Annotated in this window: 47 protein-coding genes and 1 riboswitch (1 of these 48 cut by a window edge); of the genes, 21 read left to right on the plus strand and 26 right to left on the minus strand. The window is 45.0% G+C overall.

All coding sequences use genetic code 11. The annotated features are described in order from the left end of the window. Window positions 1-8: 8 nt before the first annotated feature. The 5 genes from JV36_RS0106360 to phoB all read right to left on the minus strand — a co-directional run bounded on the left by JV36_RS0106360 (window position 9) and on the right by phoB (window position 9136). Window positions 9-2657, minus strand: coding sequence for a TonB-dependent receptor domain-containing protein (locus JV36_RS0106360; RefSeq protein WP_032095736.1), 2649 nt, complete (start codon window positions 2655-2657; stop codon window positions 9-11). 118 nt (window positions 2658-2775) lie between these two features. After that, window positions 2776-5571, minus strand: a complete 2796-nt coding sequence (locus tag JV36_RS0106365; protein ID WP_032095735.1) for a hypothetical protein — start codon at window positions 5569-5571, stop codon at window positions 2776-2778. Window positions 5572-5887: 316 nt separating this feature from the next. Continuing rightward, window positions 5888-6979 carry a PstS family phosphate ABC transporter substrate-binding protein gene (locus JV36_RS0106370; RefSeq protein WP_235207790.1) on the minus strand — a complete coding sequence of 364 codons (1092 nt, stop codon included), beginning with the start codon at window positions 6977-6979 and terminating at the stop codon, window positions 5888-5890. A 96-nt stretch (window positions 6980-7075) separates the two neighbouring features. Then, window positions 7076-8377, minus strand: coding sequence for a phosphate regulon sensor histidine kinase PhoR (phoR, locus tag JV36_RS0106375; protein ID WP_032095734.1), 1302 nt, complete (start codon window positions 8375-8377; stop codon window positions 7076-7078). Window positions 8378-8446: 69 nt separating this feature from the next. Then, window positions 8447-9136 (minus strand): phosphate regulon transcriptional regulator PhoB, encoded by a 690-nt coding sequence (gene phoB, locus JV36_RS0106380; protein ID WP_032095733.1) that lies wholly within the window; start codon window positions 9134-9136, stop codon window positions 8447-8449. A 219-nt stretch (window positions 9137-9355) separates the two neighbouring features. Here phoB and JV36_RS0106385 point away from each other — a divergent pair, with 219 nt between their 5' ends. Then, on the plus strand, window positions 9356-11086 hold the full coding sequence (locus tag JV36_RS0106385; protein ID WP_032095732.1) for a sensor histidine kinase: 1731 nt from the start codon (window positions 9356-9358) through the stop codon (window positions 11084-11086). A gap of 206 nt (window positions 11087-11292) precedes the next feature. Further along, entirely contained in the window at window positions 11293-12204 is a 912-nt protein-coding gene (rdgC, locus tag JV36_RS0106390) for a recombination-associated protein RdgC (protein ID WP_032095731.1), read from the plus strand. 50 nt (window positions 12205-12254) lie between these two features. Here the strand turns inward: rdgC and JV36_RS0106395 are convergent, their stop codons facing one another. Continuing rightward, a complete protein-coding gene (locus JV36_RS0106395) occupies window positions 12255-12866 on the minus strand; it encodes a helix-turn-helix domain-containing protein (RefSeq protein ID WP_052010132.1) in 612 nt (203 codons plus the stop codon). Window positions 12867-13058: 192 nt separating this feature from the next. Here JV36_RS0106395 and JV36_RS0106400 point away from each other — a divergent pair, with 192 nt between their 5' ends. After that, window positions 13059-14231 (plus strand): benzoate/H(+) symporter BenE family transporter, encoded by a 1173-nt coding sequence (locus tag JV36_RS0106400; RefSeq protein WP_032095730.1) that lies wholly within the window; start codon window positions 13059-13061, stop codon window positions 14229-14231. 145 nt (window positions 14232-14376) lie between these two features. On the opposite strand, the gene JV36_RS0106405 is transcribed toward JV36_RS0106400, so the two are convergent. Continuing rightward, window positions 14377-15213, minus strand: a complete 837-nt coding sequence (locus tag JV36_RS0106405) for an HDOD domain-containing protein (RefSeq protein WP_032095729.1) — start codon at window positions 15211-15213, stop codon at window positions 14377-14379. Window positions 15214-15593: 380 nt separating this feature from the next. Here JV36_RS0106405 and JV36_RS0106410 point away from each other — a divergent pair, with 380 nt between their 5' ends. Further along, a complete protein-coding gene (locus JV36_RS0106410) occupies window positions 15594-17294 on the plus strand; it encodes a dipeptidyl-peptidase 3 family protein (RefSeq protein ID WP_032095728.1) in 1701 nt (566 codons plus the stop codon). A 99-nt stretch (window positions 17295-17393) separates the two neighbouring features. On the opposite strand, the gene JV36_RS0106415 is transcribed toward JV36_RS0106410, so the two are convergent. From JV36_RS0106415 to folB, 4 genes are all read right to left on the minus strand, one after another. Then, window positions 17394-17765 (minus strand): histidine triad nucleotide-binding protein, encoded by a 372-nt coding sequence (locus tag JV36_RS0106415; protein WP_032095727.1) that lies wholly within the window; start codon window positions 17763-17765, stop codon window positions 17394-17396. A gap of 200 nt (window positions 17766-17965) precedes the next feature. Then, entirely contained in the window at window positions 17966-18766 is an 801-nt protein-coding gene (locus JV36_RS0106420; protein WP_032095726.1) for an undecaprenyl-diphosphate phosphatase, read from the minus strand. A gap of 8 nt (window positions 18767-18774) precedes the next feature. Continuing rightward, entirely contained in the window at window positions 18775-19269 is a 495-nt protein-coding gene (folK, locus tag JV36_RS0106425; protein WP_032095725.1) for a 2-amino-4-hydroxy-6-hydroxymethyldihydropteridine diphosphokinase, read from the minus strand. Continuing rightward, entirely contained in the window at window positions 19269-19622 is a 354-nt protein-coding gene (gene folB, locus JV36_RS0106430; protein ID WP_032095724.1) for a dihydroneopterin aldolase, read from the minus strand. Before folB ends, folK begins: the two co-directional genes overlap by 1 nt. 325 nt (window positions 19623-19947) lie before the next feature. On the opposite strand from folB, the gene plsY reads away from it, so the two are divergent. Further along, window positions 19948-20550: a glycerol-3-phosphate 1-O-acyltransferase PlsY gene (gene plsY, locus JV36_RS0106435; RefSeq protein WP_032095723.1), complete on the plus strand. Its 603-nt coding sequence runs from the start codon at window positions 19948-19950 to the stop codon at window positions 20548-20550. Window positions 20551-20613: 63 nt separating this feature from the next. On the opposite strand, the gene JV36_RS0106440 is transcribed toward plsY, so the two are convergent. After that, the gene (locus tag JV36_RS0106440) at window positions 20614-21873 is read right to left on the minus strand and encodes an alkaline phosphatase family protein (protein ID WP_032095722.1); all 1260 of its coding nucleotides are present in this window, start codon (window positions 21871-21873) and stop codon (window positions 20614-20616) included. 162 nt (window positions 21874-22035) lie between these two features. Beyond that, the gene (gene tsaD / locus JV36_RS0106445; RefSeq protein WP_032095721.1) at window positions 22036-23049 is read right to left on the minus strand and encodes a tRNA (adenosine(37)-N6)-threonylcarbamoyltransferase complex transferase subunit TsaD; all 1014 of its coding nucleotides are present in this window, start codon (window positions 23047-23049) and stop codon (window positions 22036-22038) included. Window positions 23050-23417: 368 nt separating this feature from the next. Here tsaD and rpsU point away from each other — a divergent pair, with 368 nt between their 5' ends. The 5 genes from rpsU (at window position 23418) to rpoD (ending at window position 28743) form a co-directional block, all read left to right on the plus strand. After that, window positions 23418-23633 (plus strand): 30S ribosomal protein S21, encoded by a 216-nt coding sequence (gene rpsU, locus JV36_RS0106450; RefSeq protein ID WP_012517258.1) that lies wholly within the window; start codon window positions 23418-23420, stop codon window positions 23631-23633. Window positions 23634-24127: 494 nt separating this feature from the next. Continuing rightward, window positions 24128-24574: a GatB/YqeY domain-containing protein gene (locus JV36_RS0106455; RefSeq protein ID WP_032095720.1), complete on the plus strand. Its 447-nt coding sequence runs from the start codon at window positions 24128-24130 to the stop codon at window positions 24572-24574. A 155-nt stretch (window positions 24575-24729) separates the two neighbouring features. Continuing rightward, window positions 24730-26508, plus strand: a complete 1779-nt coding sequence (gene dnaG, locus JV36_RS0106460; RefSeq protein ID WP_032095719.1) for a DNA primase — start codon at window positions 24730-24732, stop codon at window positions 26506-26508. 207 nt (window positions 26509-26715) lie between these two features. Then, window positions 26716-26886: a hypothetical protein gene (locus JV36_RS19690; RefSeq protein WP_160173352.1), complete on the plus strand. Its 171-nt coding sequence runs from the start codon at window positions 26716-26718 to the stop codon at window positions 26884-26886. A gap of 24 nt (window positions 26887-26910) precedes the next feature. After that, window positions 26911-28743 carry an RNA polymerase sigma factor RpoD gene (gene rpoD, locus JV36_RS0106465; RefSeq protein WP_032095718.1) on the plus strand — a complete coding sequence of 611 codons (1833 nt, stop codon included), beginning with the start codon at window positions 26911-26913 and terminating at the stop codon, window positions 28741-28743. Between the two features lie 272 nt (window positions 28744-29015). Here rpoD and JV36_RS0106470 read toward each other — a convergent pair whose 3' ends face one another. The 5 genes from JV36_RS0106470 to JV36_RS0106490 form a co-directional block, all read right to left on the minus strand. Next, window positions 29016-30635 (minus strand): methyl-accepting chemotaxis protein, encoded by a 1620-nt coding sequence (locus tag JV36_RS0106470; protein ID WP_032095717.1) that lies wholly within the window; start codon window positions 30633-30635, stop codon window positions 29016-29018. A gap of 164 nt (window positions 30636-30799) precedes the next feature. Beyond that, window positions 30800-31981 carry a hypothetical protein gene (locus JV36_RS0106475; protein WP_032095716.1) on the minus strand — a complete coding sequence of 394 codons (1182 nt, stop codon included), beginning with the start codon at window positions 31979-31981 and terminating at the stop codon, window positions 30800-30802. 34 nt (window positions 31982-32015) lie between these two features. Further along, a complete protein-coding gene (locus tag JV36_RS0106480; RefSeq protein WP_032095715.1) occupies window positions 32016-32420 on the minus strand; it encodes a phosphate ABC transporter substrate-binding protein in 405 nt (134 codons plus the stop codon). A gap of 503 nt (window positions 32421-32923) precedes the next feature. Next, entirely contained in the window at window positions 32924-36031 is a 3108-nt protein-coding gene (locus tag JV36_RS0106485) for an efflux RND transporter permease subunit (RefSeq protein ID WP_032095714.1), read from the minus strand. 14 nt (window positions 36032-36045) lie between these two features. Then, window positions 36046-37095: an efflux RND transporter periplasmic adaptor subunit gene (locus JV36_RS0106490; protein ID WP_032095713.1), complete on the minus strand. Its 1050-nt coding sequence runs from the start codon at window positions 37093-37095 to the stop codon at window positions 36046-36048. A 174-nt stretch (window positions 37096-37269) separates the two neighbouring features. Here JV36_RS0106490 and JV36_RS0106495 point away from each other — a divergent pair, with 174 nt between their 5' ends. The 3 genes from JV36_RS0106495 (at window position 37270) to JV36_RS0106505 (ending at window position 40004) form a co-directional block, all read left to right on the plus strand. Beyond that, the gene (locus tag JV36_RS0106495) at window positions 37270-37806 is read left to right on the plus strand and encodes an NUDIX hydrolase (RefSeq protein ID WP_032095712.1); all 537 of its coding nucleotides are present in this window, start codon (window positions 37270-37272) and stop codon (window positions 37804-37806) included. Window positions 37807-37961: 155 nt separating this feature from the next. Further along, window positions 37962-38729 (plus strand): class II aldolase/adducin family protein, encoded by a 768-nt coding sequence (locus tag JV36_RS0106500; protein ID WP_032095711.1) that lies wholly within the window; start codon window positions 37962-37964, stop codon window positions 38727-38729. A gap of 90 nt (window positions 38730-38819) precedes the next feature. Next, window positions 38820-40004, plus strand: coding sequence for a mandelate racemase/muconate lactonizing enzyme family protein (locus JV36_RS0106505; protein ID WP_032095710.1), 1185 nt, complete (start codon window positions 38820-38822; stop codon window positions 40002-40004). A 109-nt stretch (window positions 40005-40113) separates the two neighbouring features. On the opposite strand, the gene JV36_RS19080 is transcribed toward JV36_RS0106505, so the two are convergent. Both JV36_RS19080 and JV36_RS0106520 read right to left on the minus strand, forming a co-directional pair. Next, window positions 40114-41166: an amidohydrolase family protein gene (locus JV36_RS19080; protein ID WP_034331477.1), complete on the minus strand. Its 1053-nt coding sequence runs from the start codon at window positions 41164-41166 to the stop codon at window positions 40114-40116. 18 nt (window positions 41167-41184) lie between these two features. Next, window positions 41185-41994: an SDR family NAD(P)-dependent oxidoreductase gene (locus tag JV36_RS0106520; RefSeq protein WP_081926550.1), complete on the minus strand. Its 810-nt coding sequence runs from the start codon at window positions 41992-41994 to the stop codon at window positions 41185-41187. A 262-nt stretch (window positions 41995-42256) separates the two neighbouring features. On the opposite strand from JV36_RS0106520, the gene JV36_RS0106525 reads away from it, so the two are divergent. Beyond that, the gene (locus JV36_RS0106525; protein WP_032095709.1) at window positions 42257-44017 is read left to right on the plus strand and encodes an acyl-CoA dehydrogenase family protein; all 1761 of its coding nucleotides are present in this window, start codon (window positions 42257-42259) and stop codon (window positions 44015-44017) included. A gap of 262 nt (window positions 44018-44279) precedes the next feature. Here JV36_RS0106525 and JV36_RS0106530 read toward each other — a convergent pair whose 3' ends face one another. After that, entirely contained in the window at window positions 44280-44828 is a 549-nt protein-coding gene (locus JV36_RS0106530; protein WP_032095708.1) for a DUF3016 domain-containing protein, read from the minus strand. A 53-nt stretch (window positions 44829-44881) separates the two neighbouring features. Continuing rightward, window positions 44882-45247 carry a hypothetical protein gene (locus JV36_RS0106535; RefSeq protein ID WP_032095707.1) on the minus strand — a complete coding sequence of 122 codons (366 nt, stop codon included), beginning with the start codon at window positions 45245-45247 and terminating at the stop codon, window positions 44882-44884. A 431-nt stretch (window positions 45248-45678) separates the two neighbouring features. Here JV36_RS0106535 and ccoG point away from each other — a divergent pair, with 431 nt between their 5' ends. The 5 genes from ccoG to JV36_RS0106560 all read left to right on the plus strand — a co-directional run bounded on the left by ccoG (window position 45679) and on the right by JV36_RS0106560 (window position 52557). Continuing rightward, on the plus strand, window positions 45679-47109 hold the full coding sequence (gene ccoG, locus JV36_RS0106540) for a cytochrome c oxidase accessory protein CcoG (protein ID WP_032095706.1): 1431 nt from the start codon (window positions 45679-45681) through the stop codon (window positions 47107-47109). Next, window positions 47106-48092 carry a serine/threonine protein kinase gene (locus JV36_RS0106545; protein WP_032095705.1) on the plus strand — a complete coding sequence of 329 codons (987 nt, stop codon included), beginning with the start codon at window positions 47106-47108 and terminating at the stop codon, window positions 48090-48092. Before ccoG ends, JV36_RS0106545 begins: the two co-directional genes overlap by 4 nt. A gap of 161 nt (window positions 48093-48253) precedes the next feature. Further along, a riboswitch (cobalamin riboswitch) is annotated at window positions 48254-48542 on the plus strand. Window positions 48543-48617: 75 nt separating this feature from the next. Further along, entirely contained in the window at window positions 48618-50567 is a 1950-nt protein-coding gene (locus tag JV36_RS0106550) for a TonB-dependent receptor plug domain-containing protein (protein ID WP_032095704.1), read from the plus strand. A 596-nt stretch (window positions 50568-51163) separates the two neighbouring features. After that, a complete protein-coding gene (locus JV36_RS0106555) occupies window positions 51164-51796 on the plus strand; it encodes a thiol:disulfide interchange protein DsbA/DsbL (protein WP_032095703.1) in 633 nt (210 codons plus the stop codon). A gap of 170 nt (window positions 51797-51966) precedes the next feature. Continuing rightward, a complete protein-coding gene (locus JV36_RS0106560) occupies window positions 51967-52557 on the plus strand; it encodes an HD domain-containing protein (RefSeq protein WP_032095702.1) in 591 nt (196 codons plus the stop codon). A 6-nt stretch (window positions 52558-52563) separates the two neighbouring features. On the opposite strand, the gene JV36_RS0106565 is transcribed toward JV36_RS0106560, so the two are convergent. Then, on the minus strand, window positions 52564-53556 hold the full coding sequence (locus JV36_RS0106565; RefSeq protein WP_032095701.1) for a glycosyl transferase family protein: 993 nt from the start codon (window positions 53554-53556) through the stop codon (window positions 52564-52566). Between the two features lie 357 nt (window positions 53557-53913). Here JV36_RS0106565 and JV36_RS0106570 point away from each other — a divergent pair, with 357 nt between their 5' ends. Next, window positions 53914-54336, plus strand: coding sequence for a VOC family protein (locus tag JV36_RS0106570; protein ID WP_032095700.1), 423 nt, complete (start codon window positions 53914-53916; stop codon window positions 54334-54336). A gap of 91 nt (window positions 54337-54427) precedes the next feature. Here the strand turns inward: JV36_RS0106570 and JV36_RS0106575 are convergent, their stop codons facing one another. Both JV36_RS0106575 and JV36_RS0106580 read right to left on the minus strand, forming a co-directional pair. Continuing rightward, entirely contained in the window at window positions 54428-54799 is a 372-nt protein-coding gene (locus tag JV36_RS0106575) for a VOC family protein (RefSeq protein WP_032095699.1), read from the minus strand. 242 nt (window positions 54800-55041) lie between these two features. After that, complete coding sequence (locus JV36_RS0106580) at window positions 55042-56607, minus strand: SulP family inorganic anion transporter (RefSeq protein WP_032095698.1); 1566 nt, start codon at window positions 56605-56607, stop codon at window positions 55042-55044. 454 nt (window positions 56608-57061) lie between these two features. Here JV36_RS0106580 and JV36_RS0106585 point away from each other — a divergent pair, with 454 nt between their 5' ends. Next, entirely contained in the window at window positions 57062-57349 is a 288-nt protein-coding gene (locus tag JV36_RS0106585; protein WP_032095697.1) for a hypothetical protein, read from the plus strand. Between the two features lie 22 nt (window positions 57350-57371). Here JV36_RS0106585 and JV36_RS0106590 read toward each other — a convergent pair whose 3' ends face one another. After that, on the minus strand, window positions 57372-57671 hold the final stretch of the coding sequence (locus JV36_RS0106590) for a nucleotidyltransferase family protein (protein ID WP_032095696.1). Its footprint extends 345 nt past the window's final position; 300 of the gene's 645 nt are visible here — the last part of the coding sequence; its start codon lies off the right edge, out of view; its stop codon occupies window positions 57372-57374.

Genomic DNA, 57671 nt, shown 5'->3' on the forward strand with positions numbered 1-57671 from the left:
ATTAGATTTTAAAAGTCGTATTTAAATGACAACCTAATTCCTGTACCGCGTGTCTCTGACCTAAGCAATGCATCGTTAAACTCTATTTCACGATCCTCACCTAAGATATTCTGAACCCGCAATGTGACAGTGCTATTAAAATCTGGATAGTACTTGTACACCATATCTAGCGAGTGGAACGGCTGCTCGTAGTTGTCGTCGAAGCCATCGATACCCGCTATAAGAATACGCTCACCAAATACGTTGTATACCAGTGACGCAGTGTGCTCACCGTTGTCTGAGTCGTAACCTAACTGCATGTTCAACACATACTGAGAGTGACCCGTCATACGTCGTTCCACATTCGTAATTGCTGCAGATACGCCGGTTTGATCCACAATACTCTGGCGATCTAAAACAATCTCAGAGTCGCTCACAGTAATGTTACCGGTAGTAAATAGATTGTCCCATATACCGTCGCCAATGAAGGCCAAGTCTTGTAGGAACTCAAACTCAACCCCGTAAACCTCACCAGATTCAGCATTTGCAATACGAATGAGCGGTGGACCATCCTGAGCCGGCGACTGAACTGACTCGATTGGCGCTTCCATATCTTTATAGAAAAGGCCTACCGATAAGTTGTTGCCTGCTTCGCGATACCACTCCCAACGTAAATCGTAGTTAATAATATCCGTAGTGCTAACACCTGGCGTACCCGCAATTGGGAAGTTCGTTAACGGGTCTAAGTAAGTTGCCGATGACACTTCACGAAGATCTGGGCGAACTACCGTTTGGCCTATGCTTGCACGTAGCTGCATATCGTCTTCAAGGAAGTAGGTTACAGCAAGCGCTGGATAAAACCCGTCTTCTTGGAACGCTAATTGTGCACGATCAGCTTCGTCACTTAAGTCAAACTGATTAGTACGCGGATCCAATGGCGCTACGACCTGACGGAAATCTTCATAACGTGCACCACCGGTGAAACGCCATTTGTTGTCGTAGAAGAAATCGGCTTCAAAATAGTAAGCATCAACTTTTTGACCTGCTACGTAATCATCGCCCGCGATTGTAGTATCACGAATAATTGGTCGACTCGATAACTCTAGAGAATCGAGAACGCTATCGCTGAAAATCTCGCCAAAGTCGTTTCCGTCTAAAATAGAACGGTTTTCAACACCTAGCGTGTTTATGTCAAAGCGACGGTTTTCAGCAGAACGTGTTTTAGTGACAAAACTCGCTCCAACCTTTAACTCAGTTTCCCAATCACCAAAGGACATCGGGTAAGTCACGTTATAACCAAAGTTCTCTAAACGATCGTGAAGGTCTTGGAACGTGTAACGGGCCGCTGTTTGAGCATCTGACAAGAAAATTTCATTTTCATCGTCAAAAATACCGTCTTGATTCACGTCTTCCATAACGAAACGCGCGTTAAAGTTACCTGGAGCATGACGTACAGAACGACCCAACGAGTATGTCCAGTCAACGCCCATAAAATTTAATTCAGGGAATGTATGCTGACCTTTTACCTGGTTGGTATAAAGTGAACGCTCTTCATACTGTATGTCGATATCGCGAATACGCAAGCCTTCTGCCTGGTTCAAGTTTTCAGTGTTACCAAACATTTCACGAATTTCATCGCGGGTATCGTTCAACACGATGAGGCTGTAATCGATGCGATGCTTTCTATCGTAGTCTACGCCCAGCGTTAAAAGCGAAGACCAGGTTACTGTTTGCTCTGTACCTTGAATATCATCAAAGAAGCGTACATTGATGATTTCATCGCCGACCAAGTCTGGGTCTTGCAACTCATATTCTTCTGATGATCGGGTCTGCGTAGAGTAACGTGACGTGGCTAAGAAACCAAAACGCCAATCATCATCGTAATCGTAGCTATCACCATAAGTGACGTTGAAGCGCATGTCAGGATCCGCTGACGTCGTTTCAAGACCGTATGCTCGGTTTGTTCCCTTAAATAGCTCTAACGCTTCTTCAGGCTCTAAATCATCTAAGAAGTTCTTTGAATCCCAACGCTCTTGAATAGCCGCTGAAGCTGCGCGTGTACCATCATCTTCACCTGTCCAATCACGACCGCCACCGGCGTAATCTAGAACATCGCCAGAGTTTTCTGTGTCGATACCAAAAGCGGCAGATACATTGAATACTCGCTGTGTAGGAATAGACTTCAAGCGAATATTAACGTTACCACCACCAAATGCCGCTGGCATTGAGGGAGAATACGATTTTTGAACCGCTAGACTCTCGATTATGCTCGATGGGAACAGATCCAGAGGTATTACGTTACGCGTCGGATCTGGACTTGGAACGATGGCACCGTTTAGCTGTGTTGATGAGTAACGTTCACCAAGACCACGCACATAGATGAATCGTCCATCTACCAATGTTAAGCCAGTTACACGACGAAGGGCCCCCGCTGCATCACTATCACCAGTGCGAGCTATTTGCTCAGCACCCATGATGTCAGCTACGAAAGCTTGATTTTTACGTTCTTCCATTACTGCCGTTGCGGTGCCCTTTAGGCGCGTTCCGGTAGCCACTACTTCTTCAATCACTTCATCTTCATCTGATTGAGCGTAGGCCATAGTCGTTGGAAACAAGATACTTGCTGCAACAGCTAAGCTGATGGGTTTTAGAAGAAACCTGTTAGCAGGTCTGTTCATGATGAACCTCTTTAAAAAGGAATACTTTTACGAATAAAAAATTCGTGTCTTACAAACTTAAAAGCAAGTGCGTCACTTTTGCAACGCACTTGCTTGTTTTTAGCTAGTGAACTAGGTCTTATTCAAGACCTACAGTCCAACCTGCAGTCCAATCGTTGTCAGCGTCTTTAACTGCACCGATAAAGTCCACAGAAGAGAAGAAGCTATCCAGTGTTGAAACGTCTGTCGCCGCTGTCGCATCTACTGTGTAGATTCCGTCAAGTACAGTTGCAGTTTCGTCTAGTAAGCTGTTACCAGTTTGAGCCGTGAACCACGCAGTTTGGTCGAAGTCACCCGAGTCACGAACGTTTTCCGCACATGCTAGTACTGATGTCTCGAAAGTTAGTTGAGGGTCGTTAGTACCGTCCATGTTAGCTAGTAGTGTAGTGTCGCCATCGCTTAGGTCAGCTTCGAAACACTCACCCATGCCTGCTGGACCTGTTACAACAAAGTTGTAAAGCTGCGCGTTAGTTTGGTCTCGAAGTAAAACACCTTCTGAGTCAGCATTAGCCGTGTCGAACTCGTTACCGATAATTGTCATATTAGCAACCATTGGGTTAGAGAACGCTAGGCCGTCACCGCCATCGCCGTCACCTTCAATGGCACGGTTAGCGTCAGAGTTATCATCTGCATGCTTAACAAGTACAAACTGTAGCTTACCTTCGTAGCCATTATCCCAATCTACAGAGTCATCTTGAATGCCTGTAAGGGTAAGGTACTTAACGTTTACTGCACCACCGAAGAACTCAACACCGTCATCTGCGTTTTTGTGTACTTGTACGTACTCAACAGTAGTACCAGAACCAACGCCGCCGAAAGTGATACCGTTTAATTCGTTATCTGGAGCTATTTCGAAACCACCGTGCATTACGCGAACATAGCGAAGTGTACCAGAGCTGTCTTCGTTGTCTGTTCCACCGAATACCGCACCTTCCTGCGCACCTTCAACTTGAAGTGCACACTCAGTACCGTCTTGAGGACACTTAGTCGATTCGCCGTTACCTAGCACGATCATACCGCCCCATTGACCTGCTTCACCCGCTTCAAGGCCACCAACAACGTGGTCACGTGAAGTAAAAGTAATTGGGCTTTCAGCAGTTCCGTTTGCATCAATTTCTGAGTCACGGCTAACTACTAGGTAATCGTTACCAGATGCACCGTAAACTGTTACACCAGGCTCAACAGTAAGTGTTGCGCTGTTTTCTTTGTCGCCACCGATGAACACTGCACCAGAAAGCGCATATAAATTGCCCTCTGTAAGTGTTAGGTCTGACGTTACCGTACCTGAGATTTCACACGTAGTCGTTTCGCCGTCTACTGGCGTGATAGTGGTTGTACCTGCAGGGCAACCAGACGCTGATTGAACCAGGTCGATGTTACCGCCACCGAATCCAAATGCCCAACCTTGACGCCAGTCAGTTTCACCAACGGCACCAACAAATGTATTTGCTTCAAAGAACGTATCTAAAAGAACAGATGCGTCGCCGCCAGCTGTAAGAAGTGCGCTTTCTGAAGTTAGCGTGCCGTCTGGGTTAAGACCAAGGTTTGCACGATCTTCAAACGCGATTAGCTGGTTACCTTCTTGTCCAGTAAACCAAGTTTCTAGGTCAACTGCACCTTCAGGTGAATTAAACGGCTCAGAACATGCTATTGCAGAGTGAGTCATTGTAAGGTCACCGTCAGAAAGGTTGGCTTGAACCGTTTCATCAGTGTCCATTTCTAAACACTCGCCCATCGCTTCGGGACCAGTGATAAGGAAGTTCATTAAGTTCGCGCCAGTTTGGTCGCGAAGTAAAAGACCTTCTGAATCAGCATCGGCTGTATCGAACGTGTTACCAATAACTGTCATGTTAGCAACCATTGGCTTAGAGAAATCTAAGCCGTCACCACCATCACCGTCACCTTCAATGGCACGGTTAGCATCAGAATTGTCAGCCGCATGCTGAACGTAAACGTACTGAATTTTACCTTTGTAGCCATTATCCCAGTCTACTGAGTCATCTTGGTTACCAGTAAGTACTAAATGCTTAGCATTTACCGCACCACCGAAAAACTCTACACCGTCGTCGGCATTGCTGTGTACCTGTACATAATCAACCTCTGTACCAGAACCTACACCACCGAACGTAATACCATTAAGCTCGTTGTCAGGTGCAATTTCGAAACCCGCATACTTAACAACAACGTATTTAAGAATACCTGAGCTGTCGGTGTCATCATTACCACCGAATACTGCACCTTCTTCTGCACCTTCTACTTGAAGCGCGCAATCAGAGCCGTCTTGAGGACACTTGGTAGAGTTACCGTTACCTAGAATAACCACACCGCCCCATTGGCCAGCACCAACTTCGTCACCAACCACGTCGTTGAACGATGTCATGATTACTGGAGCAGATGCAGTACCCTCTGCTTCGATTTTTGAATCACGACTTATTACTAGATAGTCCGCACCAGTGCGACCGAAGATAACGGTACCTTCTTCAACAGCAAGCGTTACGCTGTCGGCTTTGTCGTTACCTACAAATACAGGCCCTTCAAGCGCCCATACCGTGTCGTTTGTTAGAGTAATAACACCTTGGTCGTCTGCATCATCAGCGGTTAAACGACCAGAAAGAACGCGAACTTCAACTGTTTGACCAAATGCGTCAGAAACTTCGCCGCTAAGGAAAGAACTTGCTTCGCCAGGCGCATTGCTTACTGGGTCGGTTGTACCGCCGTCGCTGCCGCTACCATCACCAGCGTCATTATTGTTATTTGTTGTAGTTGTAACGCTGTTGTCAATATCGCCTTCGCTGATATTGATATCGCCACCACAGCCTGCTAGCACTAATGCTGTAGCAATTGCTGAAGCTTTAAAAAGTTGCTTAAGTTCCATGTGTTTCTCCAAGTGCGGTATTTTTATGGATTTTGAAAACGACGAAACTGTACCTAAGCTAAATGACACATTTGTTACATAAAAAAACTGTCATAAAAGTTTCACATAAAAAGCCTGAATTTTAGACTAATGGCTAAAAAAAGAAGAAAAACAGGAAAAATAGGGGTTTAGGGGCTTTCAGCGCTGATTTTTGTGCATGTAGAGGAACAAGTAACAACGGCTACAGATAAAAAATAAGGAGAAATATTACAGTGTCACAATTATCGAACCACGTTGCATGACACTTTAGTTACAGTCTTTATGACAAAATTTGCGCTTATTTACCCAACAGACGGCGCTGTCGCAATAACACATCTTCGCGAATGGGAAAGTATCCATCTCGGACAACTTGGTTTTGTCCTTGCTGGGATAAAATATAGCGGATAAATTCTCTTTCAAGAGTAGGCAATGGCTCACCCGGCTTTTTATTAACCACTAAATAAAGAAAACGTGCAAAGGGATAAGTCTCATCTCGCACCGTATCGATAGACAAAGGAATCAAGCTATCTAAGGTTTCACCTAAAGCAAGTGCCCTTACTCCCGCGGTCTTATAACCATAGGCTGCATAGCCAATAGCGCCGGTTCCACTTGCCACTGACAGTACTACTGATGCCGACCCCGGCTGTTCATTCACTGTATTTTTAAAATCGCCATCGCATAACGCCGTTACTTTAAACAACCCATACGTACCCGATACCGAGTTACGCCCATAAAGTCGAATTGGTGAACGATACCCACTTTCATCCACGCCTAATTGCGACCAGCGGCTAATTTGCTTTTCTGCACCACAATATAAGGTTTGAGAAAAAATGGCGTCAACGTTTTCTAACGTCATCCCTTGAAGCGGGTTTCGTCTATCCACGAAGATAGCAATAGCATCCATGGCGACTTTTAATACTGTCGGTGGATAGCCATGTACATTAATAAAGTCTCGAATTTCACTGGGCTTTAGCGCCCTACTCATTGGACCGATAGTCGCCGTGCCCTCAATAAGCGCGGGCGGTGCGGTTGATGAGCCCGATGCTTGAATTTGAAACCCCACCTGTGGATATAAGGATTTAAATTCTTGCGACCAAAACGTCATTAGGTTGGCAAGCGTATCTGACCCCACCGAGGATAGCTTTCCGGCAACTCCAGGCACTCGTTCGTAGTTGGGTATCGTCGGCTTAGTCGAAACAGCCGGCGTATTACTGCCGTTGCTTGCTGCATTGGTCAATGAATTTTGAACACTGCTGGTTTGAGTACTGCTGGTTTGAATATTGCTGACTTGAATACTGCTGGCCTGCACGGAGCTCGCAACAATTAACGCAGCTAATACGGCTATCATACTTAATGCAGAAACCCTGTTGACCAAACTCACTCTTTTCATTCAAACGCCTTCATTCACTTACCTGCATTCACACGCTTTTTTCTACACGCTTTTTTCTACACGATCTTATGAAAAACCCGTTTTCATTACCTGCGTTCACGATTGATCGGCAATAAGTTCATTGTCTAACACAAATGAAAAATGACTGCCTTGACCAATCTCACTGCTTATATCAAGAGACGAATTATGATGGCTAAGCACGTGTTTCACAATAGATAGCCCTAATCCCGAGCCACCGGTTTTTCTAGAGCGTGCTTTATCAACTCGATAGAAACGCTCGGTAAGTCGATTTAAATGAGTTGGCTCAATGCCGTCACCATTATCAATTACAGAAAATTGGGCACCGGCAGACTGGCGGCTCCAATAAACGTTAATCTCACCGCCTGGCGGCGTGTAGTGCACGGCATTAAATACCAAATTAGAACAAGCGCTACGTAATTCTGTTTCCACACCATATACAAACAAGTCATCTTCTATGTGAAATTTGATTGTATGTTGCTTTTCTTTATTAAGTGCCTGGGCTTCACGCTCTATCAGCGCAAGCATAGAGCCTATATTAACAACGTTTTCGTATACCCTTTCTGAACTGGCTTCTATTCGAGAAAGCACTAGCAGGTCTTCAATCAGGTTTTGCATTCGATGAGTTTGGGTTTCCATTTCATGCATGGCTTTTTTCATGAAGGGATTAGCATCGTCACTTTCCGGCATTATTTCTAAGTACCCGTTAATTACCGTTAACGGCGTGCGGAGTTCGTGAGACACGTTAGCCACAAAATCTTTACGCATAGCCTCTAATTGGGATACGCGGGTAATATCTCGGGCAATGAGCAGCAGATGCTCCTCACCATAAGGCATGATTCGATATTCGAAGGTTTTATTCGCGTTTGTCGGCGACGGTACTTCAATGGGGTACTTATAATTTCCCGCATGAAAGTATTGAATGAACTCTGGGTGTCTAATTAAATTATCGAGCCGACGCCCTGCGTCTTTTGGCCACTTCAACCCAAGTTCAAGTCTTGCTAATCGGTTACACCATAAAATACAGGCTTTAGAATCAACTACCACGGCAGCATCAGGCAATGCCTCCGACCCTTCCCTAAAGCGCTTTACTAGCTCACCAAGCTCTTTTCGCTTATTGCGGTTTCTGCGCTGTAAATAGTAAATCCCTTCATATATATGTTCCCACACGCCACGTACTGTGGGGGGAGACATTTTTCGGCTATGCCACAACCAGCGATTTAATTTGTACAAATGCCAGTAATTAAATAGCAGTAAAATGACAGCGCCAAAGGCCACAGCAAATACCATATCGTTAATTAACCATCCTCCAATGGCAAACGCCACCAAGAATAATAATAAACGAACCGTACTTCTGAACCATGAGAAGGGGTAATACATAGTGGAACTCGTGTTACAGAAATTTACGGACACATGGCCGATAGCTCAATGTGTCCCTAGTGTGGGGCGTTAAGACTTACCTGAAAAGCGGTATCCGGCCCCACGAACGGTTTGAATCATAGCATCATGACCATGACTCGAGATAGCTTTGCGCAATCGTCGAATATGTACATCTACGGTTCTATCTTCAACATACACATTCGTGCCCCACACATTGTCGAGCAGTAACTCTCGACTGTACACGCGCTCTGGGTGCGTCATGAAAAAATGCAGTAGCTTAAACTCTGTCGGGCCCATATCTAATGGCTCGTCGTTTGCCGTAACCCGGTGAGAAACCGGCTCAAGCTTAAGGCCATTGAACTCGATAGGCTCTTCGTTTGACGTTGGCGTTACGCGACGCATGACAGCTTTGATTCGGGCTACTAATTCTTTAGGGGAAAATGGCTTGGTAATATAGTCGTCCGCACCTGCATCTAAACCGCGAATTTTATCTTCTTCTTCGCCTCTTGCGGTAAGCATAATTACTGGGATATCTCTTGTGAACTCATGCTGCTTTAGGCTTTTGGCCAGCTGTACACCACTTCCACCAGGTAACATCCAGTCGAGCAGAATAAGATCAGGATATGGCTCACACACTTTCTCTTTGGCAATATCAAAATCTTCTGCTTCAATTACAGTGAAACTAGATTGTTCTAAAACGAATTTTAGCATTTCACGAATAGGGGCTTCATCTTCAACCACCAATATTGTGCGAGACATGTTTGTTTTCCTGGTCATTTTTAATTTTTCGCTATTATTAATGTGGTCTGTGACAGTTTTATTAAAGTCATTACAATTATGTGTCAAGTTTTGCATATATTCTACTCAGTACATAGTTTGAACACATAATCTTGTTAATTAATAGAAATTTGCATATTCTTACGAGGCAAAAGCGCATAGAGCTACACTACTCGATTTTAGACAGGGGCAAGTTTATCGATGGCTGCGGTTAAAACAGGGTTATCAAGGAAGCTCTTAACAAGAGTACTTTCAGTATATTTTGCGCTTACACTTATTGTGACGGTGGGGCAAATATTCACCGAATATCTCAGCACAAAGAACCACGTTGAAGAAGAGCTTCAAACCCTCAAAAATACGTTTTCTTCTAGCTTAACCCGTGCCATGTGGGAAATTAATGATGACCAGGTTAGAGCGATAGCTGAAGGTTTAATGTCGATCCCCATTGTAGAGGGTTTACAGGTACGTGGTGAAAACGGCAACTTTATTACCGAGCAAGGTATCCGTAAAAGTCGCTCACCTAACCCAGTAGAGCGTGAGGTGATTGAAGACCATTCCGGTGGCGTATTTAGTTACAGCTTTCCTCTGGTGTTTAAATTCGCAGGCCGAGAGTCTACCGTTGGCGATGTCACTCTATATTCTAGTTTCGACACTATATTCAGTCGAATTGAGGTAGGGGTATTTTTCCTTATTGGCAACGCCATTGTTAAAACCACCTTCCTTGTCTTTCTGTTTATGACGGCTTTTCGCACTATGCTGTCGGAACCTCTGCAAAATATTACCGAACAAATGGGAAGATTCGACCCCGAACGCCCAGAAGAGAGTAAACTTAACCTTGAAGTAAAAGACGACAACGAACTACTGCAATTAAGAGACTCATACAATGGGGTCATCGATGACTTAATTGCTTCAAATCACAAGCTAAAAAGCGCTCAAAAAGAGCTTACCGCCGCTAATACAAAGCTAGACGACCAAAACTTGGTACTCGAACAAGAGGTAGCGAAAAAGACTGCGTCGCTGTCGCAAATCATGCTAGACCTTGAGCAACAAAAAGATGAGCTTATTGCCCACCAGCGAGAGTTACGTCAAGAAAACAAGAATCGGCAGTATATTGAAAGCGAATTGCGCAAGAAGAACGATGAGCTGGCCGGCTCTATGCAAACCTTAAATCAAGCGCAGCAACAATTGGTTGAGTCAGAAAGAATGGCGTCGCTAGGCGGGCTTGTTGCCGGTATTACCCACGACATCAATACTCCTCTTGGGGTCAGTGTTACTGCAGCTAGCTTTCTACAAGAGCGACTTATTAATCTTAAGCAAGACTTTGAAGACACCAGCTTAACCAGTAAAAGTATGGCAAGTTTTATCGATGAGGCCGACCAGACTGCTAAATTGCTGCTGAACAACCTAGGCAGAGCGTCAGATTTGATTGCCAGTTTTAAACAAGTTGCCGTTGACCAAACCAGCGAGAATGAGCGCGACTTTGACCTAGGCGAATATATTGCGGAAGTACTTCAATCCCTCCAGTCGGGCTACAAGCAAACTAAACACAATATTACGGTTAATTGCCCGCCAGAATTAATAGTCACCTGCGCGCCGGGGGCCATCGCGCAAATTGTAAGCAACCTTGCTGTAAACTCCCTTAACCATGCATTTGAAGATAAAGCAGTTGGAAACATCAGTTTAAATGTTGAAGCAGTTGATGACCAAGTAGTCATGCATTTTGAAGACGATGGTAAAGGCCTCACGAAAGACGAACTTTCTCAGCTATTTGATGCCTTTTTTACCACTAAACGAGGCTCAGGAGGCAGTGGCCTAGGTACGCATATTGTGTATAACCTAGTCACTCAATCTTTAAATGGTAAGATTGATGCCCAAAGTGAGCCGGGTAAAGGCCTTCGCTACACCATAACGTTTCCAATAAGCCAACATTAGGGCGTGTTGAACTTTGCTCTACGAATGTTGGGCTAACAACACGCGCTAAGATGCACAAACCTTTTCTAACGCTTTTCATTGCAAGCCTTACTCAATTTAAAGAGAGCACTGCTAGCCGAGTATTCCTAACGGTGCATTTCCAATTGCGCGGTGACGCGTTGGTTGATACGCTTGCGCCCTAATTTTTGAATGAGATTTTCCCTTCTATGTGGTTTAAAAATATAAAAGCATTTCAATTAACACAGCCACTGTCGCTCGATGATGACGATTTAGAACGTATGCTTAACGAGCATGCTTTTAGACCTTGCGGCAGCCAAGATATGGCGACTATGGGATTTGCTTCACCCTTTTCTCAAGCTGGCAAATCGGGCACCATGTTTCACTGTGTTCAGCAGCGCTATTGGATAACGCTGAAAAAGCAGGAAAAGATTTTACCTGCAGCGGTTGTTAATGCTGAACTTGAAGAAATGGTTGCCAAGATAGAAATGGAAACTGGAGCCGCGGTTGGTAAAAAAGCCAAAACAGATTTAAAGCAAGAAATTCAAACGCGCCTGCTACCACAAGCATTCACAAAGAATAGTTATACCCATGGGTTTATTTCGCTACCGGACAACTTAGTGGTAGTGGATGCCTCATCAGATGGCAAAGCCGAGGCGTTTCTCGCTATGGTAAGAAAGGCGATTGGCTCACTGCCTGTTGTGCCATTTACCCGTCATAGCCTGCAAAGCGAGTTAACGCATTGGGTAACAGACGCGACGCCAGATAACATCGATTTGCTTGAAGAGGCAGAATTAAAATCTGCTGACGACACTGGCAGTGTCATTCGCTGTAAAAATCAGCCTCTTGATAGCGACGAAATTAGCCTGCATTTATCTGCTGGTAAACTTGTTCAAAAAGTGGCGTTTGAATATGCTGAAAGCCTATCGGCAATCATGTGTGAAGATGGTGCGGTAAAACGTATTAAATTTACCGACCGCTTTAAAGAAGAAACTGAAGACGTCCCTAAAGATCAGGTTGAAGCTCGTTTAGATGCAGAGTTCGCACTGATGTCAGCGGAAATAACCACGCTGTTAAACTTCCTTCGAGATACATTGAAGCTGAATGACAACGACCTGTAGTTTTTATTAAGCCCTGATTACCCCCAACGACGCTTATTGGGGGTAATGTATTATTGAGGGTAGTGTATTATTGCCATAAATCGAGTCTCACCTGCATCATCTCTGTAAGCATGCGCCTGATCTGCCGCTAATACGCATTGCTCCCCTGCTTTTAGCGTTTCCCACTGACCGTTTTGCATCACACTTAACACGCCAGAGATAACATGAATACGCTCAGTTACACCTGCTTGGTGAGCTGTGGAGTGTTGCTCATGGTGTTGAGATAATACCAGTTCAAACACCTCAAATGACGTCAGTGGATCAAAGGGGAATAAAGTGACAACCTGCATATTAGGGTCGGCAATCAACTCAACCTGCGGTTGCAGTACACTGGTTTCATTACTGGTTTCATTACTGGTTTCCTGGCTGCTTTCTTGGCTGTTTGCGCGTGTTGCTGCAGTGCTGCCCAAGAACGAAGAAAAAGAGCACTGTAGTCCAGTGGCTATTTTCCACAGCGTAGCAATGGTTGGACTCGACTCCCCTCTTTCTATCTGCCCTAACATGGCCTTTGATACGCCGGTTAACTGAGACGCACTATCGAGTGATAGCTTTCTTTCGCCCCTTACCCGCCGTAAATTTTGCGCCACATTATGGGTAATTTTACTTCCGCTGCCTTCCAACATACCTACCTTATTGCCAAGAAATCATTAAAACCTTTTGGCTCAGTATACGTTATTTTTGCACTTGTGCGCTATAGCGCACAAGTGCTACTCTTGCCCCACAAACTTTGTGCGCTATAACGCACAACATTTTAGTAACGGTAATCATTTTTCAAAGTGAAAACAGTAAATACTGTTCAAACAAAGGCATGGACAATGAGTGGATTTTCTTTACGGCATATTAGCGCGGGGGTTACCGCTGTCATTGTTGGCTATAGCAGTGCCGTTGTCATCGTTATTGACGTCGCGAAGCGTGCCGGCGCGTCAGACGCTATGGTGGTAAGTTGGCTACTAGCCTTAGGGCTTGGCATGGGAGTAACGTGTATTGCTTTTTCATGGTTCACTAAAGTTCCCGTGGTGACGGCATGGTCGACACCAGGTGCCGCATTTTTACTTACCACAGTAGAACAATACTCCTACAGCGACGCTATCGGCGCTTTTATCGTTTGCGCTTGTTTATCACTCATAACCGCGCAAAGCAGACTTCTGCTTAAACAAATTAGCCGCATCCCACCCGCCATCTCAAGTGCGCTCCTTGCAGGTATTTTACTGCCCCTGTGCCTCGCTATTTTTAGTGATGTGAATGAGTATCCCTACATCGTTGCGTCATTTTTAGCGGTCTATATAGCCGGAAGTCGACTTTTTCCCCAGTATTTAATGTTGGTGCTATTAATATTATCTCTCATAGTGACCGTTTTCATGCAGAGCCAGGCCAGTGATTCAGGCTTCACGTTTGTGTTAGGCGCCCCAACCCCTGTGTGGGTTACCCCCACATTGTCATGGTCTGCTGCCATCGGTTTAGGCTTACCACTATTTATCATTACAACGCTATCGCAAAACTTACCAGGCATTGCCATTCACCATATCCACGGCTACTTTCCAGACCATAAACCCATACTTTCTGGCATTGCTGTTGTACAGGGAATACTTGCCCCTTTTGGCGGTTTCACGTTTAATCTTGCCGCGATTACTGCCGCAATTTGTATGGGAAATGAGGTAGATAATGATAAGCAGCAACGTTACAAAGCTGCAATAGCTGCAGGTATTGCGTATTTGATAGTGGGCCTTTGTGCATCGGCCATTGTGTCATTATTTGTCAGCATGCCTAAGGTCATCATTCATCTATTGGCAGGGCTGGCTTTGCTAGCAACACTTCAGGGAGCATTTTCCAAAAGTATGGAAACGCAGTCTCATCGCGCACCAGCACTGTTAACACTGCTGTGTACGGCATCTGGATTCAGTTTGCTTTCGTTACCCTCTGCGGTGTGGGGGCTTGGACTTGGGCTCGGATTACTTTTTGTGCAAAAAAGGGAGGGGAAGCCTTCTTAAATTGTTCTTTTTCAGTGAACTTCAATATAAATAAAAAGCCAGCACGTAGTTGGGAATAGACAATTTCTACCACAAAAATGTGTGCTGGCTTTCTTTCAATTCAATACCTTGTAAATAAGGTGCTAAGGCCTTAAAAACATACGCTTTACATGAATATTTGTTTCGCTGAATTTGACAGCTCTGTAAACTCGTCGCTGTGCAATACGCTAATATCGTCAACCACGTTCCGCTGCATGGCTAAATTGAGTACGGCATCTTTTTGATTATCCATCGCGCCAGATAGGGCTGCGCCCACGCGAACAAAGTCAATATAGTCTACGTTTTCAGGAATAAAGCTTAGGTCTTTCCAGTGCTGTGAAACGTTAACAAAGGTCTCGCCAAATCCCCATTCTTTCATAATGCTCGCGCCCACTCGACCGGATAGTTTGTCTATCGCTACATCGAGGAACGAGGGATTGGCAAAGACTTCTGGGTGGCGCTCGGCTTCAGTTAATACAGGAAGCACACCAATATTATGAACTAATGCGGCTAGCGTCATGGTATCCAGACTCATCTCACGCTTTTTCGTTCTCGAAATGTAGAGCTGCAGCACCGCCATTGAGTTTGCAACGATATCAACGGTACGCACCCATTCTTTTTGCAAATAGCGCGTGACGATGTCATTTTTTGACACAAACAGCTGTTCCATGGCCAACGCAGTAGAAATATTTTTAATTTGGCGCAGACCAATTCGCGTAACGGCTTGGCCAATCGACGTTACTTTTACGCTACGCCCCATGTATGCACTATTCGCAATTTTAATCATGCGGGCGCCTAGTGATGGGTCTTGGCCAATAACGTCGGCCATTGCATTGAGGTTTATATCAGGATCATCAGCCGCTTTTCTTACTTTTAACGCAATTGCTGGAAGCGTAGGCAGTACAAGCGTGTCATTATTTATTTTTTCAACAAGAATAGTTGAGAGCGCGTTCTGTGTAGACATAGTTCTACCCTTAGACTTTTTATGGCTTGTTCAAGCCAATCACTTACTAAAATATTAATATCGTTTATGCAGTAAAGCGCGATTCGCTAGCGGCATAATCGATAGTTGTGCGTTCGACTTTCATTTTCAATACAGCATCCCTTCATATTTTCAGCGGGACAGGCTTTTTATAATAGTATAACTTTAACCATACTATCGCAGTGTTTCGATTTCGACCAACTAAATATACAGGCGAACAAGCCACCTATTACAGTATAGATAATAGACGAGAAAATACTTTTGATTTCAAACAACAAAGTGAATAGTAGAAGCTATTTGCCTTTGATGTAAAATCAAATTAATACGATTAATAAAACTAACGACAGACGGTAAAACAACCAATGAAAAAAATAATAAGAACAGGTCTATCTCCTGTAGCAGCGGCACTTGCCGGTGTATTTATGTTAGGCGCATGCAGCCAACCCACAGATACTAAATCAGCAAACACAGCACTTGAAGACACGGCGGACACAGAGCAGACTCTGCTAGTGGATGAGTCAAGACTGACTATTTATCACCCAGTGGACCTTACCGCCAATTTAGACCATCTCAGCGATAATCAGCATAAGATGCTATCGCTTCTCATTGATGCATCAAAAATAATGGATGAGCTATTCTGGCAACAGGCATTTTTTGGCAGCAAAGCCTCATTTTTGAGTGGGATTAAAAGTGAAGAGGTACGTCACTTCGCTTCAATTAACTACGGTCCATGGGATCGTTTAAATGGCGATACCCCCTTTATCAGTGGCTTCGATGCGAAATTCGCTGGAGCACAGTTTTACCCCCATGACATGGAAAAGGCTGAATTTGCTACCGCAGAGTTTGCTGATAAGCAGGGGCTATACTCCATGGTTAAGCGTGATGAAGCGGGAAATTTGTATTCCGTGCCTTATTCAGAAGCGTTTAAAAGTGATTTGATGGAAGCCTCTGATCTTCTTCTTGAAGCGGCCGAGCTTGCTGAAGATGAGAGTTTTAAGGCGTACTTAACATTGCGAGCAGATGCACTGTTAACCGATGACTACCTTGCCTCTGATATGGCGTGGATGGACATGAAAACCAACCCTATTGAGTTAGTGATTGGCCCCATTGAATCCTATGAGGATCAGTTATTTGGCTACCGCGCCGCGTTTGAAGCTTATGTGCTGGTGAAAGACTTAGCATGGAGCGAAAAGCTTGCTAAATATGCAGCGTTTTTACCCGAGTTACAGCAAGGATTGCCAGTAGCAAAAGCTTATAAAGCCGAAGTGCCGGGGTCTGACGCCGACCTAAATGCTTATGATGTTATTTATTATGCAGGTCACTCTAATGCGGGCAGTAAAACCATCGCCATCAATCTACCCAATGATGAACGTGTACAGTTAGAGAAAGGGACTCGTCGACTACAGCTTAAAAATGCTATGCAGGCAAAATTCGACAATATCCTCGTGCCTATAGCAGATACACTTATTGTTCCTGAGCAGCGTCAGCATATTACCTTCGACGCCTTTTTTGCCAATACCATGTTCCATGAAGTGGCTCACGGTTTAGGCATTAAGAATACCCTTGATGGTTCAAGCACCGTTCGCCAGGCGTTGAAGGAACACGCATCCGCATTAGAGGAAGGCAAAGCCGATATTTTAGGTCTCTACATGGTGCAAAGTCTTCTTGAGAAAGGTGAGATTACAGAGGGTTCACTAGAGGATTACTATGTCACCTTTATGGCCGGCATATTCCGCTCGGTTCGCTTTGGTGCAAGCTCAGCGCACGGTAAAGCAAACATGATTAGGTTTAACTTTTTTGCACAGCAAGGTGCGTTTGAGAAAACTGAAGACGGACTGTATCGTGTCAACATGCGAAAAATGGGCGCAGCCGTGGAAGCGTTATCAGAGTTAATTCTTACCCTTCAAGGTGATGGTGACTATGATGGCGTTGGTGAACTTGTCGAGACAATGGGCGTAATTAAGCCGCAACTAAACTCTGACTTAGCCCGTTTAAGCGATGCTAACATTCCAGTGGATATACACTTTAACCAAGGTAAAAAAGTGCTGGGATTACCCGAGTGAACGCAGTTTAATTTTTAATTTTTGCTTTTATAAAAAAACGCCGCGTCATTGCCAATAACGCGGCGTTTTTCATTATTTCACGGCTTTGTAGGCTGCTCGCTATTCAACGTGCTTTTTCATATCTTCTGTGTACGGAGGCCATCCTAACGGCTTCCCAGCCAGTACATGAAGGTGGATATGGTAAACCGTTTGGCCACCAAACTCGTTGCAGTTCATGACAGTTCGAAAACCTTGCTCGGCAACCCCTAAATCGCTGGCCACCTTCGCCGCTACTACCGATAAATGACCAACCACTTCCCTGTCGTCAGCTGTAATATCGTTGATTGTGGCAATGGCCTTTTTTGGAATAACAAGAAAATGGACTGGAGCTTGGGGATTAATATCCTTAAACGCCAACGCCATGTCATCTTCGTAAAGAATGTCCGCGGGGATTTCTTTATTAATAATTTTGGTAAAAATAGTGTCCGACATCCTGTTGCTCCTTTTATTTACACTGTAATCTGACGCGCCTTAAAACGTTATGCCATTCTGGCGCACTGCTTTTTTACAAAGCGAGCTCTACAAAGCCAAGCTTGACATGTCTGCCTTTCAAATTTGGCTTTTTAATCTCGCTCTCTAGCTGTTTTTTCTATTCGGGCTTTTCTGTTCAAGCTAAGCTTTTCAACCACAGGTTAAGCAAAGACAAACCATAAAAGTATTGCACCAAGCGCGAGGCGGTATATCACAAAAGGAAGCATCCCTATGCGCGCAATCCAGCTTAAAAATAGGTAAATGCAAAGGTAAGCACTCACAAAAGAGAACATAGCGCCGTACATTAATGCTTGCCAGTCCACCGCCTCGTTGGCTTCAATCAAATCGTAGGTTGCCAATAAGCCTGCCCCCAGTATCACTGGAATAGACAATAGGAAAGAAAAACGGGCGCATGCTTCACGCTTTAAGCCAAGCATCAATCCTGCGGTCATGGTTATTCCCGAACGGGACGTACCGGGTATTAAAGCTAACACTTGCGCCAAGCCAATGAATATCGCTTGTTTCATGTTAAGTGTATCAAGCTCGTGCTTTCGCTTGGCGGTCGCATCGGCGTACCACAATACCAGGCCAAAAATAATAGTTGTTGCGGCAATAACCAGCGCCGTTCGGGCGTTATCTTCAATCCAGCCCTTCATAAGAAAACCCACAATAACCGCAGGAATGGTCGCAATAATGACGTACCACGCCAGCTTACTGTCAGTGGACTGCTGTTTACTGAACCCTTGCGTACACCATGCAACCGTCATCTGCATAATTTCTTGGCGAAAATAAATCATTACGGCTAACAAGCTGCCCACATGAACCGCAACATCGAAGGCCAAACCTTGGCTTACCCAGCCAAAAAGCTCCGCCGGTAACAGTAAATGCCCCGAGCTACTAATAGGTAAAAACTCCGTTACCCCTTGGATAATAGCTAAAATTATAATTTCAAAAAGTGTCATTCCCTTGCTTAGCTCCAGGTAAAGTCAACAGGCCAAAGTCGCTGCTTCTGCTTATCGAAAGACGCCCACATGTGGGCATAGGTTTGTTGTGTTTCAGGATGAATACTATTGGGTACCAGCTCTGCCAGTGGCCATAATACAAAGGCATTGTGACAAATCTCTTCTCTTGGTAACACAACGGGTGAACGAGTCACGGTGTCATCATAGGTAAGAAGGTCTAAATCCAATGTACGAGCACAAAACTTTTTGTCGGTGTGAACCCGCCCATTATCCCGCTCAATGTTTTTCAAGGTTTCGCATACCTGTTCTATACTCAGTGAGGTATTTGCCTTAGCCACTAAATTATAAAATGGACTGCCGTTAAACCCTACCGCTTCACTTTCGTACACTGAAGACAGCGAAACGTCTTGAAAGTGCTTTTTTAACGCAATAATTGACTGTCGAGTGTAATGCTCACGCTCAATATTAGAGCCTACACTAATTAAAATGGTGTGTTGAGACATTAACTACGCTCTCGGCAAAGCTCGACTGCCACCGTTTGTGCATTGGGTAAAATATTCGGCTTTACAATTTTAACGGTGATAGCGGACACCGCAAAAGCGTCAAGTACCGATATCATTACGGCGTTACCAAAGGCTTCTAAAAGTTCAAACTCGCTACGCTGACCAACGTCAACAATACACTCTGCCACTTTTGCATAGTCAATGGTGTCGTTTACATCATCGCTTTGCATGGCTGCGTTTAGGTCTGCGGTTAGGGTTACGTCTAAAAGCAGCGCAGTTTGCTGTGTGCGCTCCCAATCGTAAACCCCAATTAACGTATTTACCGTTAATCCAGTTATATATATTTTACCCATGAATTCTTTCAACTTATGTGTTTACTGGTCTTACTACTGCGAATTGACTTACATAAATGCAGGCCAAAGGTGGTATATCGTATTTGGATGAAGTAGCGTTATGCTGATGCAAAGCTTACCGCAGTAAATGATGCACAACTATACCGCTGTATGGCAACACGGGGCAACTGAGGTTTTCATATTTAACGAAGACAAAAACGTTACATGAGACTGAGAAACCTTAGTTTGAATAATGAGGGTCGCGGCTAGCAGTTAAACACCTAATAGCGTTTTAACAATTAAAACGTTAGGAAAATGAAACGCCAATGAGTGAAAAAATAAACTAATGATTTCCTTAACAATATTAATGGTTGCCGTTGCGTATCTTTTTGGTTCGCTGTCGAGTGCGGTACTCATCAGCCGAGTATTTCTTCTTCCCGACCCAAGAACTGCAGGCTCTAAAAATCCAGGCGCCACGAATGTATACCGGCTCGGTGGACGTGTACCAGCCCTACTTGTATTGGTTATGGATATTTTAAAAGGAACCATCCCCGTTTATGGCAGTTACTTTTTAAATATTGAACCTGTGCTGTTAGGGCTAATTGCAATAGCCGCATGCCTTGGTCACATTTTCCCACTGTACTTTGGTTTTAAAGGCGGAAAGGCGGTGGCGACCGCTTTTGGTGCCATGTTGCCAATAGGTCTAGACTTGGCAGGGCTTCTCATTGTGAGCTGGGTGCTTGTGGTCTTTATCACCGGCTATTCTTCATTGGGCGCGCTTGTTGCCGTAAGCCTAGCGCCCCTTTTTACTTGGCTGGTAAAACCGCTCTATACAATTCCAGTGGCCATGTTATCCATACTCATTATTATTAGGCATAAAGACAACATTGTACGGCTTTTAAGCGGCTCTGAGAGTAAAGTGTGGGATAAAGGGTCTATCAAAGAATGACTCGCCCCCAGTGTTAATGTTTCTGCACTAATGTTTCGATGTTAGTGTTCCAGTGCTTATGTTTCAAAGTGAGTGCACTAGCCCTTGATTGAGTACTTCAAGTTTGCCATCTATGGGCGTGAACGGCGCTATACCCATTATTTTAGCAAGCGCAGGATAAACCTCTAAGTTACTGAACACCGGCAGCGTAACCCCTTTTTTGAACGCAGGGCCTGCAGCAATAAAAGTGGCGCCCATATCTGGCAGCGTATTGAGGTAGCCATGACCGCCTTTGCTGATATGACCTGTTGCATCATCAATAAAACGCGCTGGGGGTGCCACCTCTAACAGGATGTCTCCCGTTCTACTCCCCTTTTCAAATTGACGTATTTCTCGCTGAGCATCGCTAAGCACAACGAACTGTCCCTTATACTGCTCATTAGAGATAGCAGATAAGCGGTTTGTCTCTTGCAATATCACTTCTTCACTCGCGTCTTTAGGAGCGTAAATATGAACTTGTGCGCCCTCGTTTTCTACCGAGAATGTATCTGGGATAGACAGTGCTGACACGTCAATGACTTTACTGCTATCTACCGGAGTCATACCGTGATCCGATACAATGACCACATTAACGTTTATGTCTAATGCTTGAATTCGGTCATACAACTCACCCACGAGGGCATCCACTTGCACAACTGCATCTTTGGTTAAGGGCGAATAAGGCCCTTCGTCATGACCTACCGTATCGGTGAGCGAAAAGTAGCCAGTGACAAAGCGAGGTCGAGATACTTCAGGCAAACTTAACCACTGAACCATCTGGTCTATTCGCTGTTGATAGCTTGTATATTTTGAATAAGGAAAGTGATAGGTGGGAAGCGCGCCGCCAATTCGTGCATCAGACTCTGGCCAGAAAAAGGTTGCCGCTTTAAGCCCGTTTAGCTCGGCTAAATTCCACAGTGGCGTTGCCGTAATCCAGGTACTGTCTGTCTTTCCTTTGCCCATACTGTAGCGAGCATAGCCCTCTTTCGTTGGTCTTGTTTTGTCGAAAAAACGATTATTCACGATGCCATGATGTTTAGGTAATAACCCTGTTATCAACGACAGATGATTAGGAAACGTATTTGCTGGGTAAACCGGTGTCATGCTTGATGCGCGCACGCCCTCTTTGGCTATGCGAGCTAGATGAGACGCGCCGTGTAGCTCGACGTAATCGTGCCGAAAACCATCCAGTGAAATCAACACGACGTACTGAGTCTGCTGCGTGGTCTCTTCACTCGCACTTGCGGTGTGAGATAACACCAGTAACATCCATGCAGATAACACAGCGGTCATTAATTTAATCATGTTCTTATTCCTTATTGCGAACACATTAGGCGCACATCAAATAAAGATGACGCGTTCCCCGTCTTAGACGCGCGCCTGCACCTAATGCCTAAACCTAATACCCAAACCTAATACCTAAACGCTTGAGTCTATACCCAAAACCTAACACCCAAACAGCAGTATCTAAACTGCAGTGAGCGTGTCTAGCGGCCAGCGAGGCTTGGCCTGAGAGCTTAGTTCAAGGACTTCGTTTGCTTTTAATCTTTGCATTCCGGCATAGGCAATCATGGCTCCGTTGTCAGTGCAGTAAGCTAGGCTGGGGTAGAATACTTCGCCGTGTAGCTCATCCATCAATACCTTCATTTTTTGCCTCAGCATGTGATTAGCGCTGACACCACCGGCAATAACTAATCGTTTCATGCCCGTCTGTTTCAGCGCCCGCTTACATTTGATCATAAGCGTGTCCACCACAGCCTCTTGGAATGCAAATGCAATGTTAGCTTTAACTTGGTCGCTGCCATCAGATGCTCTAATTGTGTTTGCAGCAAAGGTTTTGAGGCCGCTGAAGCTAAAATCTAAACCTGGCTTGTCAGTCATAGGCCTTGGGAATTTATAATGACCGGGCTCACCCTTTTCCGCTAATTTGGCAAGCAATGGACCGCCTGGATAATCTAAACCGAGAAGTTTCGCGGTTTTATCAAACGCTTCACCAGCAGCGTCATCGACTGACTCCCCCAGTACTTCGTATTGACCAATGCCTTTTACATTCACCAACATTGAGTGGCCGCCAGAAACAAGCAACGCCACAAAAGGAAATGAAGGCGCATTGTCTTCTAACATCGGTGCTAACAAATGGCCTTCCATGTGATGCACACCAACCGCCGGTACATTCCACGCATAGGCGAGTGAGCGTCCAACGGACGAGCCCACAAGTAAAGCACCAATTAAGCCTGGCCCCTGAGTGAAGGCAACGCCGTCAATATCCTTTGATGTTGTATTTGCGTCAGTCAGCGCTTTTTCGATAAGGGGAATAATTTTGCGGACATGATCGCGAGAAGCCAACTCGGGAACGACTCCACCATAATCGGCGTGCAGCTTAACTTGGCTGTATAACTCATGAGATAATAAGCCCTGCTCGTCATCATATACTGCAATGCCGGTTTCGTCGCACGACGTCTCAATTCCTAAAATTCGCATTAAGCGCTCACCTTTTTACAACAAAAACCAATAATATTACTAGCGATCTGCGGCGATCATCTTTATGATCCGCCCGTGATTATCTTTCTAACCCGAAATTCAAAACCCAGATACGCTCTAAAAAGGCAGCGTTAGGGGGATGAAACTGGGTAGCTTATGTTTCTTAGGCGCAGAGTTTACCTGTAAACCTGCATTCATGGAATGCTAGCAAAGGAGTAAATGCACGATATTGGCTATTTTTTAGCAATTCATCCTTTACTTTCTCTGCAGAAATGATTAGAATTTCGCACCATTTTTAACCCGGGTGGCCTTTTTAGCGCACAATTTTACCCGGATATACACAGTAAAGTTTTGAGGTGAGTGTTTAAATGCCTATCGTTAAAGTTAGAGAAAACGAGCCGTTTGATGTGGCGCTGCGTCGTTTTAAGCGTTCTTGTGAAAAAGCAGGTGTTCTATCTGAAGTTCGTCGTCGTGAATTCTTCGAAAAACCTACGTGGGAACGCAAGCGCAAGAAAGCTGCCGCTAAAAAGCGTCATCTTAAGAAGCTAGCTCGTGAAAACGCACGTCGCGTAAAACTCTACTAAACTAGGGTTTAATTACGAGTACGAAAGGTGTTGCCATTGCAGCACCTTTCGCGTTTCTGAAGTATCAAAAAGATCCTTATTTGGATCTTTTTTTGTATCTGTTTGCTTTTAATATGAGGCCAAAGTACCAAGCTAAGTATAAAGAGTAGTCCTAAACCCTAGTATAAAAAGTAATGCTAAGCCTTAGTATAAAGAACCGTGCTAAGCCGCAGTGCAAAGAGCAGTACGCAGCAGCTGGCGCATATCAATTAGCCTTTTCTGATAACCAATCCGTTTTACAATCGCGCTATAATTAAACTCGTTATCGAACCATCTACATTGAACTCTATTTTTCATCCTTTTTATTTAGCGCTTATATTTCGTCCACCCATTTTTTAGACTTCTCATTGGGCCCTTTCGCTTATAAAGCTTCCATTTATCTTTCTATTGATTATCCTATTGCCCATAACGTTATATCCAACAACGACTCGCTAACAAAGGATACGGAAACTATCATGGCATTAATCGATGATTTAAAATCTGCCCAAAAAGATGCAATGCGCGCGAAAGAGAAGCTGCGTTTAGGCACTATTCGAATGGCCCTTGCGGCAATTAAGCAAAAAGAAATAGACGAACAAATCACGCTCGATGACCCTGCTGTACTCGCGGTACTCACGAAAATGGTGAAGCAGCGCCAAGACGCCGCGGCTCAGTTTGATGCAGCAGACAGAGACGACCTTGCAAGCAAGGAACGGGAAGAAATTACCTATATTGAACACTTCTTGCCTCAGCCACTTACTGATGAAGAACTCAATGGGTTAATTGATGACACCATGGCCTCAACGGGTGCATCGGGTATGCAAGATATGGGGAAAGTAATGGGCGCATTAAAACCAAAGGTACAAGGTCGCACCGATATGGGCGCACTTAGTGCAAAAATTAAAGCCCGCTTAAACGCCTAAGAATGTAAGCGCAATAGTCACCGATTCGAAAACCATTAGTAGAGAGTGCTGACTATTACCAATTGCCGCAACCAACAAACTTGGGTGCGGTAATACATTCTCATTTTTCGCTATCCCTGTTAAAGTAACCACCGTTTTATTTATACGAATCCCTCATGGCTGGAAAAATACCCCGCGACTTTATTGATGATCTTCTTTCACGTACCGATGTGGTAGAAGTGGTCGATAGCCGAGTAAAATTAAAAAAAGCAGGCAAAAACTATCAAGCTTGCTGTCCTTTTCACAACGAAAAGTCGCCCTCTTTTACTGTCAGCCAAGATAAGCAGTTTTATCACTGTTTTGGTTGTGGAGCCCACGGCAACGCCATCTCTTTTATCATGGAATTCGACCGCCTAGAGTTTGTTGAAGCCATTGAAGACCTCGCTAGATATCACGGGCTAGAAGTACCACGAGAAAAGGGCAGCCGCCCTGCCATGAGTGAGGAAAAGAAGCAGCAGCTGCAAGACGACTACACGTTAATGGAGCAGGTGACACGCTTTTTCCAACACCAGCTTCGCCAAAACGGAAACAGTAAAAAGGCAATCGATTATCTTAAAAATCGCGGTTTGAGTGGCGACATTGTTAAGCAGTGGGAAATTGGATATGCGCCTGATGGCTGGAGCGCATTGCTGGATACATTTGGAAAAAGTCCTCAACAAATAAAGCAGCTTATTGATTTGAGATTGGTTAATAAAAATGACCAGGGCCGTACCTACGATTTTTTTCGCGACCGCATTATGTTTCCTATTCGAGACAAACGAGGGCGTGTGGTTGGCTTTGGCGGACGAGTATTAGAAGACGGTGGTCCCAAATACCTTAACTCGCCAGAGACCCGTATTTTCCATAAGGGCAACGAGCTATTTGGCTTTTATTCTGCCCGTCAGCAAAACCGGCAGCTAGATACCGTTGTTGTCGTAGAAGGCTACATGGACGTCGTGGCGTTAAGCCAGTTCGATATTAATATTGCCACCGCAGCCCTAGGCACAGCCACGACCTTAGAGCATATCCAAATGCTGGTTCGCGCAACATCGCACATTGTGTGCTGTTACGATGGTGACCGTGCAGGTCGCGAAGCGGCCTGGAGAGCGCTAGAAAACGCGCTACCCGCATTAAAAGACGGCGTGCGATTATCGTTTCTATTTCTACCCGATGGTGAAGATCCAGATACCATGGTACGCCAGGTGGGCAAAGATACCTTCTTAGGCATGCTTAACGAAGCTATGCCGCTATCGCGTTTCTTTTTTGAGAACCTACTTAAGAGTCATAATGTGGGCACACCTGAAGGAAAAATAGCCCTTAAGAAAGCCGCAATGCCTCTTATCGAGTCAACGTTAGGCGCTGATCAGAAAAATATGTTGCTTGAAGAGCTAGCTAAGCACACCGGAGAATTTGACCGATTCAAGCTTCAGCAAGACATCTCAAAAGCAAACCAAGGCAGCAAAAAAGCCTACTCCCCAAATCTAACTCAGGTAAACAAACCCAAGTTATCACCCCTTCGTATGCTTATTCGCTTACTCTTAGACTCACCAAAACTGGCCGCGACTTGTGACGATGTGCAAATTGGCATTTTTACCGGTAGCGCAGCGGCGGGCATGGATTTGCTGCGCGATGTACACGCATTTTGTTTGGCTAACCCAGAGGCTAAAACCAGTCAGCTTGTTGAAAACTTCCGCGACCATCCCCATTCTTCTACTATCGCAAAACTATTGTTGCAAGAGCACTTAGTTAAAGATGAAGACGCAGAACGGGTCTATAATGATAGTTTTACGCGTTTACTTGATGCTCATCTTGAAAGCCGAATAGAGACATTACTATCGCGCTCTCGAGTGCAATCACTAAGTAGAGCAGAGAAAGAAGAATTAACGCTGTTAATGAAAGAACGGCAAAATAGTTAGGGCGTATTGAACGTCGCTGCAAAAATGCACAGCGAAAATCAACATACCCTGTAAGTTTCAATTGCAAATGATTGCTGTTTAAAAAATCAGCCAGTAATCTGGTAAAACCACTGGTTTTTCTGTTATACTGACTAATTCGCTGTGTTCAATCGCAATGCATACAGAGCATTTAATGCTTGGCTGCTATGTGAACGAAAAAACAGCAATGTGAGTAAACAATATATAGCCGATAACACGGGCAAAACCAAACTCGGGCGGATGCGCATCGCACACATAAGCGTCGCATTGGGCACAAACGGCATTGATACGAACATCAGTACTCCAGCAGATAAGATGGAACATACGCCAGCGTATGGTGTCTTGTCTATTGCAAACTAATTGAATGTGAGAAGTGTAGGTTATATGGCGCAAAGCAAGCAGTCTCAGATTAAGCTCCTGATTGCAAAAGGTAAAGAGCAAGGTTACTTAACCTTTGCAGAAGTTAACGACCACCTGCCGCAAGATATTGTCGATTCTGATCAAATAGAAGACATTATCCGCATGATCAACGACATGGGAATTCAAGTTTCTGAATCAGCACCTGATGCAGATGAACTTCTCATGCAAGAAGCAAATGCAGACGAAGATGCAGCAGAGGCTGCAGCGCAAGCACTTGCAACTGTAGAAAGTGAAATTGGCCGTACTACAGACCCTGTCCGCATGTATATGCGTGAAATGGGAACCGTAGAACTTTTAACACGCGAAGGCGAGATTGAAATAGCCAAGCGTATTGAAGATGGCATAAACCAAGTTCAGTGTTCTGTAGCAGAATACCCAGAAGCAATTACTTATTTGCTTGATCAATGGGACTTATATGAAGCAGAAGAAATTCGCCTAAGCGATATTATTTCTGGCTTTGTTGACCCTGATGACGATCAAGATCTTGCTCCAACGGCAACGCACATCGGTTCTGACCTTTCAGAAGAAGAGTTAAAAGATGAAGACGATGACAGCGATGACGATGACGAGGAAGAAGAAGACACTGGCGTAGACCCTGAACTTGCGAGAGCGCGTTTCGACGAACTTCGTACTCAATACATCAAAACTCGTGATGTTATTGAGAAGAAAGGTCGTTCGCATGCAGAAGCACGCAAGCAGATCAACGCATTAAGCGACATTTTTAAAGAATTCAGACTTGTTCCTAAGCAGTTCGATCGCATGGTGAAAAACATGCGCCATATGATGGACAAAGTTCGTATTCAGGAACGTCTTGTCATGAAGTTTTGCGTAGTTAACGCAAAAATGCCAAAGAAAGACTTCATTAAAGCGTTCGCAGGAAATGAAACATCAACAGCGTGGCTTTTTGCTGCAGTGAAATCTGGCGCTCCTTATGCCGACGAACTTGCTGTACATCAAGAAGAAGTAGAGCGCTGTATTAGCAAGATGAATCAAGTTGAGCAAGAAACTGGCTTGGTTATCGCAGACATAAAAGACATCAATCGTCGTATGTCTATCGGTGAAGCGAAAGCCCGCCGTGCGAAAAAAGAGATGGTTGAAGCTAACCTTCGTCTTGTTATCTCAATTGCTAAAAAGTATACCAACCGCGGACTTCAGTTCCTCGACCTTATTCAAGAAGGTAACATTGGTCTTATGAAGGCAGTTGATAAATTTGAATACCGTCGTGGTTACAAGTTTTCAACGTATGCAACGTGGTGGATTCGCCAGGCTATTACGCGTTCAATCGCCGACCAAGCCAGAACAATCCGTATTCCTGTGCACATGATTGAAACTATCAACAAGCTAAACCGTATCTCTCGCCAAATGCTTCAAGAGATGGGCAGAGAGCCAACGCCAGAGGAATTATCTGAACGCATGTTAATGCCGGAAGATAAAATCCGTAAAGTGCTTAAGATTGCAAAAGAGCCGATCTCTATGGAGACGCCAATTGGTGATGATGAAGATTCACATCTTGGCGACTTTATTGAAGACAGCACCATTGTGCAGCCTTTAGACTCGGCGACGGGCGGAAGCTTGAAAGGTGCTACGCAGGAAGTACTTGCTGGTCTTACAGCCCGTGAAGCTAAGGTTCTACGTATGCGTTTTGGTATTGATATGAATACTGACCATACACTAGAAGAAGTAGGCAAGCAGTTTGACGTTACTCGTGAGCGTATTCGTCAGATTGAGGCTAAAGCGTTGCGTAAACTTCGCCACCCTAGCCGCTCTGAGCAGCTTCGCAGCTTTTTAGACGAATAGCATTCTAGCGGTAGCTTCCTAGGCGAAGCTATAGCTAGGCATTAGTTTGAGGCGAGTTTGAAATTAAAGACTACATCAATCTAATAAGTGCTAAACAAGCTAAATAAAAAACAAAATCCCTGGCGAGAGCCGGGGATTTTTTTCGCTATGATTTTTTGCTATGAACAGCTGGCCACTTTATCTAAATGGTTCTGGCTTATATAACTGAGCATTAAGAGTAAAAAAAGCCTCCGCAAGGAGGCTTTTTAGTATGGATGAATTTAACCGTGTCGCTATACGCGGAACTGTTTAGCTATAGACTCTAAGTGCTGCGCTAAGTTAGCCAGCTCATTACACATGCTTCCCAGCTCTCCAGAGCGTGTTGCCGTTTGTTCCGTGCGCTGATGAATCTCATCTACGTGGCGGACAATATCAATAGCAACAGTACGCTGATCTTCAGTGTTGTGGGCGATTTGCTCGTTCATGTTGTTTATACGGCCGATGGTGCTCGTAATTGTTTCGAGACTACTACCGGCTTTGTTTGCCGTTTCTACACTATTAGAAGCTTGTTCAGTGCCCTTAGCCATAACCTGTACCGCTGATTGAGCCGCACTTTGAAGCTGTTCAATGGTGTTTTGAATCTCTTCTGTTGATTGCTGAGTGCGCGACGCCAACGTTCTCACTTCATCGGCAACCACCGCAAAACCACGACCTTGCTCACCCGCACGGGCGGCCTCAATCGCTGCGTTAAGTGCCAGCAAGTTTGTTTGCTCCGCTATTCCTTTAATTACGTCTAATACAGAGCCCACTTTATTTGAATCAGACTCTAGGCGACCTATGACATCAGCAGTTTCACGAACATTGTCCGCAAGTTGTTGAATACTCGTCACGGTTTGCTGAACAATTTGACGGCCTTCGCTTGCAGCGCTGGTGGCTTCGTTAGCATCACTTGCTGCTTGTGCAGCACTTTGCGCTACACCGTCAACCGAGCCGCTCATTGTATCAACTGCTTGTTTTGCATTAGTTGCTGAACGCTGTTGTACATCGATAGTGCGCTGCGTTTCTTCCGTTACGCCGCGCAAGTTTTGGGCTAAGTTTGACAGTGGGAGGCTTGCCTCAACAACGTCTTTCACCACGCCCTGAAGTTTGTCCATAAATTGATTGAACCAGTGAACAAGCTCACCAATTTCGTCTTCGCTGTTCGTTTCAATGCGAACCGTTAAATCGCCATTTTCCTGTGCAATATCTTTTAATGAGCGAACTACATCGTCGATACTTTGCTTTATACCGCGAACAATAGGGATAGCGGTGGCAAATAATAATATGGAAACCACTATCGCTAACACAACGCCGGTACTGATAAGTGACGTATTGGCCGAGTCAGTATTTTCAAACGCTTTTTCAAAGGCATCTTGCTGGTCGTCTCGAAAACGAGTCATTGCCACAATTACACCGTCATAAGACGAATTCATTTTGCTAGATAGCTCGCCTAATCGACTAAAGTCAGCTGTGCCGTCAACCATTGACTGAGACACATTAAAAGCGACTTTAAAATAGTCGTCAAAACCGGAGGAAATTTTAGCCATGTCAGAGCGAAAGTCAGGGCTAATACCCGCAATTTGATTCATTCCGCCTTTAGCTTCTTTTGCCAATTCTTGCGCAGCAACGAGGGTATCTTGATCGCCTGTAGTCACGGCGCTAGACAAGGTATCTCGTACCTTTTGCATTTCCACGAGTGTAGAGGCTGATAGTTGCAGTGCTGGAAACTGCACTGTTTGGACTTTTTCTAAAATAGCGCCATTGTTTAACGCAGTATAGACAGTGATTAGGAGGTAAATAACGAAACTTAAAACAGCAATTCCTGGGATCAGGAAGATTTTAGTCGCTATTGGCATTTTTTTAAGAAAACTCATCTGCTATCTCACTATTTTTATTATCGTCCAACTACTGCTCAGGAATACCTGACAAGACACTACTACTGTAATATATCTACAAGATTAACGAAAACTTTAATAAATAGTTGACGCTCGGCGCTCTAGGTACTTATCTAGTATTCGCGCCGAGCTTCATTAGCGTTTTAGAACGTGTAGTTCACGCCGACTTTTAGCAACGTTGCGTCGTTTAAGTCGTTAAGGTCATCGCTATACCAAGTGACATCAGCCTTTAGCGCCAAGCCAGGCTCAACATCATAACGAAGGCCAGCAGTTACCGCAGACACGTCAAGGTTCTGCTGTGCAGCAATACCGCTAGCTGCTTGATAAATGCCAGACCAAGTTGCATCTGTTACCGCATCGCCAGTCGCGATTGTTGGAGGAAGTGCTGCAACTAAACCAAGCTGCGCGCCATTGTCTGCCTCTTCAACTTCATAAGTAATATGCGGGGTAAATTTCCCAAAACGTAAACCGGCAGTCACATACCATGCTTTGTTGTCAGCAATAACAGAACCATCTACTTCTGTTTGAGTGTATTCTGCACCCACAAACCAATCGTACTTATCTACACCAACGGCTACTTCAAAGAAGGTTCCGGTGTCTTCTTCTACGCGCAAACCAGACGCTAATGCCGATGCACCAGGAACCACTGCACCAAACTGACCAGCGCCGTCTACAAACGCATCAAACTCTGGGTTTTCTGCACTCGTTTTACCGCGTGCTAGCAACGTACGTGCACTAAACCAATCTCTTGTTACTTCAAACGATACCGCTAAAACATTATCTAAGGTAAGTGCCGCAGGTGTTCCAGAAATGGTAGTGTCAGCTTGAGCACGGCCTGTAGTGAACTGTGCGCCATATTCCCAATCACCAGAGTAGTTAGAGTAATCAACTCTTACACCATCAATGTTGTTAAAGTCGATGCCGTATACCGAGTCAGGTGGCGTTAACCAGTGATAAGAATAACCAACATCTAACGATGCAGAGTATTTGAATAACGGCATCCGAATGCGGCCCGCACTAATGCTTGTAGTATTAGACACGTTATATGTCATATACGCCCATTCGAAGTCGGCGTCGTAATCGTCTCTACCACGACCTACAACCTGCGCGGTAGCAGACAACTTGTCACTGATTTCACCGCGAACTTGTAAACCAAATACACTGGCTGGGTCGAAGCTAAAATCGCTGTCGTAGTCGTAAACAGATTCGTTGTCGTCAAGTGTCATTCCGCCAATAAGGTTGGCGAAACCATTAATTTGAACTTCGGCGATAGCGGGTGCAGCCACAAGGCTAGCCATTGATAAGATAGCAAGTTTCTTTTTCATGCTTGTTCCTTTAATTCAGTCTAATACGGTAAAATTAAAACGTTGCTACTACGCGGACGCTATCGTTCACAGCACCTGCGTCTACAAAGCCTATGGCGCCGGGGTTTGATGCAACTTCAGCAATCACTTCTGCGTCAGAGCCTAATGATTTTGGCGGCTGACCTTTACCCGTAAAGACAAGCTTCGACCAGAAGGCCGTTAATTGAGACGCTGTTTTGTTAAGAACTTTACCGTTAAATTCGTCGGTTACAGCCTGACCTTCTTCAAGTGCTACAGGTTCGGCCTGAGTACCGCTAGGAAACGCCTTAGCTTTATTGAGAAACAGACGCGTGATGGTTGCTTTATCAAGCGAATCACTATTACTTGGGTGCACAACAACCGCTACATCAGCAAATGCCATGTTGCAACATAATGCTGCTGCAAGAATCCATTTTTTCATAAGATATCCTCTTAACTAATTCACGGTGTCGTTCACCGTATTTGTCGAAATCAGCCTGTGTTTAGTTTGTCACTCACCTCAAACGTAGTGTGGAAAACTGGTTCATCCAGTCACAATTCGACAACCGCTTAAGTATTGGTCACAAATGCCATTAACGCCAATTAAGTCGTTAAGTTTTAATAACTAAAAATTAGTAACTTAGGCACAACAAGCTGTGATGGCGCGCAGTGTATAGGGAAGGGATTATTTGACAACTAGACTAAGGACTAAGAAGCGACGATGGTGGTACGATCAGTATTAACAAATTGAACACATACTAAGAAAGTTTAAAAAATTAAAAATAAAAACAATAACTTAACGAATTACGGACAAAAGCTAAGCGCATCAAAACCAATATCAACGTATTAAATAACATACTTAACAAAGTGAACCTAGAAGTCTTGATTCGGTGGGCATAGGGCGAGCAGCCCTAGTTGGACCAACTCGCACTAACATTAACTCAGTTAAACGTCGCCTTTTTTATAAGGAATATCGCTATCGAGCTTTTCAATTTCCTGCGTTCGTTTAAGGGGTGAGTCTGTATTTCTTGCTAACCAGCTGTACGCCGTCGGCACGACATACAGCGTCATAAAGGCCGATACCAACACGCCTGAGAATATCACCATGCCAATCACCATACGACTTTCGGCGCCAGGACCTGTCGCTAGCACCAAGGGCAATGCACTGAATACGGTTGTAAAACCAGTCATCACAATGGGGCGTAATCTTTGTGTGGCTGCACGCTTTAACGCCTCTTCAAACTCCATACCACTGTCTCGAAGCTGATTGGCGAACTCCACAATGAGAATACCGTTTTTCGCCGCGAGACCTATTAGCATGACCAGTCCAATTTGGCTGTAGATGTTTATCGTCATCCCTGAGAAAAATAGACCAATATAGGCACCAACAAGTGCTAAAGGTACCGTTAGCATGATAACGAGCGGATGTACCCAGCTTTCAAACTGTGCCGCTAGAATAAGATAGGTAATTGCCAGCGCAAGCATAAACACATAGATAAACGAGCTGCCAGCCTCTTGGTACAGCTGTGACTCACCTTTGTAGTCTATAGATACGTTGTCAGGCAGCTCAGTACGAACAATCTCTTCGAGATATGTCAGCGCTTGGCCAAGGGTATAGCCCTCGGCTAGGTTTGCTGAAATTGTCACTGCCCGCATTCTATTGTAGCGATTTAGTCGTGAAGACGTAGCTTGCTCTTCAAAGGTAAGCAGATTATCCATGGGAATGAGCTCACCGGTTCTCGCTGAGCGAACATACAGGTTTTCAATATTATTTGGGCTTCTAAAGTCATCTTCGATACCCTCTAAAATAACATCGTACTCCTCTCCCCTATCAAGGAAAGTCGATACTCTGCGCTGTCCAAGCATTACCTCTAGCGTTCCACCAATATCACTTATGGACACACCTAAATCGGCCGCCCTGTCGCGGTTAATATTCACTAAAAGCTGAGGTGAGGTTTCTTTATAATCTGAATCTAATCGGATAAGCCCCGAGTTTTCAGCGGCTTTTTCAAGCACGGTATCCCGCCAGGCAACCAGGTTTTCATAGGTGTCGCCTTTTAACACAAACTGTACAGGACGCCCAAACCCGCCACCAGACACACCGCTTCGCATAATGGAAAACGCTCTTACATCAGGCACTGCGGTGAGCTTTTCGCTTAGCTCATCCATAAGCTCAAAAGTACTGAAATCTCTTACATCCCAATCAGCCGAACCCACAATCGCAATTCCTGCGTTGCCACCAAACCCAGGCGTTCTCACCAATAGCCGATTGATCTTCCCATTCTCGCGGTAGGGCATAAGAATGTCTTCAATCTGTTTGAGGTTGTTGGCGTTACTTTCAAAGCTCGCGCCTTCCTGCGCATTCATCAGAATAAAGAAATTACCCCTGTCTTCTTTGGGCACAAACTCGCTGGGCACTTTTTCTGAAAATTGAATAATAGCGATAACGGCAAATACCAGCAGCAACACCATGAGAATGGGCTGATGCAGGGTTTTGCCTAAACTCGAAAAATAACGATTTTCAAGCGCGGAAAAGCGCGAGTCCATCCAGCTTCCAAAGCCAGAGGCGCGCTCTCGCTTTTTCAGGATTTTAGAGGCCATCATTGGCGTTAGCGTAAGAGCGGTAAAGCTAGAGAACGCTACGGCAGCGGCGATAGCCAATGCAAACTCAGTAAACAAGCGGCCAATATTCCCTTCTAAGAATACCAGCGGAACAAATACTGAAATAAGCACGAGTGTGGTCGCAATGACTGCAAACCCAACTTCTTTTGCGCCTCGATAAGAGGCCAAAATGGGCGGTTCACCCATTTCAATTCTGCGATAAATATTCTCAAGTACAACAATGGCATCATCAACCACTAAACCTATCGCTAACACCATTGCTAACAAGGTAAGTAGGTTGATTGAAAACCCGAGTGCGTACATCACCACAAAAGCGGCTATAAGCGAGACTGGTACGGTAACCGCGGGAATTAAGGTTGCGCGAATATTACCAAGGAAAAGATAAATCACGATAACAACCATAAGCATAGCAATGCCAAGGGTTTCGTACACTTCATCAATAGAGGCTTCAATGAACACGGAAGAATCGTAGCTAGGCACGATAAAAATGTTATCTGGCAGTGAGGCCTCTATTTTCGCTATTTGTGCTTTTGCGGCTCTCGCCACTTCTAGCGTGTTAGACTTGGACTGCTTGATAATACCAAGCCCAATCATATTAACCCCGTCGCCACGAAACTCAGTTTCATCGTCTTCTGCGGTTAATTCTACGTTGGCAATTTCGCCTAACCGCACTAAATACCCGTTTTCGCCCACTGCTACGGTTAATGCCGCAAAATCTTCGGGTGTCAGGAATGTGCGCGCGACTCGTACTTCGAAGTCTCTATCTACAGATTCTACTTCACCCGCCGGTAACTCAACATTTTCTGCTCGAATGACTTGTTCTACATCGGCTACGGTAATGCCTCTTGCAGACATTGCCGTTCTGTCTAAGAATACCTTCATGGCGTAGCGACGTCCGCCGCCTATCTGAACTCTTGCAACACCATCGACAATAGAAAGTCGGTCGACGAGGAAGCGCTCTGCATAGTCGGTGAGCTCCATCGTATTAAGGTTAGTGCTTCGTAAGTTGTACCACACCACTGCACTTTCATCGGAGTTGGCTTTCGATACTTCAGGAGGATCGGCTTGATCTGGCAAATTATTTAATGCTCGACTGACCCGCTCTCGCACATCGTTGGCAGCGGCATCAATGTCCCGAGTGAGTTTAAACTCAATAGTAATGTCAGACCTGCCGTTTCGAGACGTTGACGTCACGTTCTTAATGCCTTCGATGCCGGAAATTCTGTCTTCTAACAGTTGGGTTATACGGGTTTCAACAATGTTGGCCGAGGCACCAGCATAAGTGGTATTCACCGATACAATAGGCGGGTCGATATCAGGGTATTCACGTAGCGACAGCATGGAAATAGCAACCACACCGAAAATAACCAGTAGCAGGTTGATAACGGTAGCAAATACCGGGCGTTTAACAGAAACGTCAGACAATAACATAGCGCTGCGCTCCCTTATCGATTCAGAACATTAACGGGAGATTCATCACGCACCCGCAATGTACCTTCAGTAATCACTTCGTCGCCCTCACTAATACCTTCTATGATTTGCACTACACCAGGTCTTCTCTCCCCAATGCTTACTTCGGTTTGGTGTGCTACATCATCTCTTACTACGTAAACGAATTGCTTGTCTTGTACTGGCACAAGGGCTTTTTCAGGAAGGACAAGTGTATTGAGTACACGCTTTTCAACCGTAACGGTAAGCAGCATGCCGGGACGCAAGCGATTGTCTTTGTTTTTTATGGTTGCGCGAACGTTGATAGCGCGAATAACAGGGTCAAGGCGAGTATCCACATTGCTAATCACTCCCTCAAACTCTACCCCAGGGTAGGCAATGGAAGAGGCGGTAAGTCGCTGTCCTGTAGCAACGCTGGCAAGGTGAGTCTCCGCCACACTAAAATCGACTTTCACCACGCTAATATCATCAAGTGTGGTAATAGTATTTCCAGGCTGAACAAGCGAACCTTTACTGATCATTCTATTGCCCAACAAACCAGTAAACGGCGCGCGAACCTGTAGGTCGTTAAGCTGCGCTTTGGCAATATCTAACTGCGCTTCTAACGCTTTCACCCGAGCGTTTTGCTCGTCGAGTAATTGCTCTGATGTGGCGTTTGTTTGGCGCAAGTCTGAAATACGGGTGAATTGACGTTTAGCTTCGTCAATATTTGCTTTTAATTCTTCAACGCGAGCACGCTCTTCAGAGTTATTTAACTGAACTAACAGCTCACCTTCTTTTACCTTATCGCCGTCTTCAAAATTGATGCTCGCAATGGTTTCTGTCACTTGCGCCGTAATATTTACCGATTCATTGGCCACCGCGGTTCCAAGGGACTCTATTGTGATAGGCAGCGCTTCAATACTGGCAAAGGCGGTTTTGACGGGAGTAGCACGCTGACCACCTTGCTGCTCGACATTGTCCTCTGGCAAATTCAAATACACGACAATACCTGCCAACAATGCAACGCCAATTAACAGTGGTGATAAAGAAAAACGTGAAGACATAACCTTTCCTATAGGTAAAATAACAACCCGTGATAGAGTAGTCATCAGGCAACTATTTATAAAAGCGGTGCACAAAGAGCAAAGACATCTACGGGTATTCCGTTTACTACGTTTATTGTGTACAGCACTATTATTTATTGATTTTATTTTGTTAAGAGTATTCTACCTTTTTCAATGACTTTCTTTTTTCGCTTATCACCTATTTTGGCAGTTTTAACGCTTTTGGGCTGTTCTCAACACTCACCAAGTGACCCCCTGTGCCGACAATCTGCGTTACTTGAATCGCAAGCTGTCGATCAACGCCAAAACAATAACGACACCCAAGCTGCTGCGTGCCTTATCAAAACCCAAGATAAGGCGGTGCTTATTCGCCATCGATTAAGCGGAAAACTCGATTTTCCCGGCGGAGGCGTGAATGAGGGTGAATCACTATCTTGCGCTGCACATCGAGAAACATGGGAAGAAACCGGCTTTAATGTACTGGTTCGAAAGCAATTAGGTAAAACATCCAATGGACTAGCCCTATTTGCCTGCGACTTAGACGCAGGTATCGACTTACTGCCTGAACATTTTAGTCCGCCTTCATGGGCAGCGCTTGAAGTGATTGCAATTGAAAAGGTGGACCCGTTTTTACTTAATCATAAGTCGCTGCGCTATGCCGATGACCTTATTTCGCTTCGCGATGGGTTTATAGCGTTTGACACTAACTAATAGCCATACCAGAGTGAGATTTAAATCTCACTTTTGATACATTGTAATAAGCGGTCAAAGTGGCGAGACGTGTCTCATCGCGCTATATAAAAAAATAGAATAGAAAGAACAGAAGAGACAGACCGCCCCGATTTTTCAATATTAAGGAGTAAAGCGTGTTTTCATTGCCGACAAAGAGCCTTAAAGGCACCGTATCAGAACAAGAGTGGCAAGCCCGTGTTGATTTGGCAGCGTGCTACCGCCTTGTCGCGGATATGCGCTGGGGCGACCTCATATACACGCATATATCAGCTAAGGTGCCGGGAACCGAGCATTACCTTGTTAATGCCTTCGGGTTAACGTTTGACGAAGTGACCGCGTCAAATCTAGTGAAAGTAGACCTAGACGGCAATATTCTTGATGATACGCCCTACGGCATAAACCCAGCTGGCTTTACTATTCACAGTGCAATTCACGAAGTACGTCATGATGCAGAATGCGTCATTCACCTTCACACGCTGGCCACTATCTCAGTGGCATCGGTAAAAGGCGGTCTAAAACCATGGAGCCAGTACTCAATGTTTTCACTGCCCTCTTTGTCATACCACAAGTATGAAGGACTTGCCGTTGACGACGCTGAGCGAAAACGACTCCAAGACGATTTGGGTGATACTAATCACATGCTGTTGCCCAACCATGGCGGCCTTACATTAGGCCCTACGGTGGGTGATGCGTTTATGCGCTTTTACGACCTTCAGCGGGCATGTGAGATACAACTTGCATTAATGCAGTCTAATGAAGAGATCATTGAGATCCCCCAACCTATTATTGACGGTATCTATGAGCAGGCCAAGGTTGTGCATAGCGGTGCAACCGGCGGGCAAAAAGCATGGCCTGCTATGTTGCGCAAGGCGTACAAATTAGACCCAGGATTTTGTGAATAACATGACTACGTACTTGTGATCACAGCCACCTGCTGATGTTTACAATGAAACGGTAAAGATTGAAATAAATAACGGAACTGAACCTACATTATGAAAGTGACCAAAGTAGAAATATTCGACATCGAATGCCCGAAGCGCCCTCAGTGGAACCCTGTGTTTGTCAGAGTGTATACCGATGAAGGTATTACCGGCGTGGGCGAGGCGGGTCTTGCCTACGACTGGGGCCATAGCGCCGCCGCTAATATGGTAAAAGAGATTGCCGAAGCCTTACTGATTGGCTTTAACCCCTTTAATACCGAACTTTTATGGTCTCGCATGCTGCGCGAAGGCTTCTGGGGACTAGGTGGAGGCCCGGTTTTCTATTCTGCAATGAGTGCTATCGACACCGCGCTTTGGGATATTAAAGGCAAAGCCCTCGGCTTGCCGGTTTACGAACTTCTTGGTGGTAAAACTAACGGTAAACTTCGCAGTTACGCCAGCCAGCTTCAGTTTGACTGGGATACGGAAATCACCAAACTCAACGACCCTGCCGACTACGCTCGCGCTACTGAAAAAGCGTTAAAAGATGGCTACGACGCGGTTAAAGTTGACCCAATCGTTTACGACAAAGACGGCAACACCCATTTTGACAGAACCAAATTGTTTACTAAGCCGGAGCTCAAACTGTTTCGCGCACGTTTACAAGCAATGCGTGACGTTATGGGTGAAGACGGTGATATCATTTTCGAATGCCACAGCTTGCTAGGTGCCTCTACCGCTATTCAGTTAGGCAGCATTGTAGAAGACATTGGTTGTTTATATTACGAAGAACCAGTGAACTACTTGAACTCTAAGCTACATGACAAAGTAGCGAAAAACGTGAAGGTGCCTATTGCAGGTGGCGAACGTTTATACCATCGCTGGGACGTACGGCCTTACCTTGAAGATCAATCCATCGACGTACTACAGCCTGATGTGGGTCTTTGCGGTGGCTTTACCGAAGCGAAAAAGGTGTGCGATTACGCGGATATTTACGATGTGCGTATTCAGGCACATGTATGTGGTGGCCCTGTGGCAACGGCAGCAAGCCTGCACCTTGAAACAGCCATACCAAACTTCCTGATCCACGAGCATCATACCTATGCCACTAAAGCGTGGAATAGAGAATTGTGTATTCAAGACCCTCAGCCAGTGAATGGCTTTATTGAGGCACCGGACACGCCGGGAATTGGTATCGACTTAAATGACGACATTGTGTATCGCTCTCCCCACATGACGGTAACTGAACTGAAATAGCGAGTGATATAAGACTAGGGCACCGCAAACAAGTAAACGATTCTACTTTTTTGCGGTGCTTTTTTATTAGGGTTTTCCCCATCAGCTTGTACTCCAATAACTTGTACCTCTAAAACTGATACCACTTGTATGCATTTTTATAACGCAGCTTCTCTGCATCATCCTTGCTGAGACAAAAAGCCGTAGAGGCTGTTTGAGACTGCATACGATTGAGCATGTCGTCATACCCTTTTAGTAGTTGAGCGTAAGGCATTCGCCAGGTACACAAGGGAAAATTGCTCGCCAGCATAACGTTATCTATAGGAAGTATATCAAGAGCGGTATTAAGCAATCGCTCAACAGAGGGCCACGTCCATTGTCTGTCCTGCATCTCCATACCTGAAAATTTAAATGCCATATTGCCGCATTGCGCCAGTGCACGTAAATTACGCTGCCATTTTGTGTAAGCAAGGCTGGAATAAAAGTGCCGGCTTGAATTTGTGTGATTGCTAGAGCCTTCAGCGGGTAAGGAGCCTTTAGCGGGTAAATAGCCTTTAGCGGGTAAATAGCCTTCAGCGGGTAAGGAGCCTTTAGCGGATAAGGAGCCCTCAGCAGTCAGAGTCTCTGCTGGTAAAACATCAGCTAAAAAAGGCGCTGCCCCGACATGATTAACTATTACCGCCAGCTCTGGAATACGCTCAACCACATTTAATAACGCCCTTACGCTTGCCGTATCGGTAATATCGAATTGCGCATCAAAAGATAGGTTATTGGCAGCCATGTGTTTCAGGCTATGCAGCACCTTAGGGCTTCGCAATAGGGTTGCTGCATCATCATCGAGAATATGACGAAGCCCAACTACAGAGCGAAAACGTTTTAATCTATCAATGTCTGATAAGGAAGTAGACGACTGCAAGTCGATATTAGCAACACTGCGAAACGGTTTTGTGCAGTGCTGCTCTAAAAACGCTACCTCTCGCCACGGTTGCCCGTTATCAAAACCTGCCTCAATATGCACAAACCCGCTCAACGCTGCGTGATTTCCTTTAAACAAATCCCTTTCATATACGCTGTGTGCGATGACAGACTTGTCCCGCCAATAGGGCCGATTATTAGGCTTTAGCCAGTCGTAATGACCGTGCTGAAGGGCAAAAAAGTGTATATGAGGGTCAATCCAGTTCATAGGCTTTCTTCCACATCGTTATTGCGCCGTGTACCCACCATCCACAGCATGAAGACTTCCAGTGATAAAAGACGCTTTATCGCTACAAAGGAAATAGGTGAGTTCGGCGACGTCTTGAGGTTGACCTAGCCTGCCAATGGGCTGGGCTGCCGCTTCTTCTGCTATAACGTCATTTTTATTTGCCCCAGAACGCGCGACATAGTTGTCAATGGCGTTGTGAAACAATGGGGTTTCAATAGTGCCAGGGCACACCGCATTCGCCCTTATATTAAAAGAGGCATAATCAAGGGCGGTACTTTTAGCTATGGAGGCCAATGCAGATTTTGTTAGCCCATAGGCGAAGGAGTTTTGTTTACCCACATAGGATTGATCAGAGCCCATCACCACTATCGCACCTGATTGTTGTGCTTTCATAATGGGTAACGTATTTTTTATTGCGGCGTAAGCCCCTTTAATATTTAGGCTTATTATACTGTCGAGTAACGCCTCGTCAGTATCTTCGATAGTGGCTGATACGTGTTTGCCCGCATTGCACACCAACGCATCAATACGTTTATAGTCTTGTGCCACAGACGCCAGTGCTTTTTCTACCTCGCTCACGTTGCTTACATCGCACTTTATCCACTCACAATGTAGAGGGGCGACGTCAAAGTGCCTAATGTCTAAATTCACCACGCGATAGCCGTTTTCAGCAAATGTTTTACACACGGCAAGGCCAATTCCTAAACTGCCACCCGTTACCACGCATACTGGGCTATTATTAAGCTTAACGTCAGTATTAACACTAGCGTCAGTATCAATTTCGGTATTCGTTGTGGTATTGGTCATAGCTCACGTTACCCCTAGTCTATTTCTGTTTTCTCTGTGCTTTCTTTATGATTGCGCTAGCTTCTGTGGCGTAAGCATGCCAGCGAGTAGGATAAATGCAAGGAAAAGCCAAAAGGCCATAAGTAATATTTAACCCGAGTCCTGTTTAAGAAACGGGGTACAGGTAATTAATTATTAACTTTCAGTTAACGGACTACTCTGACCACTTGTTTTATGGCTATAATAGAGAAATTAAAACACTTGTTTGAAAAAGGAGTCATCCATGCCTCTACACCATGCCCCTACCGCTGATTTTCAGTTTCTTTTAAAAGAATGGCTTGGACTTGATGCCCATTATGAAAAGCTCGGTATCAGTGATTTTGACAGCGACCTAGCGAATGAAATTATTTCTCAAGGTGCTAAATTTGCACTAGATGTTGTTGCTCCATTAAACCGAGAGGGCGACGAAGAAGGCTGTAAGCTTGAAAATGGTCAGGTTACTACACCAAAAGGTTTTGCCGACGCCTATCAAGAGTACGTTGCCAACGGCTGGAATGCCATGCTTGGCTCTGCTGAGTACGATGGTCAAGATTTACCTTACACCATGGCGGTACCGGTTCACGAAATGTTGAATGCTGCTAATTTAAGCTGGCGCTTAACGACTATGCTCACCGAGAGTGCGACACTTGCGGTCACTAAGCATGCAAGTAAAGCGCTTAAAGATACGTATCTTGCGAAGCTTATCAGCGGAGAATGGACAGGCACCATGAACCTTACCGAGCCTCACGCTGGAACAGACTTAAGCTTGCTAAGCACTAAAGCGCAGCCTCAAGACGACGGCAGCTTTAAAGTAACAGGTAACAAGATATTTATTACTGGTGGAGATCACGACTGGAGTTCTAACGTTATCCATCTAGTGCTGGCTCGCCTACCTGATGCGCCAAAAGGCGTTAAAGGTATCAGCTTGTTCTTAGTACCCAAATTTCTACCTGACGCGAGCAATGAGCCGCGCGAAGCAAACAGCCTGTCAGTGGGCAGTATTGAACACAAGATGGGTATTAAAGCCAGCCCTACCTGTGTAATGAACTTCGACGGTGCAACCGGCTGGTTAGTGGGTGAGGAAAACCAAGGGTTAGCTTGCATGTTCACCATGATGAACGATGCTCGCTTCCAAGTAGGTTTGCAGGGCTTAGGTGCTGCTGAAGCGTCTTATCAAGGTGCCCTTACTTATGCTCGCGACCGAGTTCAATCTCGCGCACCCCAGGGCATTCAAAACCCTGAAGGTAAAGCCGACCCAATCGTATTTCAGCCCGACGTAGCAAGAATGCTGCTAACGCAAAAATCGTTAATCGAAGGTTGTCGCGCTCTTTCGCTTTTCTACGCCAAATTTATGGATATCGAAAAGCACACAGAAGGCGAAGCAAAACAAAACGCAGAGAATGTGCTTCAGTACTTAACACCTATCTGCAAAGCCTTTATGACTGACATGGGTCTTGAAACCACTAACATTGGTGTACAGGTATACGGTGGTCACGGCTTCATCCGCGAATGGGGAATGGAGCAGCTGGTGCGCGATGTGCGAATTGCCATGCTGTATGAAGGAACCAACGGTATTCAAGCCCTCGACTTAATTGGCCGCAAGCTCACCCGAGATGGCGGAAAAATGATGGAGTCGACCTATACTGCATTTAGTGAACTGGTTAACGACATTGAAGATGGTGAGAACAAAGCACTAGCACAAGGTCTATTAGATGACTGGCGCGCTTCTTCTGCCGACTGTTTAGGCATGGACCCAACCACAGCTGCATCAGCGGCATGCGACTTCCTAAATTACAGCGCATACTCGCTAATTGGCGTATTGTGGTACAGCATGGCTGATAAGGCGCAGCGCTCAGATAATGCGGTATTAGCAGCTTCTAAAGTGAAAACCCGAGACTTTTACATGCAGCGTATTTTACCTCGCCGCGACGCACACAAAGTAGCGTATAAAGCAGGGCCAGATAGTACACTAGCGATTAGCGGCGACGAGTTCGACTACTTGTAATGCTACTGGCTATTGCCTGTTAAGTGGTAGGTGAAAGGTGGTAGGTGAAATGTACCTACCACAGGCCATTGGCTTCGAAAAAGCTGTGACAAGGTGCTCGCTAAAAATATACGCGAAAAGGACTTGTTAAAAGGTACTTTCTAAAAGTACTTGTTCAAAGGTACTGGCAACAAAAACAAAAAGGTCGGCTAGAATTGCATAGTTAACGCTATGCACTCAAGCCGACCTTTTTTTGCAGTTTTCCATGTACTTTTAAATCTTATTAGCCTTCGTTCTTTAGGCTTTCAGTGTCTGAGAACGTATCGTCAAACCAATCATCTAACATGGCCTTTTCATAAAAGAGGTTTTCATTTCTCATGTTTCGGATATTGGTATCCATAAAGCCCATGTCTTTAAGCTTGAAGTCATCTTCACTTTTCAGTACTTCGCCACTGCTATCGGTTAACGAATAACTGAACGTCATTCTTGGTATATCAACACGCTGTATTACACGCACGTCTGCGCCCATGTTGTTGCCAAAACCAATAAATTGACTGGGCCACACTTGGCCGGCTAAATCGATATTGGTAACAACCATCGATAGCGTGTGAGATTTCGGCAAAGATGCGGCTAACTCAACTAAATGGGCTTCTAACGCCTTAAGGGTGCGTTCACGAAAACGAGCTCGAGACTCATTTGAAGGGCGCACATCGGTAAAAGACTTTGGCTCTTTCCACGTTACTTTTAGTTCGCCAGCATGAGATGGCAATACGACGGCAGTGCTTAACAACACCGTACATAAAGAGGCTGCTATGGTAGACAACTTTTTCACGTTTACTCTCCTCGGTTCGGTCTTCTCGCAAACGTTTTCGGCGTTTCTAGATATTAATCTGGCTTTCGCATTAGAGAAGACTGCGTAATAGTATGGCAAAGTTGAGCGCGTTTGGTTCCCGAAAAGTTGGGGTTTATATCGTCCTTTTCACAATAATTCGCATAAAACCGCTTAACACTATCTGTAGATACGGTGATTTTTTCAACATAGTTTTGTTGGTAGGGCTTTAATGGTTTTAGCTGTGTCGTGATATCACTACGTAAACTTTCTAGCGCGCGCTGCTCTGGCAGCGTAGAAAGTGAGATGAACCAATCGGATACAGAGTTTTGAATGCCTTCAAACAAGTATTGAACAAAGGGAGAGCGCAAGATTAACACAAGCACAATAATTTCAGCAGTAATGATAAAAAACCGTAGCATAACGTATTACATAACCTATCTTAATGGCGGCTTTTAATAGCTTTGATTAACGCTGACATGTGAATGACACCTCTTGTAAATGCGTTCAAACTAACGCTACTTTGCGCGCTATGGTGTTTAACGTGTTACTAAAATCAATTCTAGATACTTGAGTCGTAGTAAAGCATATACGCTGATATTACACTATTGTGATTACTTTCTAGTACACAATTAATAATACGTCAGTATGCGAATGCGCTTTTTATTATTGGATATGGTTTACACTTTGTAGATTATTCACCTATATGAAAACTTACTTTCTGAACTTTCAGTATTGACTGAAAGTTTAAAAAGTACGATCATAATGAACATTCTTGATCTACATTAATCATGACAATCCTGTTGCTGGTATACTCCACGCGCCATTTAAGGATGTTAGCTAAGGTTTATTTATGAACGAACAAATACCGGTCAAAAATGTCACACCGGTAAAAGTGCACAAACCAAAGGGAGACGGTCAAGGTAAACGCCACGACTCCCGCAGTCGCATTTATGTACGAGCCGTAAAAGGGCCGCTGGAATCGTTCCGCCGATTTTTTGGGCTTATTTTTCTTGGCTTGTTCGCCATCATTCCTTGGCTTCAATTTAACGGCCAGCAGGCCGTCTTACTCGATATTGGTGAGCAGCGCTTTACGATATTTTCGCTAACACTTTGGCCTCAAGACCTTACGCTATTAGCCTACATATTTATTGTGTCGGCTTTCGCCCTCTTCTTTGTTACCACTTTTGCAGGTCGAGTGTGGTGCGGTTTTATGTGCCCACAAACCACCTGGGTATATATTTACACGTGGTTTGAAGAGAAATGTGAAGGGCCCCGCAATAAGCGAATTAAGTTAGACGAGCGTCCAATGGATGCCGATAAATTTATGCGTAAAACGGCTAAACACACCGCATGGGTGGGTGTTGCTCTGTTAACGGCGCTTACTTTTGTTGGGTATTTCACGCCCATTGGCGCGTTATTTGTCGACTTTTTTACTTTCAACGTAAGCTTCTGGGCTGGCTTTTTTGTTATTTTCTTTGCCGTGTGTACCTACGGCAACGCAGGTTACATGAGAGAAATTATGTGTACTCACATATGCCCTTACGCTCGCTTTCAATCTGCAATGTTCGATAAAGATACCTTTACCGTATCTTATGACGCCAACCGCGGCGAAAAACGAGGCCCGCGCCCACGCAAGCTTAGTCACGAAGAGGTGAAAGAAAAAGGGTTAGGCGATTGTATCGACTGTAACTTGTGTGTACAGGTCTGTCCTACCGGCATCGATATTCGAAATGGATTGCAGTACGAATGCATCAACTGTGGTGCGTGCGTTGACGCGTGTAACGGTGTCATGGACAAAATGAATTACCCCAAAGGACTCATTAGCTTTACTTCTGAAGAAGAGTTGGCTGGCGGTAAAACCCATATTATACGACCTAAGCTCATCGGCTACTTTGTGGTACTTGTGATCATGATTGGCCTGTTGTTCGCCAATATCTACACTCGCAGCCCTACAGAAGTCGATATTATTCGCGATAGGAACTCTCTGTATCGCGAGACTAACGAAGGACTGATTGAAAATGTGTATACCATCAAGGTATTGAACAAGACACAGAAGCGTCAATCCTACACCATAGAAATAAAAGGCCTTCCTGATTATGAATATATTGGAAAGCAGGAATTTTTCGTTGAAGGTGGCGCGGTGTATTCAACGCCGATATCGGTTGCAACCGACGCCTATAATCTGGAAGATACGGTCACTGACATATTCATTAGTGTTACCACCACCGTAGACGGTGATATTGTAACCATTGATGAGCCAACTAAGTTTCTTTATCGATGACAGATTTTTCTTTCTCGGGCTTAAGCCCAGATACGATACTAGATGCCCTGGAAACCCAGGGCATTTTTCTTCAAAGCGGTCTATTAGCGCTTAATAGCTACGAAAACAGGGTTTATCAATTTATTGCCGAAGACGGCAAACGTTATGTAGTTAAATTCTATCGACCCGGCCGTTGGTCTGACGAACAAATCCAAGAAGAGCACAACTTTGCTAAGGAATTAGCCGACAACGAAATTCCCATCGTCGCTCCCATGGCCGTTAATACAAAGACGCTGCACCATCATAGCGTTGGAAGTACGGACTACCGTTTTGCACTGTTCCCCTCGGTGGGAGGTCGTCAATTTGAAAACGACAATTTAGACCAGTTAGAATGGATGGGACGGTTTATCGGGCGCATTCATCTTACGGCTCAAGCCTCTGCATTTTCTTCTCGCCCTGCAATTGATGTTGAAAGCTACTTATTAGAACCTCAACGGGTTTTAGAGCAAAGTGAGCTATTGCCTGAAGGCCTTAAAACGGCATTTTTCGCTATTCTCAACCCAGTGATTGAAGCTACACAAAAAGCGTACAAAAACGTGTCTTCCCCTATTCGGCTGCATGGCGACTGCCACCCTGGCAATATCTTATGGCGCGATGGGCCTACCTTTGTTGACTTAGACGATTGCAGAATGGGGCCCGCCATTCAAGACTTGTGGATGATGTTAAGCGGAGACAGGCAGCAGCAATTACTTCAGCTAGACACATTAGTAGAAGCCTACGAGGAGTTTCAGCCATTTAATAAAGCGGAGCTTTCGTTAATAGAACCCTTAAGAGCCATGCGAATGGTACATTATATGGCGTGGCTTTCTCGTCGTTGGTCAGACCCTGCGTTCCCTCGTGCATTTCCTTGGTTTGCAGAGGATAAATACTGGGAAGGACAAATTTTAGCGCTCAAAGAACAAATGTCTGCATTGCAAGAGCCGGCGCTAAAATTAGGCATGTAGTTTCGCCACATTATTCCACTAGCTACATGCATCAATACTACTGCGGCTGTCGTAAGTCGCCGTTAAAGCCTATATACTCGCCCCCGCGTAGGTGCACATGAATCGGCCTTGCTAGCTCATAATAGCCCACTTTAGCCAATAAAAAGGCGAGACCAAGCTAAAAAATAGAGGGCAATAAAGGGCAATGCCGATAATTGTGTTAAACGGGAAATCAGTTAAATGCTGATGCTGCCCCCGCAACGGTAATCTCAGTACTACATAAGTGCTATATAAGTGCTATATCAGTGCTACATCAGTACTTCTTTTTTACACGCCACTGTCGCTAAGCCAATGTGATCGTTGACTTTTTCGATGGGAAGGCAAAAGAGTGTCAGTCTCATAGCTATACGCTTAAAAACAATGAGCAGATGACGAGAAAGCCCGGATACCGGCCTGTGCTTCACGGCCCGTGCACTATCAATGAGTGTACGGTGCTTTCGCTTAATCATGTGCTCGGGCGGAGCGCATAAGAGACTATTATTGATTATGGAATTATCTTTACTACAGGCTGCTTTTACTAAGACTGCAACGGCCGCTGCAATCCTAACGTATATCACTTCAACTTCTGTTTTTTCTCAAGAACGTTCTACAGACACCAACGACGTAGAAACCCTCACCGTAACAGGCACTCGCCTACCGATAACGCTTACAAAGCTACCGGGTGCGGTATCGGTATTAACCGAGAGCGACATAAAAGCCTCAGGCGCGTTGCAACTTACCGAACTTATACGCGGGCTTCCTGGCGTCAGCTTATCTCAATCAGGAAGCCCAGGTGGTCTCACCGAGGTAAGAGTGCGAGGCAGTGAAACTAATCATCTTTTGGTACTTATTGATGGCGTTATTGCTAATGATATCGGCCAGGGTAGCTTGATTGATTTAGCCCATTTAACCGCTGCAAATATAACACGCATCGAGTTATTGAAAGGCCCACAAAGCGCACGTTGGGGCAGCGGCGCTATTGGTGGTGTATTAAGTATTACCACTAAAGCCGGTGCTGAGGGTAACGTCACGCCTCAGCTAAGCATGTCGGCAGGAGTGGGTACGCAAAACACCTACAGAGGAAGCGTAAACACATCATCACAACACGACAACCTCGGCGTGTCGGCGTACGCAAGCTACATGCAAACCGATGGCGATAATATTGCAAGAACGGGGAGTGAAGACGATGGTTATGACAACCTTACCGCTGGACTGAACCTTCGATTTGACGCCAATGATGAGCATACGTTTTCTGCCTACCTGCGTACCGTAGACTACGAAAATGAGTATGACGCTACAGACTTTGCTACCACGGGATTGCCCGCAGATGCAGACAACGTTACAAAAGGGGTTCAAGTTAGCTCGAAACTGAAGTGGGATTACCAAGCTAAAAACAGTGACTATCGCTCAGCGCTTACTGCACAATACAGAAAAGATGAAAATGACAACACGACGTCCGGCGCTGACGCAGGCGGCACTACCGGTGAACGTATTGAGCTAAATTGGACCAATTTCTACAGTGTAAATGATTGGCAGTTAGCCGCAGGAACTGAATACCTTCAACGTTTGTTTTCACAGCGTGGGCCTGTGGTTTTCGGCGATCCTAACCAAGACCAACGGGATGATACCTACAGCGTTTTTACCGAGGCTACTGGAGAGTTAAGTGATAAGGTTTTCACCTCGCTTAGCGCACGCTTCGATAATAACAGTGAATTCGACAATGCATCTAGCTATCGCGCCGGACTTACCTGGCAGCTTGACCGTCATATCGCTTTATTCACCAGCTACGGAAAGGCAGTTAAAACCCCCACCTTCACCGAACGCTTCGGATATACCCCAGCCAGCTTTATCGGCAATCCTGATCTTATTCCAGAAAAAAGTGAAGAGGTTGAGGTAGGCGTTAAAGGTCGTTGGCAAACCGTGACGGCACAAGTCAGTGTTTACAATACTCAGCTACAAGATGAAATAAATGGCTTTGTATTCGATGCGCAAAGCGGCGCATTTACCGCGGGCAATGTAGACGGTGAAAGCCAGCGAGACGGTGTAGACGCAGAATTTAGCTGGCGTGGCGACTTTGCTGATATTACTGGCTCTTACAGCTATCTTGATGCCCAGCAAACCAGTAATGCACAAAGCGCCATTGAGCTTAGACGTGCTCGGCATCAAGGTGCTATTACGGTAACGTCAGATTTTGGTCTTGAGAAATTCAGCTTTTACACAAAGCTTGCCTATACCGGCACACGCTTTGATACGTTTTTCCCTCCATTTCCTGCGCCTTCAGAAACCCTTGCGCTATCTGCTTACACACTGACAAGCGTTAATGTGAGCTACCAGCTTAGCAATCAATGGCAATTGTCACTAAAAGTGAATAACCTGTTTGATAAAGAGTACGAAGATATCATTGGGTATGTGGGGCAAGAGCGACGCGCCCTGCTTTCAATCAGTTACACGCGCTAGATCACAGGCATGGTATTACACAACAAGACACACGTTTAACTGAATGTGTGTCTGGACAAGCTCATTGAATAGCGCAAATAAGAAGTAGTGCCTATCTGCACCAGCATGGTTAACCATGTTGGTGCTACTTTGTTTACCTTGCGTGTTATTCAACTTACTTGGTGTGCAATTTCTGTGATGCGCAATTTCTGTGATGTTCAGCGGGGATTAAGCTTTCTACTGTATCATTTCGTTGTGTTTTTTAGCTTGCTGGTCGTTGAAGTTAGGGCGTGTTGAGCTTTGCTGTGCATTTTTGCAGCGGTCTGTGAGCTATTTGAACAAGGCGAATGGTTGAAGGTCTAGCGGGCTAAATCGAAACCATTCAACGCAGAGTAAATAGCTCACAGGCGCTGCCCGAAGGGGGCGTTATGGAAGCATTTTACTCTTTGGCACAGCCCTTTGACTTAGCCCACTAGGCCTACAGGACTGTTTCGCGATTAAAATGCTTCCATTTAGCCCAAAACTTGCACAGCAAAGCTCAACACGCCCTAGTTAACGCTCAAAGCCTGTGATAATCTTTTGCCGATAAAAATCTTAAATATAAAGGAACTTATTCCATGAAAAAGTTTGCAGTAATGTTTGTCATGGCAATGCTTTTGCCATTAGCCGCTTGTGCTCAAGAGTCAGGCGCAAAATGGAAAGAAGGTACGCATTATAAAGTGGTTAATGAAGAAGCTACTGATAAGCCAGTAATTACTGAATACTTCTCGTTCTGGTGCCCACACTGCTTTCAGTTTGAGCCAATTGTTGAACAAATAAAACAGAAGAAAAGTGACGGTACTGCGTTTAACAAAGTACACGTAAACTTTATGCGCTTTACCGGCCCAGACGTGCAGGATGCAGCGACAAAAGCGATGCTTATTGGCCGTGCAATGAAACAAGAAAATGCGATGAATGGCGCAATCTTCAATTACATTCATAAGCAAAAAGCTTCTATTACTAATTTGAAAGACTTGCGTAACATCTTCGTCGTAAACGGCGCTGACGGTGAAGAATTCGACAAGCTTGCCAAAAGCTTCGGTGTTAACAGCATGCTGCGTAAAAACCAGCAGCAAATCGACGCTAACCGCGAGTTATTAACCGGCGTACCAAGCTTCATTATTAATGGAAAGTATCAGCCTACTTTCACATCTGACATGTCTTATGATGATATTGCAGATTTAATTGTATGGCTGTCTGAACAAAAATAGGTCTGAGCAAAATAAGCTTGTAATGGGCCTGCCCAGTCGCTATTGCTGAGCAAGGCACGAGGCAAAATACGACCAACGAAAATGGGCGCTTTCAAAGCGCCCATTTTTATTAAGCCCGGCTTTTTATTGAACCAGCTTTCTAGGGCAAGACCTAGTGAACAAGGAACCTTATGACACCAGTAGATTCGTTTGCAGACTTTATATGTGAACTTGATAAGCTAAAGGCTGTTAAGCGAAAAATTACGCTTCCGGCCGATAATGATCGGGAAGAAAACTCTGCCGAGCATAGCTGGCATGTAGCGCTTATGGCCTCAATGCTAAGCCAATATGCTGCAAAACCTATCGACATCCAGCGCGTGATACACATGATCCTCATTCACGATGTGGTAGAAATTGACGCGGGCGATATGTTTGCCTTTAATACGCAGCAAGACCACGCGGCTCAGGCTGAAAAAGAAATAACAGCGGCCAAACGAATTTTTGGCCTTCTTCCGTCACCGCTTAATAAAACGATGCTGAAGCTGTGGCTTGAATTTGAGGACGCAGCAACACCTGATGCCGAATTTGCTAAGGCGATGGATAGGGTACTTCCCGTATTTCAAAACATGAAAAATCAGGGCGGAAGCTGGGCGACCCATAAAATTACTCGCCAGCAGATAGAAAAGCGCAATGCACACCTTAAAACCTGTGCGCCGGCCCTCTGGGATTACGTGAGTAGACAGCTAGACATTGCCGTGGCCAATGAATGGTTGATAGGCTAACCCAAGCTACCTACCAAACGGAAGGCTAGCTTTTTCACGCTGCTGCCAAAGTAGTTTGGCTTCTTCTATGGCGTCGTTTACCTCAATACTGCGTAGCAAAACGAGGTAACTTGCCAACGAGCTAATAATAGCTTGCTCACCGTAATCGCTTTCTGCTTTGCCATGCCACACCTCTAGCATATCGCCCACGGCCATGGCCTTATCTTTTAGCGCCCAGCGCTTGGCAATAACAGGGAGAACATATTCATCGGTCTTGCCACCACGGGTAACAAATAACTCTGTTTCCCGCTCGCCATTTACTTCAGGATCGCCGCCGTCACCGCGAAAACACAGTGCATCTATATTGTCGTAGTTTTCGTTCACTCGGCAATGTTTATGATCAAGGTGCATGTGATACACCCCTTGCACACAATACTTGGCGCCAGTGGGGTTTAGCAACCGAGCCAGCGTATTGGCACAAGAGCGCAATCCAAACACCTCTCGCAGTTTAATAATATGGTCTAGCGCAGGCAGCAGACACGAAAGGTCGAGGTAAGTCACCAAATGTTCATCCATCTGGGATTTAGCTTGTGTCACTGTATTCATTGCTGGCAAACCTAGCGTTGGCAACACCGTGCTTGCATATAATCGCCCCGAACCAGGCTCATGGGCGCCGTGCAACATAACTCGCGTACCTTTTTTTACCAGCACCGCCACGGCGAGTAAGTACCACGGAAGTTGTCGTCGCTTTCCTGCATAGCAACCAATATCTAGCACAGGGGCTAGTGTTTGCACCTCGGGCTCAATAAGCTCTCGACAAGCATCCACAAAGCCGATTACTTCTTCGGGCGTTTCTTCTCGGGTACGTAGCAACATTAAAAAGGCACCACGTTGATCGCCGGTAACCTTATTGGCAAGCACCATTTTCATGGCGTGGTACGCCTCTTCGCGCGTTAGGCTTCGACCGCCCCGCTGGCCTTTTCCAATAATTTTTATGTAGTCACTAAATGGAAGCTGCATGGTGTGTTAGGAACGCTTTTTATTAAGTCATTAATGCTATTCACTCTATCATTTTTAAGAAAATAAGGGGAAATAAACCTGCGTTCAGTAACTCATTAATTTCGCCCTCTCGCTTAGTAAGTAAAAGCCTCCTAAGCGCACCTTAGAGTTTAATCTCGCTCATGTTCGCGCTTATGTAGACGTTGAAATTCATACTTATATTCACACCTGCAAAAGTGCGTTTGCATAGATACGTTTACATTGCTAACTATAAGAAGCTTGCCACGCTCTTGCCTTTTACCCCCATTGTTGGATGATTCAGCGGTATAGAATTTTCCTAATCATTACTGGTATAAAAACAAAAATAAGGAATTTGCGATGTCTAATTGCTTACATCTTGCTATCCCTGCAGGCGACTTAGAAAAAGCCAAGGTATTTTATTGTGACGTATTGGGCTGTAAAACGGGTAACAGTGAGGACGGGCACTGGATTGACATTGATTTTTGGGGCAATGAACTCACGTTGCATGAAAGTACCGAACGGTTACCTTCAGTACGTCATGAAGTAGACATGGGTACGGTTTCAGTACCGCATTTTGGTGTTCATATGAGTGAAGATGAGTTTCAAGCGTTGAAGAAGCGTATTGAATCGGCTGGTTTACAGTATTTAGATAAACCCTACCGCCGCTTTAAAGATACAGAGTTCGAACAAGAAACGTTTTTCATCGAAGATCCTAACGGCAATGTACTTGAAATGAAAACGATGACTAACCCTGAAGTATTGTTTCGAACTACCAAATAAAGCGCTCACGTCAACGTGCCAGCGTATTGCTCGCTGGCACGTTTATTTGAGTACTTAGGTTGTTGTTAACCGCAATGTATAAGAAGAAAACCTAGCCGAAGAAGTTGAAGCATATCTTGTTACCGTCAAAGTCTCTCACGTAAGCCGCATAAAACTTTCCAGGTACTCGTTGTCCTGGCGCGCCATCGCATGTTGCCCCAAGAGACAGGGCTTTTTCATGCATTTTATCTACTTTCTGCTTATTGCCTGGTGCAATTGCAAACATATTGCCGTTGCCCGGTGAAGGCTCTTTCTCATCCCACGGAATACACACGGCAATCATTGGCTCTTTCATCGATTTACCAATGTATTTAATTCGGTCCATATTCACCAACCGCTTAACGCCAAAATCTTCTAATAGTGACTCGTAGAATGAGGCTGATTTTTCTATATCGCTCACACCCAAGGTAACGTAATTAATCATCAAGCTTTCCCCAAAACGTAGGTTAGAAGTAGGTTAAAAGTAATTTGAAATGTACTGTGTGATAAAACCTACGGCGGGCGTTACGATAAAGCTCAGTGAGAAATAGCTCAGTGAGGAATATTTAATAAAAAACCGCACTAGTATGCACTAGTGCGGTTTCGTGTTTTTCATGTCGCTCTTAAGTCTCTGTCTGCGCAAACACCTTGCGCTAAGACACTAGACGACCATTTTAATAGGAAGCCTTAGGCAAGCTTATCGGTAGCAACGCGATAACGAGGGTCTTCGTTAACGTTAATTTCTACAAACTTATCGGCTTTACGCAGCAAGCTGCGACACTCGTCGCTGATATGACGTATATGCAGCTTCTTGCCCTGCTCAAGGTATTTATCTGCAAGCGTATCTAGGGCATCGATACCCGACGAATCCCAAATACGAGACTCTCTAAAGTCGATAACCACATCTTCTGGATCGTTGGCAATATCAAACAAGTCTCTAAAATGAGTTACCGAGCCAAAGAACAGCGGCCCTTCTAACTCATATACCTTCCAGTTGTCATCGTCGATATGCGATTTCACGGCAATATGGCGTGCGTGCTTCCAGGCGAATACAAGGGCAGATACGATAACACCAACAACGACGGCAATGGCTAGGTCGGCAATAACAGTAACGCCAGTTACCAAGAAGAGTACAAACGCATCTTCTTTGTTAACACCACGCACAATGCGGAACGATGCCCATTCAAACGTAGCAATAACCACCACGAACATAACGCCAACCAGTGCGGCTAATGGAATCATTTCAATAAGTGGTGCTGCAAAAAGGATGAAGCCAAGCAGTACAAGTGCAGCGCTTATTCCTGATAAACGACCACGGCCGCCAGAATTGATATTGATCATACTCTGACCAATCATGGCACAACCGCCCATACCGCCAAAGAAGCCGTTAACAGTGTTAGCAACGCCTTGCCCAACACACTCTTTATTGCCGCGACCACGGGTATCGGTCATTTCATCAATAAGCGATAGGGTAAGCAGCGATTCAATAAGACCAACCAAGCATAAAATAATAGATGTTGGCAGCACAATCATTACCGTTTCCCAGGTGAAAGGCACCATTGGAATAGCAAAGGTTGGCAACTCACCCGCCAAGGTGGCGCTGTCTTTTTGATCAGCCGGTAGTAAATCTCTTACAAAGTCGATAACCGTGCGCGCTTCTAAATCTAATCCGTGTACTAAAGCGGTAACCGTTACAATTGCCACCAACGACGCAGGTACCGCCTTGGTAAGCTTTGGCAGTAAATAGATAATTGCCATGGTAAGGCCTACAAGACCTAGCATCCAGTACAGCATTGAACCCTGCATCCACTGCAGTTCGCCAAGTGAATTGACTATTTTAAACTGTCCTAGCTGCGCTAAGAATATAACGATAGCAAGCCCGTTAACAAAACCTAGCATAACCGGGTATGGCACCAAACGGATAAACTTACCGAGCTTAAACACGCCGCAGAGTATTTGCAGCAGTCCCGCTAAGATGACGGCTGCAAACAGGTATTGCACCCCATGTTGCGCCACAAGTGCCACCATCACAACGGCCATGGCCCCTGTTGCACCTGAAATCATGCCTGGGCGACCGCCAATGGCAGAAGTAATTAAGCCCATCATAAATGCAGCGTATAGACCAATCATAGGTTCTACACCTGCAACAAATGCAAAGGCTACGGCTTCAGGAACTAGCGCTAAGGCGACAGTAATTCCCGAAAGCACGTCATTTTTTACGTTGCTATCTTTACTGGTTATTAAATCGAACATGTTTTCTCAGAATATAAAGCGTGTTAAACAAAAAGCCCCATTGGCTAAAAGGGCTTACTGGAGAATTGTTGGCGATTCTATCACCATTGCAGCTTAAAATCTTTTAATAGAATGTTAACCATGCAGGCGTGTTGACACGTATTGAAAGCTTATTTGCTAATCATAGAGCTAGACCAAAATTTGGACATGCTGACGATATTATTTGTTAAGGCAGCCGAAAGATTCGACCAAACCACTAATATAAGAGCTGGCATAAAATCTGACAATCTGACATAAAAGCTGACACAGGCGCTATGACATGGCATCGTATCGAGCAAAATTAGCTGCTTATCCTTAATTAATTTCTTATCGCTCAAATCCTTTGTAGTCTGTCGGCTAGTAAACTGCGCAAGAGAAATACACAGCAGCTTTTGTTCAATATCAACATCAACAAGAATATCAATTAGGAGTTATTGTGGTCCCGTACATCCTTACTATTTTATGTGTGCTCGTAGCAGGCGCAATCCATTGGGTTTCGCCAAAGGCGTATTGGAAAGCAACTTTTATGTCTACCGCCGTTATTCTACTTTTCTCAGTAGCAGCACTATTCATATTTAAAGCGTCGGGAATGCTTGTAAGTGAAAAAACAGGCGCTAACGCCGACTTTTCCGGGCAGCTTCTAACAATCAACATACTAGTGGCTTTTTTCGGATTTCTGATTTCGTTGTTTGTTGGATGGTTTCTCCGCGTAGTGAGAAATTAAGAAAAGAAATTAAGAAAAGAAATTAAGGCTTCACTGTAAGCGTTGGCCAAATCTCACACCAGCGCTTCTTTTGAACCCGCTCATTAAATACGTCTGGCCGCGGGTATTTGGGGTTTATACTGATGGTGCCTGCAAAATTAGCCTGCAAACCATAGGGCGCGAGTATATCAAACGGCCCTGCTGTTTCAAACGACGAGCTTAGGCGAGCCTTGGCACTGGCACTGGCAGATAAAGCTACACTGTCTACGGTTGATAACGCTATAGCCAAACAGGTTTCTTTCTCTATCCAATATGAAATAGCCTCTTCACAGTTTTTATAAGG

The organism is Alteromonas sp. LOR, assembly GCF_000753865.1.
GTDB lineage: Bacteria > Pseudomonadota > Gammaproteobacteria > Enterobacterales > Alteromonadaceae > Alteromonas.

What these genes read in the sequence shown, in the direction of transcription:
- JV36_RS0106360 (WP_032095736.1), bottom strand. Translation starts at nt 2,657, where the DNA reads ATGAACAGACCTGCTAACAGGTTTCTTCTAAAACCCATCAGCTTAGCT.
- JV36_RS0106365 (WP_032095735.1), bottom strand. Translation starts at nt 5,571, where the DNA reads ATGGAACTTAAGCAACTTTTTAAAGCTTCAGCAATTGCTACAGCATTA.
- JV36_RS0106370 (WP_235207790.1), bottom strand. Translation starts at nt 6,979, where the DNA reads ATGAAAAGAGTGAGTTTGGTCAACAGGGTTTCTGCATTAAGTATGATA.
- phoR (WP_032095734.1), bottom strand. Translation starts at nt 8,377, where the DNA reads ATGTATTACCCCTTCTCATGGTTCAGAAGTACGGTTCGTTTATTATTA.
- phoB (WP_032095733.1), bottom strand. Translation starts at nt 9,136, where the DNA reads ATGTCTCGCACAATATTGGTGGTTGAAGATGAAGCCCCTATTCGTGAA.
- JV36_RS0106385 (WP_032095732.1), top strand. Translation starts at nt 9,356, where the DNA reads ATGGCTGCGGTTAAAACAGGGTTATCAAGGAAGCTCTTAACAAGAGTA.
- rdgC (WP_032095731.1), top strand. Translation starts at nt 11,293, where the DNA reads ATGTGGTTTAAAAATATAAAAGCATTTCAATTAACACAGCCACTGTCG.
- JV36_RS0106395 (WP_052010132.1), bottom strand. Translation starts at nt 12,866, where the DNA reads ATGTTGGAAGGCAGCGGAAGTAAAATTACCCATAATGTGGCGCAAAAT.
- JV36_RS0106400 (WP_032095730.1), top strand. Translation starts at nt 13,059, where the DNA reads ATGAGTGGATTTTCTTTACGGCATATTAGCGCGGGGGTTACCGCTGTC.
- JV36_RS0106405 (WP_032095729.1), bottom strand. Translation starts at nt 15,213, where the DNA reads ATGTCTACACAGAACGCGCTCTCAACTATTCTTGTTGAAAAAATAAAT.
- JV36_RS0106410 (WP_032095728.1), top strand. Translation starts at nt 15,594, where the DNA reads ATGAAAAAAATAATAAGAACAGGTCTATCTCCTGTAGCAGCGGCACTT.
- JV36_RS0106415 (WP_032095727.1), bottom strand. Translation starts at nt 17,765, where the DNA reads ATGTCGGACACTATTTTTACCAAAATTATTAATAAAGAAATCCCCGCG.
- JV36_RS0106420 (WP_032095726.1), bottom strand. Translation starts at nt 18,766, where the DNA reads ATGACACTTTTTGAAATTATAATTTTAGCTATTATCCAAGGGGTAACG.
- folK (WP_032095725.1), bottom strand. Translation starts at nt 19,269, where the DNA reads ATGTCTCAACACACCATTTTAATTAGTGTAGGCTCTAATATTGAGCGT.
- folB (WP_032095724.1), bottom strand. Translation starts at nt 19,622, where the DNA reads ATGGGTAAAATATATATAACTGGATTAACGGTAAATACGTTAATTGGG.
- plsY (WP_032095723.1), top strand. Translation starts at nt 19,948, where the DNA reads ATGATTTCCTTAACAATATTAATGGTTGCCGTTGCGTATCTTTTTGGT.
- JV36_RS0106440 (WP_032095722.1), bottom strand. Translation starts at nt 21,873, where the DNA reads ATGATTAAATTAATGACCGCTGTGTTATCTGCATGGATGTTACTGGTG.
- tsaD (WP_032095721.1), bottom strand. Translation starts at nt 23,049, where the DNA reads ATGCGAATTTTAGGAATTGAGACGTCGTGCGACGAAACCGGCATTGCA.
- rpsU (WP_012517258.1), top strand. Translation starts at nt 23,418, where the DNA reads ATGCCTATCGTTAAAGTTAGAGAAAACGAGCCGTTTGATGTGGCGCTG.
- JV36_RS0106455 (WP_032095720.1), top strand. Translation starts at nt 24,128, where the DNA reads ATGGCATTAATCGATGATTTAAAATCTGCCCAAAAAGATGCAATGCGC.
- dnaG (WP_032095719.1), top strand. Translation starts at nt 24,730, where the DNA reads ATGGCTGGAAAAATACCCCGCGACTTTATTGATGATCTTCTTTCACGT.
- rpoD (WP_032095718.1), top strand. Translation starts at nt 26,911, where the DNA reads ATGGCGCAAAGCAAGCAGTCTCAGATTAAGCTCCTGATTGCAAAAGGT.
- JV36_RS0106470 (WP_032095717.1), bottom strand. Translation starts at nt 30,635, where the DNA reads ATGAGTTTTCTTAAAAAAATGCCAATAGCGACTAAAATCTTCCTGATC.
- JV36_RS0106475 (WP_032095716.1), bottom strand. Translation starts at nt 31,981, where the DNA reads ATGAAAAAGAAACTTGCTATCTTATCAATGGCTAGCCTTGTGGCTGCA.
- JV36_RS0106480 (WP_032095715.1), bottom strand. Translation starts at nt 32,420, where the DNA reads ATGAAAAAATGGATTCTTGCAGCAGCATTATGTTGCAACATGGCATTT.
- JV36_RS0106485 (WP_032095714.1), bottom strand. Translation starts at nt 36,031, where the DNA reads ATGTTATTGTCTGACGTTTCTGTTAAACGCCCGGTATTTGCTACCGTT.
- JV36_RS0106490 (WP_032095713.1), bottom strand. Translation starts at nt 37,095, where the DNA reads ATGTCTTCACGTTTTTCTTTATCACCACTGTTAATTGGCGTTGCATTG.
- JV36_RS0106495 (WP_032095712.1), top strand. Translation starts at nt 37,270, where the DNA reads ATGACTTTCTTTTTTCGCTTATCACCTATTTTGGCAGTTTTAACGCTT.
- JV36_RS0106505 (WP_032095710.1), top strand. Translation starts at nt 38,820, where the DNA reads ATGAAAGTGACCAAAGTAGAAATATTCGACATCGAATGCCCGAAGCGC.
- JV36_RS19080 (WP_034331477.1), bottom strand. Translation starts at nt 41,166, where the DNA reads ATGAACTGGATTGACCCTCATATACACTTTTTTGCCCTTCAGCACGGT.
- JV36_RS0106520 (WP_081926550.1), bottom strand. Translation starts at nt 41,994, where the DNA reads ATGACCAATACCACAACGAATACCGAAATTGATACTGACGCTAGTGTT.
- JV36_RS0106525 (WP_032095709.1), top strand. Translation starts at nt 42,257, where the DNA reads ATGCCTCTACACCATGCCCCTACCGCTGATTTTCAGTTTCTTTTAAAA.
- JV36_RS0106535 (WP_032095707.1), bottom strand. Translation starts at nt 45,247, where the DNA reads ATGCTACGGTTTTTTATCATTACTGCTGAAATTATTGTGCTTGTGTTA.
- ccoG (WP_032095706.1), top strand. Translation starts at nt 45,679, where the DNA reads ATGAACGAACAAATACCGGTCAAAAATGTCACACCGGTAAAAGTGCAC.
- JV36_RS0106545 (WP_032095705.1), top strand. Translation starts at nt 47,106, where the DNA reads ATGACAGATTTTTCTTTCTCGGGCTTAAGCCCAGATACGATACTAGAT.
- JV36_RS0106550 (WP_032095704.1), top strand. Translation starts at nt 48,618, where the DNA reads ATGGAATTATCTTTACTACAGGCTGCTTTTACTAAGACTGCAACGGCC.
- JV36_RS0106555 (WP_032095703.1), top strand. Translation starts at nt 51,164, where the DNA reads ATGAAAAAGTTTGCAGTAATGTTTGTCATGGCAATGCTTTTGCCATTA.
- JV36_RS0106560 (WP_032095702.1), top strand. Translation starts at nt 51,967, where the DNA reads ATGACACCAGTAGATTCGTTTGCAGACTTTATATGTGAACTTGATAAG.
- JV36_RS0106565 (WP_032095701.1), bottom strand. Translation starts at nt 53,556, where the DNA reads ATGCAGCTTCCATTTAGTGACTACATAAAAATTATTGGAAAAGGCCAG.
- JV36_RS0106570 (WP_032095700.1), top strand. Translation starts at nt 53,914, where the DNA reads ATGTCTAATTGCTTACATCTTGCTATCCCTGCAGGCGACTTAGAAAAA.
- JV36_RS0106575 (WP_032095699.1), bottom strand. Translation starts at nt 54,799, where the DNA reads ATGATTAATTACGTTACCTTGGGTGTGAGCGATATAGAAAAATCAGCC.
- JV36_RS0106580 (WP_032095698.1), bottom strand. Translation starts at nt 56,607, where the DNA reads ATGTTCGATTTAATAACCAGTAAAGATAGCAACGTAAAAAATGACGTG.